Origin of the sequence: Ideonella lacteola (assembly GCF_038066555.1) — a bacterium.
GTDB lineage: Bacteria > Pseudomonadota > Gammaproteobacteria > Burkholderiales > Burkholderiaceae_C > Ideonella > Ideonella lacteola.
In genome coordinates this window covers 169,982-212,803 of the sequence record NZ_JBBUTG010000007.1, presented here as the reverse complement: position 1 = coordinate 212,803, position 42,822 = coordinate 169,982, and the positions used below count along the sequence as shown (strand labels likewise).

General features: G+C 66.4%; 43 protein-coding genes and 1 tRNA gene (1 of these 44 running past the window's edge). 15 read left to right on the top strand and 29 right to left on the bottom strand.

Annotated features, from left to right (window positions below; translation table 11 throughout):
- Positions 1-234: 234 nt before the first annotated feature.
- The 3 genes from AACH06_RS14355 to AACH06_RS14335 are packed head-to-tail and all read left to right on the top strand — an operon-like array spanning position 235 to position 4,184.
- Positions 235-2,259 carry an acetyl/propionyl/methylcrotonyl-CoA carboxylase subunit alpha gene (locus AACH06_RS14355; RefSeq protein ID WP_423222032.1) on the top strand — a complete coding sequence of 675 codons (2,025 nt, stop codon included), beginning with the start codon at positions 235-237 and terminating at the stop codon, positions 2,257-2,259.
- Positions 2,260-2,267: 8 nt separating this feature from the next.
- Positions 2,268-3,173: a hydroxymethylglutaryl-CoA lyase gene (locus AACH06_RS14340; RefSeq protein WP_341426419.1), complete on the top strand. Its 906-nt coding sequence runs from the start codon at positions 2,268-2,270 to the stop codon at positions 3,171-3,173.
- 33 nt (positions 3,174-3,206) lie between these two features.
- Positions 3,207-4,184: a metallophosphoesterase family protein gene (locus AACH06_RS14335; protein ID WP_341426407.1), complete on the top strand. Its 978-nt coding sequence runs from the start codon at positions 3,207-3,209 to the stop codon at positions 4,182-4,184.
- 34 nt (positions 4,185-4,218) lie between these two features.
- On the opposite strand, the gene AACH06_RS14330 is transcribed toward AACH06_RS14335, so the two are convergent.
- Both AACH06_RS14330 and AACH06_RS14325 read right to left on the bottom strand, forming a co-directional pair.
- Positions 4,219-6,465, bottom strand: coding sequence for a patatin-like phospholipase family protein (locus AACH06_RS14330; RefSeq protein WP_341426406.1), 2,247 nt, complete (start codon positions 6,463-6,465; stop codon positions 4,219-4,221).
- A 33-nt stretch (positions 6,466-6,498) separates the two neighbouring features.
- Positions 6,499-6,645, bottom strand: coding sequence for a hypothetical protein (locus AACH06_RS14325; protein WP_341426405.1), 147 nt, complete (start codon positions 6,643-6,645; stop codon positions 6,499-6,501).
- Between the two features lie 216 nt (positions 6,646-6,861).
- On the opposite strand from AACH06_RS14325, the gene AACH06_RS14320 reads away from it, so the two are divergent.
- On the top strand, positions 6,862-7,272 hold the full coding sequence (locus AACH06_RS14320) for a hypothetical protein (RefSeq protein ID WP_341426404.1): 411 nt from the start codon (positions 6,862-6,864) through the stop codon (positions 7,270-7,272).
- A 62-nt stretch (positions 7,273-7,334) separates the two neighbouring features.
- On the opposite strand, the gene groL is transcribed toward AACH06_RS14320, so the two are convergent.
- Positions 7,335-8,981 carry a chaperonin GroEL gene (gene groL / locus AACH06_RS14315; protein ID WP_341426403.1) on the bottom strand — a complete coding sequence of 549 codons (1,647 nt, stop codon included), beginning with the start codon at positions 8,979-8,981 and terminating at the stop codon, positions 7,335-7,337.
- 54 nt (positions 8,982-9,035) lie between these two features.
- Positions 9,036-9,326: a co-chaperone GroES gene (groES, locus tag AACH06_RS14310; protein ID WP_128197167.1), complete on the bottom strand. Its 291-nt coding sequence runs from the start codon at positions 9,324-9,326 to the stop codon at positions 9,036-9,038.
- A 391-nt stretch (positions 9,327-9,717) separates the two neighbouring features.
- Here groES and AACH06_RS14305 point away from each other — a divergent pair, with 391 nt between their 5' ends.
- Positions 9,718-10,104, top strand: coding sequence for a hypothetical protein (locus AACH06_RS14305; protein WP_341426401.1), 387 nt, complete (start codon positions 9,718-9,720; stop codon positions 10,102-10,104).
- Between the two features lie 129 nt (positions 10,105-10,233).
- Here AACH06_RS14305 and AACH06_RS14300 read toward each other — a convergent pair whose 3' ends face one another.
- The 6 genes from AACH06_RS14300 to AACH06_RS14275 form a co-directional block, all read right to left on the bottom strand.
- Entirely contained in the window at positions 10,234-11,322 is a 1,089-nt protein-coding gene (locus AACH06_RS14300; RefSeq protein ID WP_341426400.1) for a hypothetical protein, read from the bottom strand.
- Between the two features lie 111 nt (positions 11,323-11,433).
- Positions 11,434-12,045: a phosphatase PAP2 family protein gene (locus AACH06_RS14295; RefSeq protein ID WP_341426399.1), complete on the bottom strand. Its 612-nt coding sequence runs from the start codon at positions 12,043-12,045 to the stop codon at positions 11,434-11,436.
- Positions 12,042-12,770: a SagB/ThcOx family dehydrogenase gene (locus tag AACH06_RS14290; protein ID WP_341426398.1), complete on the bottom strand. Its 729-nt coding sequence runs from the start codon at positions 12,768-12,770 to the stop codon at positions 12,042-12,044. The genes AACH06_RS14295 and AACH06_RS14290 overlap by 4 nt, the downstream gene beginning before the upstream one ends.
- Before the next feature lie 4 nt (positions 12,771-12,774).
- Positions 12,775-14,034 carry a YcaO-like family protein gene (locus tag AACH06_RS14285; protein ID WP_341426397.1) on the bottom strand — a complete coding sequence of 420 codons (1,260 nt, stop codon included), beginning with the start codon at positions 14,032-14,034 and terminating at the stop codon, positions 12,775-12,777.
- Between the two features lie 26 nt (positions 14,035-14,060).
- Positions 14,061-14,531: a hypothetical protein gene (locus tag AACH06_RS14280; protein ID WP_341426396.1), complete on the bottom strand. Its 471-nt coding sequence runs from the start codon at positions 14,529-14,531 to the stop codon at positions 14,061-14,063.
- Between the two features lie 19 nt (positions 14,532-14,550).
- Positions 14,551-15,354, bottom strand: a complete 804-nt coding sequence (locus tag AACH06_RS14275) for a hypothetical protein (protein ID WP_341426395.1) — start codon at positions 15,352-15,354, stop codon at positions 14,551-14,553.
- A gap of 213 nt (positions 15,355-15,567) precedes the next feature.
- On the opposite strand from AACH06_RS14275, the gene AACH06_RS14270 reads away from it, so the two are divergent.
- The 3 genes from AACH06_RS14270 (at position 15,568) to AACH06_RS14260 (ending at position 19,842) form a co-directional block, all read left to right on the top strand.
- On the top strand, positions 15,568-16,707 hold the full coding sequence (locus AACH06_RS14270; RefSeq protein WP_341426393.1) for a sialidase family protein: 1,140 nt from the start codon (positions 15,568-15,570) through the stop codon (positions 16,705-16,707).
- Between the two features lie 10 nt (positions 16,708-16,717).
- On the top strand, positions 16,718-16,975 hold the full coding sequence (locus tag AACH06_RS14265) for a MoaD/ThiS family protein (RefSeq protein ID WP_341426392.1): 258 nt from the start codon (positions 16,718-16,720) through the stop codon (positions 16,973-16,975).
- Between the two features lie 221 nt (positions 16,976-17,196).
- The gene (locus AACH06_RS14260) at positions 17,197-19,842 is read left to right on the top strand and encodes a methyl-accepting chemotaxis protein (RefSeq protein WP_341426391.1); all 2,646 of its coding nucleotides are present in this window, start codon (positions 17,197-17,199) and stop codon (positions 19,840-19,842) included.
- 34 nt (positions 19,843-19,876) lie between these two features.
- Here AACH06_RS14260 and AACH06_RS14255 read toward each other — a convergent pair whose 3' ends face one another.
- Positions 19,877-20,575, bottom strand: coding sequence for a response regulator transcription factor (locus tag AACH06_RS14255; protein ID WP_341426390.1), 699 nt, complete (start codon positions 20,573-20,575; stop codon positions 19,877-19,879).
- Positions 20,572-22,200 carry a sensor histidine kinase gene (locus AACH06_RS14250; RefSeq protein WP_341426389.1) on the bottom strand — a complete coding sequence of 543 codons (1,629 nt, stop codon included), beginning with the start codon at positions 22,198-22,200 and terminating at the stop codon, positions 20,572-20,574. Before AACH06_RS14250 ends, AACH06_RS14255 begins: the two co-directional genes overlap by 4 nt.
- 195 nt (positions 22,201-22,395) lie before the next feature.
- Between AACH06_RS14250 and AACH06_RS14245 the strand changes: the two genes are divergently transcribed.
- Positions 22,396-22,983: a hypothetical protein gene (locus AACH06_RS14245; protein WP_341426388.1), complete on the top strand. Its 588-nt coding sequence runs from the start codon at positions 22,396-22,398 to the stop codon at positions 22,981-22,983.
- Positions 22,984-22,993: 10 nt separating this feature from the next.
- Here the strand turns inward: AACH06_RS14245 and AACH06_RS14240 are convergent, their stop codons facing one another.
- The 10 genes from AACH06_RS14240 to AACH06_RS14195 all read right to left on the bottom strand — a co-directional run bounded on the left by AACH06_RS14240 (position 22,994) and on the right by AACH06_RS14195 (position 31,707).
- Positions 22,994-24,556: a cryptochrome/photolyase family protein gene (locus tag AACH06_RS14240; RefSeq protein ID WP_341426387.1), complete on the bottom strand. Its 1,563-nt coding sequence runs from the start codon at positions 24,554-24,556 to the stop codon at positions 22,994-22,996.
- Entirely contained in the window at positions 24,553-24,735 is a 183-nt protein-coding gene (locus AACH06_RS14235; RefSeq protein WP_341426386.1) for a DUF2256 domain-containing protein, read from the bottom strand. The genes AACH06_RS14240 and AACH06_RS14235 overlap by 4 nt, the downstream gene beginning before the upstream one ends.
- 63 nt (positions 24,736-24,798) lie before the next feature.
- Positions 24,799-24,999 carry a DNA gyrase inhibitor YacG gene (locus AACH06_RS14230; RefSeq protein ID WP_341426385.1) on the bottom strand — a complete coding sequence of 67 codons (201 nt, stop codon included), beginning with the start codon at positions 24,997-24,999 and terminating at the stop codon, positions 24,799-24,801.
- Positions 24,996-25,751, bottom strand: coding sequence for a cell division protein ZapD (gene zapD, locus AACH06_RS14225; protein WP_341426384.1), 756 nt, complete (start codon positions 25,749-25,751; stop codon positions 24,996-24,998). The genes AACH06_RS14230 and zapD overlap by 4 nt, the downstream gene beginning before the upstream one ends.
- Positions 25,752-25,841: 90 nt before the next feature.
- On the bottom strand, positions 25,842-26,444 hold the full coding sequence (coaE, locus tag AACH06_RS14220; RefSeq protein ID WP_341426383.1) for a dephospho-CoA kinase: 603 nt from the start codon (positions 26,442-26,444) through the stop codon (positions 25,842-25,844).
- Positions 26,445-26,497: 53 nt separating this feature from the next.
- Positions 26,498-27,430 carry a prepilin peptidase gene (locus AACH06_RS14215; RefSeq protein WP_341426382.1) on the bottom strand — a complete coding sequence of 311 codons (933 nt, stop codon included), beginning with the start codon at positions 27,428-27,430 and terminating at the stop codon, positions 26,498-26,500.
- A gap of 3 nt (positions 27,431-27,433) precedes the next feature.
- Positions 27,434-28,657, bottom strand: a complete 1,224-nt coding sequence (locus tag AACH06_RS14210; protein WP_341426381.1) for a type II secretion system F family protein — start codon at positions 28,655-28,657, stop codon at positions 27,434-27,436.
- A gap of 65 nt (positions 28,658-28,722) precedes the next feature.
- Positions 28,723-30,438 (bottom strand): type IV-A pilus assembly ATPase PilB, encoded by a 1,716-nt coding sequence (gene pilB / locus AACH06_RS14205; RefSeq protein ID WP_423222031.1) that lies wholly within the window; start codon positions 30,436-30,438, stop codon positions 28,723-28,725.
- Between the two features lie 177 nt (positions 30,439-30,615).
- A tRNA-Pro gene (locus tag AACH06_RS14200) sits at positions 30,616-30,692 on the bottom strand.
- Positions 30,693-30,720: 28 nt separating this feature from the next.
- Complete coding sequence (locus AACH06_RS14195) at positions 30,721-31,707, bottom strand: polyprenyl synthetase family protein (protein ID WP_341426379.1); 987 nt, start codon at positions 31,705-31,707, stop codon at positions 30,721-30,723.
- A gap of 212 nt (positions 31,708-31,919) precedes the next feature.
- Between AACH06_RS14195 and rplU the strand changes: the two genes are divergently transcribed.
- From rplU to proB, 4 genes are all read left to right on the top strand, one after another.
- On the top strand, positions 31,920-32,231 hold the full coding sequence (gene rplU, locus AACH06_RS14190) for a 50S ribosomal protein L21 (protein ID WP_329722104.1): 312 nt from the start codon (positions 31,920-31,922) through the stop codon (positions 32,229-32,231).
- 25 nt (positions 32,232-32,256) lie between these two features.
- Entirely contained in the window at positions 32,257-32,514 is a 258-nt protein-coding gene (gene rpmA, locus AACH06_RS14185) for a 50S ribosomal protein L27 (RefSeq protein WP_341426378.1), read from the top strand.
- Positions 32,515-32,604: 90 nt separating this feature from the next.
- Positions 32,605-33,681, top strand: coding sequence for an Obg family GTPase CgtA (gene cgtA, locus AACH06_RS14180; protein WP_341426377.1), 1,077 nt, complete (start codon positions 32,605-32,607; stop codon positions 33,679-33,681).
- Positions 33,678-34,796 (top strand): glutamate 5-kinase, encoded by a 1,119-nt coding sequence (gene proB, locus AACH06_RS14175; RefSeq protein ID WP_341426376.1) that lies wholly within the window; start codon positions 33,678-33,680, stop codon positions 34,794-34,796. Before cgtA ends, proB begins: the two co-directional genes overlap by 4 nt.
- 105 nt (positions 34,797-34,901) lie before the next feature.
- Here the strand turns inward: proB and AACH06_RS14170 are convergent, their stop codons facing one another.
- The gene (locus AACH06_RS14170) at positions 34,902-35,528 is read right to left on the bottom strand and encodes an RNA pyrophosphohydrolase (protein ID WP_341426418.1); all 627 of its coding nucleotides are present in this window, start codon (positions 35,526-35,528) and stop codon (positions 34,902-34,904) included.
- Positions 35,529-35,637: 109 nt separating this feature from the next.
- On the opposite strand from AACH06_RS14170, the gene AACH06_RS14165 reads away from it, so the two are divergent.
- Both AACH06_RS14165 and AACH06_RS14160 read left to right on the top strand, forming a co-directional pair.
- Positions 35,638-37,383 carry a proline--tRNA ligase gene (locus tag AACH06_RS14165; protein WP_341426375.1) on the top strand — a complete coding sequence of 582 codons (1,746 nt, stop codon included), beginning with the start codon at positions 35,638-35,640 and terminating at the stop codon, positions 37,381-37,383.
- The gene (locus AACH06_RS14160) at positions 37,383-38,048 is read left to right on the top strand and encodes a lytic transglycosylase domain-containing protein (RefSeq protein ID WP_341426373.1); all 666 of its coding nucleotides are present in this window, start codon (positions 37,383-37,385) and stop codon (positions 38,046-38,048) included. Before AACH06_RS14165 ends, AACH06_RS14160 begins: the two co-directional genes overlap by 1 nt.
- Before the next feature lie 17 nt (positions 38,049-38,065).
- Here AACH06_RS14160 and AACH06_RS14155 read toward each other — a convergent pair whose 3' ends face one another.
- The 6 genes from AACH06_RS14155 to hemA all read right to left on the bottom strand — a co-directional run.
- The gene (locus AACH06_RS14155; protein ID WP_341426371.1) at positions 38,066-38,632 is read right to left on the bottom strand and encodes a UbiX family flavin prenyltransferase; all 567 of its coding nucleotides are present in this window, start codon (positions 38,630-38,632) and stop codon (positions 38,066-38,068) included.
- Positions 38,633-38,724: 92 nt separating this feature from the next.
- On the bottom strand, positions 38,725-39,033 hold the full coding sequence (gene grxD / locus AACH06_RS14150; protein ID WP_341426370.1) for a Grx4 family monothiol glutaredoxin: 309 nt from the start codon (positions 39,031-39,033) through the stop codon (positions 38,725-38,727).
- A 107-nt stretch (positions 39,034-39,140) separates the two neighbouring features.
- Positions 39,141-39,719 (bottom strand): hypothetical protein, encoded by a 579-nt coding sequence (locus AACH06_RS14145; RefSeq protein WP_341426369.1) that lies wholly within the window; start codon positions 39,717-39,719, stop codon positions 39,141-39,143.
- A 185-nt stretch (positions 39,720-39,904) separates the two neighbouring features.
- Positions 39,905-40,774, bottom strand: a complete 870-nt coding sequence (prmC, locus tag AACH06_RS14140) for a peptide chain release factor N(5)-glutamine methyltransferase (protein WP_341426368.1) — start codon at positions 40,772-40,774, stop codon at positions 39,905-39,907.
- Positions 40,771-41,856, bottom strand: coding sequence for a peptide chain release factor 1 (prfA, locus tag AACH06_RS14135; protein WP_341426367.1), 1,086 nt, complete (start codon positions 41,854-41,856; stop codon positions 40,771-40,773). Before prfA ends, prmC begins: the two co-directional genes overlap by 4 nt.
- A gap of 144 nt (positions 41,857-42,000) precedes the next feature.
- Positions 42,001-42,822, bottom strand: the 3' portion of a protein-coding gene (hemA, locus tag AACH06_RS14130; protein ID WP_341426365.1) for a glutamyl-tRNA reductase. The gene runs 495 nt beyond the window's last position; 822 of the gene's 1,317 nt are visible here — the last part of the coding sequence; the start codon falls outside the window, past its right edge; the stop codon is at positions 42,001-42,003.

The following is a 42,822-nucleotide window of genomic DNA, read 5'->3' as shown; positions in this document are numbered from 1 at the left end:
GGCTCATGTCGGCTACGCCGACGTGATGCCGAAGCCACATGGCCTGGTGAGCGAAGCGAACGGCGATCGAGCCGCGGGAGCCAACCGTGTTTAAAAAGATCCTGATTGCCAACCGCGGCGACAACGGCCGATGGGCGGTTGCGGTGAAGGCTCATGTCGGCTACGCCGACGTGATGCCGAAGCCACATGGCCTGGTGAGCGAAGCGAACGGCGATCGAGCCGCGGGAGCCAACCGTGTTTAAAAAGATCCTGATTGCCAACCGCGGCGAGATCGCCTGCCGTGTCGCCGAGACCGCTCGGCGCCTGGGGGTGCAGACGGTGGCGGTGTATTCCGACGCCGATGCCCACGCCAAGCATGTGCGCGTTTGCGACGAGGCTGTCCACATCGGCGGCAATGCGGCGAAAGACAGCTATTTGCAGTGGCAGCGCATCCTCGAGGCCGCGAAGGCGACCGGCGCGCAGGCGGTGCACCCCGGATACGGGTTCCTGAGCGAGAACGAAGAGTTTGCGCAGGCCTGCGCAGACGCTGGGCTCGTCTTCATCGGCCCGCCGCCCTCGGCCATCGCGGCGATGGGCAGCAAGTCGGCGGCGAAGGCCCTGATGGAAAAGGCCGGCGTGCCCTTGGTGCCCGGCTATCACGGCGACAACAACGACCCCGCCTTCCTGGCCGAGCAGGCCCAGCGCATCGGCTTTCCGGTGCTCATCAAGGCCAGCGCCGGTGGCGGTGGGCGCGGCATGCGCAAGGTCGACAAGCCGGAAGACTTCGTCGCCGCGCTGGCTTCTTGCCAGCGCGAAGCGAAGGCCAGTTTTGGTGACGACCATGTGCTGGTCGAGCGCTACGTCACCGAGCCGCGCCACATCGAGATCCAGGTCTTCGGTGACACGCAGGGGCAGTGCGTGTACCTCTTCGAGCGCGATTGCTCGGTGCAGCGTCGCCACCAGAAGGTGCTGGAAGAGGCGCCCGCGCCCGGCATGAGCGAGGCGCGTCGGGCCGAGATGGGCGCCGCCGCAGTGGCTGCCGCCAAGGCGGTGGGCTACGTGGGGGCGGGCACCGTCGAGTTCATCGCTGAAGAGCTGGCCGACGGCGATCTGCGCTTCTACTTCATGGAGATGAACACCCGCCTCCAGGTGGAGCACCCGGTCACCGAAGCCATCACCGGCCATGACTTGGTGGAGTGGCAGCTGCGCGTGGCCGCAGGGCAGCCGCTGCCCGCCCAGCAGCATGAGCTGAAGATCCACGGCCATGCGATCGAGGCGCGCATCTGTGCCGAGAACCCCGATGCGAACTTCCTGCCCGCCACCGGCACCCTGTCGGTGCTGCGTTGGCCAGCGCATGTGGGTTTCGCGCGCCACGCAGGCGCCGCGCCGGCACAAGATCCGGCGCCTGTGCGTGTCGATGCCGGCGTGCGCGAAGGTGATGCGATCAGCCCGTACTACGACTCGATGATCGCCAAGCTCATCGTCTGGGGCGAGAACCGCGCGCAGGCGCTGGCCCGGCTGGATGCCGCGCTGCGCGACACCCACATCGTCGGCCTGGCGACCAACGTGGCCTTCCTGCGCCGCGTGGCCGCCAGCCCCTCGTTCGCCACCGCCGATCTGGACACCGCGCTGATCGAGCGCGAGCGTGCCGTGCTGTTCGATGCCCCTGGGTTGCCGCTGCCCTTGGCGGCAGCCGGCGTCATCGCGCAGAAGATCGCGAGCGAGCAGGCGCTGGAGAGCGCCGACCCGTGGTCCAAGCGCGATGGCTGGCGCATCCATGGCACCGCCCGCCGCCGTTTCGATCTGCAGCTGGGCGGCCAGCACCATGTGGCCACGCTGGAGCGCCTGCATGACGGCGCGCTCCGCCTGGCGATCGGCGGCGAACAGTGGCCGCTGGTCACCCGTTCGCTGGGCGACGATCGGTACGACGTGGTGATCGGTGGCGAGCGCCACACGCTGACGGTGTACCTGGTCGGCGAGCGCGTGGCGGTGTACGGCGCCCATGGCTCACAGGAGCTGCAGGAGATCGACCCCATCGCCCATGCGGGCGAGGCGGCCGGTGGCGCAGGCCGGCTCACCGCACCGATGCCGGGCAAGGTGATCGCCATCCATGTGAAGCCGGGTGATCAGGTGACCGCCGGCCAAGCGCTGGCGGTGATGGAGGCGATGAAGATGGAGCACACCATCAGCGCACCGCGCGCCGGCGTGGTGACCGAGCTGCTGTACGCCGTGGGCGACCAGGTCGCCGAAGGCGGCGAACTGCTGCGCCTGGCCGAGTGAGGACCCCGATGAACCTGCCCCGCCGCGTCAAGATCGTGGATGTCGGCCCGCGTGACGGCCTGCAAAACGAAAAGCAGCCGGTCGCCGCCGAACACAAGATCGCCCTCGTCCATGCGCTGCAGGCCGCCGGCCTGAAAGAGATCGAGATCACCAGCTTCGTCAGCCCCAAGTGGGTGCCGCAGATGGCCGACAACGCCGAGGTGATGGCCGGCATCCGCCGCCAGGCCGGCGTGCGCTATTCGGTGCTGACGCCCAACATGAAGGGCTACGAGGCTGCGGTGCTGACGCGGCCGGATGAGATCGTCGTGTTCGGCGCCGCGAGCGAAGCCTTCAGCCAGAAGAACATCAACTGCTCGATCGCCGAATCCATCGAACGTTTCGCGCCGGTGACCGAAGCGGCGCGCGCCGCCGGCCTCAAGGTGCGAGGCGCCATCTCGTGCGCGGTGGGCTGCCCGTACGAGGGTGAAATTGCGCCCGAGCGGGTCGAACTCGTCGCTCGGCTGATGAAAGAAATCGGCGTGCAGCACGTGGGCGTGGCCGACACCATCGGCGTGGGCACGCCCCGCAAGGTGCAGCGCGCCCTCGAAGCGGCGCTGAAGCACTATCCGCTCGACGAGGTCAGCGGGCACTACCACGACACCTACGGCCAGGCCCTGTCGAACGTGTACGCCAGCCTGGAACTGGGCATCGCGAGCTTCGACACCAGCGTGTCGGGCCTGGGCGGCTGCCCCTACGCCAAAGGCGCGACGGGCAATGTGGCCACCGAAGACGTGGTCTACCTGCTGCACGGGTTGGGCATCGACACCGGCATCGATCTGGATGCGCTCATCGACGCTGGCGTGGCCATTCGCGCCGCACTGGGCCAGACGACCGGTTCGCGCGTGGCCCGCGCGATGCTGGCCAAGCGGGGCTGACGCGACATGCGTGCGGCCGGGTGGTGTGGTGTCGTGGCCTGGTTGCTCGCGGGCTGTGCGGCCCCGGCGATTCAGCCGGCGCAGGGGGAGGGGCGCTTCAGCTTCGCGCTGTGGGGCGACATGCCGTACAAGCGCAACGGCGATGACCCCGGCCTGAAGGCGACGATCGACAGCCTCAACGCCGCCGACATCGCTTTCTCGATCCACGACGGCGACATCAAGGACGGTGGCTCGCGCTGCGATGACGCGGTCTACACCGACGCGCTGGCCTTGTTCAATCGCCTGAAGGCGCCGGCCTTCTACACGCCGGGCGACAACGAGTGGACCGACTGCCACCGCCTGAGCAACGGGGGCTACAACAACCTCGAACGGCTCGATCACCTGCGCCGGGTGATGTTCGGGCAACCCACCAGCCTGGGCGAACGCACCATGCCGGTCATCCAGCAAGCCGCGCCCTACGTGGAGAACCTGCGCTTCGAGAAAGGCGGCGTGGTCTTCGCCACCTTCAACATCCCCGGCAGCAACAACAACCGCGTGGCCGACGCGCAAGAGTGCAGCTTCAAGAGCGCCCGCGGTCCGGCCGAGTGCGAGGCGGACAACGCTGAATACGAGGCGCGAGACCAGGCCAACATTCGGTGGCTGCACGAGGCTTTCGCGGTGGCACGCCAGCAGGGCGCGCGAGGCGTGGTCACGGTGTTCCAGGCCGACCCCGGGTTCGATCTGCCCGAGACGACCGAGGTCGATGAGTCGCGCTCACCGATCTATACCGGCTATCGACGCTTCATGGACGCCCTGGTGGCCGAGACACAGGCGTTTCGCGGACAGGTGCTGCTGGTGCACGGCGACATGCACTTCTACAAGGTCGACATGCCGATCTATCTCGGTCGCCGGCAACTGACCCACCTGACGCGCATCGAAACCTTCGGCAGCCCATCGCTGCACTGGGTGAAGGTGACGATCGATCCGTCGCTGCCCACGTTGTTCGACATCGAGCCCGTCATCGTCTACTGACGATGGGGCGGTTTCGCCGCACCGGCTTTGCCGGTCAGGGCCGGCCGATCATCAACGCCAGGCCGGCTTCGCCTTGCGGTGCCCACGTCAGGCCCAGGTACATCGGGCCGATGCCGGTGTCGGCCCCAAGGTAAAGGCTGCCGCCGGCTCGCAGATCGCCCAGTGAGATGCGGCGCCGGCTGGCCCAGGCGTTGCCCGCCTCGATCGACGCGCCGATGAAGAAGCCCCGCGCGAAGACCGGCGGCTCGGCCAGGCGCATGTACCAGTTGGCCCGCCCGAAGACCACGGCATTGCCCGCCAGTTGGTTCGGGCGATAGCCCGACAGCCGCTGGAAGCCGCCCAGGGCGTATTGCCCCACGATCGCATCGGCCCGCGCGTCGGACATCTCCACCAGGCCGAACAGGTTCACGGTGTGGGCGCCCCAGGTGTAGGCGCCGGTCACCTGGCCCTCGACGCGTGACAAGCCCTGGTCGCCTTCGTGATGGCGGCGTCCAATCTGCACCTCGCCCAACGCTCGGTAGCCGAACTGCGGGAAGTTCGCGTAGTCGAGCTGGTCGATCACGACGCGGCCGCGGAGCGCGGTCTCGTTCCAGGTCTCGGCGCTGGTGGGGCCGTCGTAGCCGGCCGACAGCAGCGTCGGCTCGCTGCGGCCGATCTGGTGCGTCAACCCGAGACGCAACTCGCCCAGGCGTCCCCAGGGCTGGCCGATGTCCACCCCCACTCGGCCGGTGGTGCGCCGCAGCTGTCCGATTTCTTCGCCGGCATCGGCCTCGTACAGCGACAGCACACGGCGTTCGGCTTGGCCCCAGCCCGCCACGAACCAGTCGTTCCACAGACCGATCGTCCAGTTCAGCGGGTGGTAGATCTCGCTGAAGACTTGCGGCACTTCGCCGATCTGCAGGCGATTGCGCCACTCGGTGCCACTGGGCGTGAGCCAGTGCCGGTTGTGGCTCATCTTGATGTTGAACGCGCTGTGGCCGCCGAAGTCGGTGGACAGGTCGAGCCCGATGCTGAGGTAATTGGGCCCCCAGGGCTTGTCTTCGAGATCGAAGACGATGCCGGTGGCGCCGCTGGTGGTGTCGACCAGCCGGTAGTCCGAGCGGACGTAGTCGCCGCTGGCGGCCAGCTGTCGCGCATCGCGCGCCGCCTTTTCGGGGTCGAACGGCTGGCCCGGCTGGGACAGCAACTGGCCCTCGAAGCGCGCCGGGTTGGTCACACTCGTGCCTTCGAAGGCGACGAACGCGAGCTGGGGCGTGGGCACGTTGCCGGTGTGGCGCTCGGCGCGCCAGGCCGTGTAGGCCTCGGCCGGCATCGCGATCTGGGCCAGGCGCGTCTGCTGGGTTTCGGCCCCTTCGACGCCGAGGCGAATGAAATCGGCTGCGCGATTGAAATCGCCTGAGGTCAGCTCACCGAGATCGGGCGCGATCAGCACGTCGCCGGTCAGCAAGGTGGCGAGGCTGCGCTTGACGTTCTGCTCGGTCAGGATGTTGATCATCTGCGACGTGAGCCCGAGGGCCGACGACAGGGTTTCGCGCCCTGCCAACGGCGTGCCGATGCTCACGGCGATGACGATGTCGGCGCCCATGGCCCGCGCCACATCCACCGGCACGTTGTTGACCAGGCCACCGTCGCCCAGCACATGGCCATCGACTTCCGTGGGGGGAAAGACGCCCGGCACGCTCATGCTCGAACGCAGCGCCATCGCCAGATCGCCTTCGCCGAGGATGACGGCGTCGCCCGTCTCCATGTTGGTCGCCACCGCACGAAACGGGATGGGCAACTGATCGAACTTCGTCACCGCACGCACCGGCAGGGTGAAGCGCCTGAGCAGCGTCTCCAGCCCGCGGCTCGACACCGCGCCCTGCGGCGCCCGGAACGAGCCCTCGTCGTCGATGCCCAATTCGATCGCGCTGGCGATCTCGAAGTCTTCTTCCTTCCGGCGCTGGGTGAGCTGCTGGCGGCTGACACGGGTGGCGAACAGCCTCACCCAATCGATGCGCTTGAGCTCGCGCTCGATGTCGTCAGCCTTCATGCCGCTGGCGTACAAGCCGCCGACGATCGCGCCCATCGACGTGCCCGCGATGACGTCGACCGGCACGTGCTCACGCTCCAGCACCTTCAGCACGCCGATGTGGGCCAAGCCCCGCGCACCGCCACCCGACAGCACCAGACCGATCCGTGGCCGGCCCAGTGGTGGCGGCACCTCAGCCGCAGGCTGGGCGAATGCGGCGGCGGCCGACGCGAGGCCGAGACAGAAGACAAGCAGGGGGCGCCATGGCATGGACGCGGATTGTCGCGCGGGTCGGTGAGGCGCTCAGACGCGCCGGGCGCGGGTCTCGCTCAGGCTGTCGCCGAAGACAGACGCATCGGGCGCGGCGTCGGCGTTGCTCCGCTCCATCTCCACCTCGAAGCTGAACTGCCCCCCCGGGCGATGGCCGTCAAGCAGTGAGAGGGTGGCCAACCCATGTCGACTTTCCAGAAGGCTTTGGGGGTAGTCGACAGTCTGGTCGGTCAGCGCCGGCAGTCCGAGCCCGGGATGACCAGGGGTGCTCCGCGATGCTCGATGTCTGGCCAGAGAAATTCAGGGCACGGTGTATCTGGGCGCGGACCCGTGGCTCTGTGGTGAACCGACGCCAACACATCGCATCGGCACATCACCTCAATCCCGGAGCCGTCCATGAAGAACTCTTCGACCCGTTTGTTCGCCGCCCTCGCTGCCGCCGCCGCACTCTCCGTGACGGCTCTGGGGGCTCAAGCCGCTACCTTGAAGATCAAGTGCGAGAAGCGGTCCGACCGCTCCAAGGCGTCGGTGGACGTCAGCGCGCTCGGGTGCTACTACTGCGGCGGCCAACCCGGAGATTGGTACACCACGGTGCTGACCTCCGGCGGCAACAGCGCGCAAAGCGCAGCCAAGCAGGAAGTCTTGAACGAAGTGGAATTCGACTTCGACAGCAACCCGCGAAACATTCGCCAGGGCGCGACCGCCATCTCTAAGGGGTTCATCGTCGACGGCACGGTCACCGCCACGCTGCTGGACGCCAGCGGCGCCACGGTGACGAGCGCCACGGCCACCTGCCGCGTGCGCTGAGCAAAGAAAAAGGGCCACCTCGCGGTGGCCCTTCCATTCGAGCAGGGATGCTCGGGCAGGACTTACATGTCCATGCCCATGCCGCCCATGCCGCCCATGCCGCCAGGCATGCCACCGGCGGGAGCCTCTTCCTTCGGCGCTTCGGCGACCATCGCTTCGGTGGTCAGCATCAGCGACGCGACGGACGCGGCGTTCTGCAGTGCGGTACGGGTCACCTTGGTCGGATCGAGAATGCCCATCTCGATCATGTCGCCGTAGGTGTCGTTGGCGGCGTTGAAGCCGTAGTTGCCCTTGCCGGCCAGCACCGCGTTCACGACGACGGAGGCTTCGCCACCGGCGTTGTAGACGATCTCGCGCAGCGGGGCTTCGATGGCCTTGAGCACCAGCTTGATACCAGCGTCTTGGTCGGCGTTGTCGCCCTTGATGGCGCCAGCGGCTTGACGGGCGCGCAGCAGCGCGACGCCACCACCAGCCACGATGCCTTCTTCAACGGCGGCACGGGTGGCGTGCAGCGCGTCTTCGACACGGGCCTTCTTTTCCTTCATCTCGACTTCGGTGGCGGCACCGACCTTGATGACGGCCACGCCGCCAGCCAGCTTGGCCACGCGCTCTTGCAGCTTCTCGCGGTCGTAGTCGCTGGTGGCTTCTTCGATCTGGATGCGGATCTGCTTGACGCGGGCTTCGATGTCCGCGGCAGCGCCGGCGCCGTCGATGATGGTGGTGTTTTCCTTCGCCACTTCGACGCGCTTGGCTTGGCCCAGATCGGCCAGCGTGACCTTCTCGAGCGACAGGCCCACTTCTTCAGCGATGACCTTGCCGCCCGTCAGGATGGCGATGTCTTCCAGCATGGCCTTGCGACGATCGCCGAAGCCCGGGGCCTTGACGGCGACGACCTTCAGGATGCCGCGAATCGTGTTGACCACCAGGGTGGCCAGCGCTTCGCCTTCGACTTCTTCAGCGATGATCAGCAGCGGGCGGCCCGACTTGGCCACTTGCTCCAGCGTTGGCAGCAGGTCGCGGATGTTGCTGATCTTCTTGTCGAACAGCAGCACGAACGGGTTGTCCAGCAGGGCAACTTGCTTTTCGGGCTGGTTGATGAAGTAGGGCGACAGGTAGCCGCGGTCGAACTGCATGCCTTCGACGACATCCAGCTCGTTGTTCAGGCTCTTGCCGTCTTCGACCGTGATGACGCCTTCCTTGCCGACCTTGTCCATCGCGTCGGCGATGATCTTGCCGATCGATTCGTCAGAGTTCGCCGAGATCGTGCCGACCTGAGCGATTTCCTTGCTGGTGGTCGTGGGCTTCGAGGCCTTCTTCAGCTCTTCCGTCAGGGCCACAACGGCCTTGTCGATGCCGCGCTTCAGGTCCATCGGGTTCATGCCGGCGGCCACGTACTTCATGCCTTCGCGCACGATGGCCTGGGCCAGCACGGTGGCGGTCGTGGTGCCGTCACCGGCGTTGTCGCTGGTCTTGGAAGCGACTTCCTTGACCATCTGGGCGCCCATGTTCTGGAGCTTGTCCTTCAGCTCGATTTCTTTGGCGACCGAGACACCGTCCTTGGTGACGGTCGGGGCGCCGAACGAGCGCTCGAGCACGACATTGCGGCCCTTGGGACCCAGCGTGACCTTGACCGCGTTGGCCAGGATGTTCACGCCTTCCACCATGCGGTGACGGGCGTCGGCGCCGAAGATGACGTCTTTTGCTGCCATGTTGATTTCTCCGAATTCAGTGTTGTGAGGTCAGTGCGAGAAGCGCCAAGCGGCTTACTTCTCCACCACGGCGAACAGGTCGTCTTCCTTCATGACCAGCAGCTCTTCGCCATCGACCTTGACGGTCTGGCCCGAGTACTTGCCGAAGAGGACGCGGTCACCGACCTTGATGTTCAGGGCCACGAAGTCGCCCTTGTCGTTGCGCTTGCCGGGGCCGACGGCCAGCACCTCACCCTGGTCGGGCTTCTCTGCGGCGTTGTCGGGGATGACGATGCCCGAGGCGGTCTTGGTTTCGTTTTCCAGGCGCTTGACGATCACGCGATCGTGCAACGGACGAAGCTTCATTGCATCTCCTTTGTGCATAGCAGTGAGACTTGGAGCGATATGCCAAGAAAGTTGGCACTCATTCACATTGGGCTCCCGCAGAGCGGTCACCCCAAAAGGGCTGCTCGTATCGCCGGCTGTTAGCACTCCGGCTGATCGAGTGCTAGCAACATTATAGGGACCATGTTTTGCGTTTCAAGAGTCCCTGAGCGGGTGTCTGCTTTGACGACGCGGCGACCTTGAGCACCATGTATGCGAGGTCATCAGGGTTTAAGTTGCACGTGATCTTGATGAAGCAGAGGATTTGCTGCTGGCTCATAAATGGTCGATCGAACTGGCTCGTGAGTAGTCATCGGAGCAGTCATCGATAGGCCGAGGCCGGGCGTGTGTCTGAACTAAGGGAGCTCATCACATGAGAACACTTGCTTGCATTGCGGCGGTCAGCTTGTCAACTTGCATGGCCGGCGTATCGGCCATTGCCGAGATCGTGGCGCCGGCGCCATCAGCGGCGGCCGGCTACACCCGCAAGGACGTCAATATCACTTACGTGGCCAAGCAGGACGGATTCGTTGTCGCGAAGCTCGTCGCGGGATCCCCCTGGCGTGGGGTGTACGCCACCGGCATCGTGGATGGAGAGCCGGTTGCAGAGGGTTCGGCGGCAGACAACTATCTCGACGGCGTCATCTCCACGTATCAGGACACATTCACCTTCCCAGTGAGGAAGTTCTCGACCTGGAGCGTGGCGTCTACGACAGGTGCGGGAGGGGTTGAGGTGAGATGGTTCCAGTTCGCAAAATAGCCGTTCGGTTCGAACGGCACCTCTTCAACGGACTCGCCAGGATGTCTATGTCCGATGGCATCTGTTGTCCGTCAAGTTGTGGCCGCGCCGGCAGTTCCAGCCTCGCGGCACCCGCGCGAGGCCCTTGACTCACTGCATGAACAGCGGCGAGAAGGAAAACACCCAAGGCGTGGCGGTATCCACACCGATGCGCACGGCGCGGATCTCGGGTGCGCCATACACCTGTAGGCGCATGACGTTGCCGCCCTTGAACTGTTGCTTGGCTTCGTCGGGGGTCAGGAACGGCCTATCGATCGTGAACTCGTGGTCGTCTCCGTGGATGAGCAGCACCGGTTTGCCAAACTGGGCGGACAGTTCCTGGATGGCCAACGCGATCAATCCGTAGGGGCCGGATCGGCCCCCGCGCACGGCGTGCCCCGTGCCCTGTCCCGGAGCAGGCATCTTGTCGAAGAATGACGCGTGCATGGCGAGAACGATGGCCTTGGCATCGGTCTTCGCCGCTTCGGCAAAGGTCTGCTGGATCCATTCGACGTTGGCCTGATTGCGCGCCACCGCCTCGGCCGCGGCCTCCGGGCTGGCGACCGACAGGCTGTTCATCGAGCCCACCACATGCACGGTGGCGAAGACCACGCTGTCTTTGGCCCAGCGCGCGTTCTCGACCATCTGGGGATGTCGCCGGGATGTCGCAGCCTGGCGCACCAGGGGGATGGTGGTTTGGCCCAAGCTGCGCGGCGTACTGAAATAGGTGCGCCGAATGCGCGCCAGGCTGTCCAGCGCCCACTTCCCTGGGCGAGTCGCACGGCTCGACAACTGCTTGAAATCGGCCAGCAGTTGCTCGTCGCCGGGGCGGGCCTTGCCTTCGTCGATGCGCTCGTCTGCGGCGATCACTTCGGGATCGATGCAGTCCGTCCACTCGTTGTCGCCCGGCGTGTAGATCAGTGGGTGCTCGTAGCGGGCAAACCAGCCGAGGATCTGACGGTGATCCTCGTCCAGGCAACTCGTTGCGCCCCATACATCGCCGATGTGGATGCTGAAGGCCGGCCGCTCTTGGTTGATGCGGTTGATCAGTGCCGAATAGACCGGGTAGTCGGCCTCGCCGTTGTAGGCCGTGTCGCCGAGCGCCACGAAACTGAAGGGCTCGGCATGGGCCACGCCAAGGGCGGAAAGACACAGCAGCAGCGCGCCCTGCGCGCGTCGCCATCCAGCCAGCATGCGCATGGCTTGCTCCTTGTTGGAAGATGAATCACGGAGCCAGCGCTCTGGCTCGATGGGGCCCAAGGCGACCGGCACCAGGACGCCGGGGCTCTGGGGGGCCACACAGGGGTGGCGTTAGATGCCATCTGAACGGCGCGGTCCGGCCAGCGCCAGCGCGCCCAACACCGCGCCGCCGGCCACGTCCAGCAAGTGATGTTGCCAGGTGGTGAGCGCTGAGAGGGCCACCACACCGGCCCAGGCGTGCACCCACACCCGGTGGCGCGGCAAGACGATGCTGCGCAGCAGTGACCACAGCACCACCAGCACGGCGATGTGCAGCGAGGGCGCCAGGTTGTGCGGCAGGTCGAAGCTGCCGAGCCAGCCGTAGGCCTGCGCCCAGATGCCTTCTAGCGCGGGGCGAGGCCGGCCCCACTGCAACGGCCAGCACCAGAAGCAGATGAAGGCGGCGATCTGCACGAACAACAGCTGCAGCGTGAGGCGCAGCAGGGCGCGCTCGGTGCGGCAGAGAAAGAAGGCCGCGAGGTACACGAGGTTGATGGACGCGTAGGGAAGGATGCTGGCGGGCCAGAACGGCACCCAGGCATCCCAGGAGGAGAGGCTGCTGGGCAGCTCGCCCAGCCGGTGCGCGCGGCGCAGCGTGAGCTGGTAGCCGCCCAGGAACACGCCGCCCACGGCCACGAGGTGCATCAAGGCCTGCCCGGGCGAGGGGCGAGACGGGAGGTTCACGGCTGCAGGGGGTGGCCCACGGCGCACACGGCCATGGCCAGCTCGCGCTCGGCGTCGGCGTGGATGACGCGCAGCAGGCGCTGGTCGTCGTACGAGCCGAGCGCGAGGCTGCCCAGGCCGGAACGGGCGCATTCCCACTGCAAGGCGCCGAGGTAGCTGCCCGCCTCCAGCAGCGCAAAGCGGCCGCCGCGCTCGCCGTACTTGGCCACCATGCCGTCCACCAGCGCGGTCACCACCAGCACGGCGGCGGGTGTGCTGTCGGCCCAACCCAGCACCTCTGCCAAAACTGGCCACGATGGCGCAGGCGCGCGGCGGGTGAGGCCGTGGCGTTGCGGGTCGTACCAGTGCACCGCGGGGGGCATGCCCTCCAGAGCCAAACCGATCACATGGACTCGCAAGGGGTACTTGCCGCCACCGGATGCCAGTTGGCGGTGGCCATCGGCGCGTTCCGACAGGGGCCACAGCAGGTTGGACAGCGCCTTGGGTGCCAGCGGCCGGGCCGCAAACTGGCGCTCGCTGCGGCGGCGGGCCCAGGGGGTGTGCACCGATGCGTCTGGGGCGGGCAGCGGCGTGGCGGCCTGAGGCCAAATGGGGCGCACGCCGTCGCTGCCCTGCACGGCATCGCGTTCGATGCGCTCCAGCATCAATGCACGCCGGGCAGTATTGAGCTCGCTGTGGCGCCAGAACTGCCAGAACAGCGGGGCATCGTCGTGCAGTGAGCTCATCGTTTCAGCCCAGCGGGTGCGGCCAGGGGTTGGGGAAGGGGCCTTGTGGGCGGGCACCCGGGTAGCGCCAGGCCACGTCGGTGCAGCGCCCGCCCAGGAATGGCGCCCGCTCGTCGGCATGCAACGGCGTGAGCTGCGGGGCCAGAACCCGCACCACGCGCAGGCCGGCCTGGGCGACGTCGGTGGTGGTGAGTTCGCGGTAGTAGGTGTCGATGCCCGCGGCTTGCAGGGCTTGCACGGTCTGCCGCAGTTGGACCTCGGCGGGGGCGCCGCCATCGGCTTCGACAGGCTGACCGCCGCCCGGCCGGCGCCCGGCCAGCAGCGGCAACTGCTCCCAGCCACCCGGGTGCGCCGTGTAGTAGGCGGCGTGCTGGCTGAATTCGCGCAGCGCACCAGGGGCCTGCGGAATGGCGACGCGGGCCTGGTGGCAGAGGTGGTCGGCATAGCGCAGGCTTTGCCCCCACTCCAGCCAGGCTTTGCGCAGCGCTTCGTCGCGGGTGGCGCGGCATGCCAGGCCGAAGCCGTGGCGGGGGCGCCCTTCGACGTCCAACCGGCCGGCCACGGCCACCACGGCCTGCGGGTTCCAGCGCTGCGTCAGGTCAAAGGCGTGCACCCGGGCGCCTGCCGCTTCGGCCACCTCAGCCAAGTCCGCCGGCAGCTGCCATTCGGCGCCGCCCAGGCTGTGCAGCCAGGTCACCGACAGGGCGTCGCGCTCCAGCACCTCTTGCAGTGCACGCAGCATCGCCAACCAGGGGCCTTGGTGGCTGTCGAGGTGGGCGGCCAATCCGCTGGACGTGCTCGGCAGCCGCATGCGCCCCTCGGCGATACCCAGCCCCAGCATTTCCTGGGGCACCCAGGCCGGCTCGTTGGTGGCGAGGTGGTACACCTTGACGAAGGCATCGTCCGGTGACATCGGCATGGGCCAGGGAAAGCCCGGCCGCGTGCGCTGCGCGCGGCTGAAGAGTGACCACTTCTCTTCATCGATCACGGTTTCGCCGGCCAGGTCGGCGCGCCGCCGCGGGTGCCGTGCCGTGATGCCGGCGCAGTAGCGCTCGAGCGCCTCGGCCACAGCGGCCATGCGCGCCTGCGCCGTGTCGCGCCAGGCCACACCGCCGGCCACCCCCTGCCACGGGTTGGCCGCATCGGGCAGCACCGTGGCGTTGACGAGGCCCGGGAGGTCGTTGGCGGTGGTGGGCACGTCGTGCACTGCCCGCACCATGCCGCTGCGCTGATCGGCCGCTCTCAGCAACAGGTGTTGAGACAAGGGGCGCGCCAGCGCCCTGGAGAGGCTCAAAGCGAAGTCAACCAGCCCATCATCTCGAGCGCGACACCGCCGCACAAGAGCACCAGCCCAATCACGCCGGCGAGCAGGCCGCCCGCCGTGCTCCTGCCGGCTCGACGATGCAGGAAGACAAAGGCACCCACCCAGGTCAGCAGGCCCAAGAGGGCAGCGAGGATCACCCCCGCCCCGCCCCCGACGGCGAACACGCCCACCATGGCGCCCGAGAGCAGCAGCGTGGCCAGCGGCAGGAAGAAGCCAATGACTTTCCAGGGCGTGGGTTTGGGGGCTGGCGCCGCGTCAGTGGCGGGAGCCAGCACCTCCTTCTTGCCCACGGCAGAGAAGTACATCGAGGTGAGCACCGAGGTGGTTCCCAGGGTGACGATGCACGAACTGCAGGTGGTGCTGGTAGAACCGCCTGCAGCGGCCGATTCGTCGCGGCGCGCGGCTTGGGTGTCGAACTGGGTGGGCAGACGGTGCATGGCGGACGGTTGGTTGTGATCAGTTCACCCACGGCAGCGCGAGGGAGCCTGTGTCGGGCGGGGATGTGCGCTGGCTGGCGCAGACGTTGCAGCCGGGTTGCAGGTACGCCGGTGACCGGGTGATGCTGAACTGACGCAGGTCCAGCGCCAGCGAGGCCTCCACACAGCGCGAGCCCAGCGTCACATGGTCGGCCATCAGCGCCGCGATGCCGGCCAGCCGATGCCGGTTGGCGGGGGCGGGCGGAGGGGGCAGGTCGCCCCAGCGATGCGCCACCCGATGGCCGAAGCACGCCAGGCAGGCGGTCTGCCCCGGTACCACCAGCGGCCCGAGGCAGAGGGTGTGGTGGTAGGCCAGGTCCAGCAGGACATGGGTGCGCCGGGGTGGTTGGTGCTGGTAGTCGTGCAGCATCTCGGCCCACGACGCATCGGTGCGCACGCACAGCTGCAGCGCAGCGTCGTCGTCCCACCGCCAGCCGTGCCGCTGCAAGGCGCTCTCCAGTTCGGGCCAGGGCTGGCCGAACCAACGCAGCGCGGCGCGCGGCTGTGCGGTGTGGTGCAGGGCGTCGGCGGGCAGCAGGGCGCCCAAGCGCCGCAGTTGACGCACCGCCGCACCCACCACGGGGTCGTTGGCCAGGCTCCCGCAGCGCTGGTCTTGCCAAGCCTGCATCAGCGTGGCCAAGGTGTCGGCGGGCGCCTCATCCACCAGATAGACCTCGTCGGCGCCCGCGCTGACTACCAGGTGGTCGTCGTGGATGTCCAGCCGCCATTGAGGATTCGCGTGCCAGATGGCAGCTTCGTCTGGAGACCTGGACTCGGGCGGCATGAAGGTGGCGATGAGAGGCGCAAGAATCCGCCTGACCGTGCTAGTTTAGTGCCCGCTGCTGGTGCAGTTGGGTGCGAGCGGGTGGGGTTGTAGGGGGGGCGTCAGGCCCGCACCACCCGCTGTCGAAAACCGGCCTGCTCGTTCGTCGCCATGGCGAGGTGCTTTCCGCCGCCTCATCATGCTGCCGGTGGCGGCTAACACGGAGCGACTGTCATGAGTTCATCTTCCTCCCGTCTGGTGCTGTTCGTGGCCACGCGCAAGGGCGCGTGGCTGTTTCATGGCGATACGGGCCGATCGGCCTGGCGCATCGATGGGCCGCATTTCCTGGGCCACAACATCAGCCATGTCCAGATGGACCCGCGCGACGGCTGCACGCTGCTGGCGGCCGCGAAGACCGGCCACCTCGGGCCCACGGTGTTCCGGTCCACCGACCTGGGGCAGACCTGGAAAGAGGCGCGCCAACCGCCGGCGTTCGCCAAGCCCACGAACGATCTGCCCGCCCGCACGGTGGATCACACCTTCTGGCTCACGCCGGGCCACGCCAGCGAGGTGGGCACCTGGTATGCGGGCACGTCGCCGCAGGGCTTGTTCCGCTCGGAAGATGGGGGCGAAAGCTGGGCGCCGCTGCCGGCCGTCAACGACGACGCCCGGTTTCGGGAATGGATGGGGACCGTCCAGGACGGCACGCCCGATGGCCCGAAGCTGCACTCCATCATCGTCGACCCGCGCGATGCCAAGCACCTGCTGTTCGGCATGTCGGGCGGCGGTGTGCATGAGTCGCGAGATGGTGGCCAGAGCTGGTCAACGCTCATTGCGGGCATGGAGGTCGTGGCCGGCTTCGATGTGGCCGAGGTGACGTTCCATGATCCGCACTGCGTGCGTTTGTGCCCCTCGAACCCCGACCGGCTGTACCAACAGAACCATTGCGGCATCTATCGCCTCGATCGTCCTGGCACCACTTGGTCGAGGATCGGCCGCCAGATGCCCGCCGAGGTGGGCGACATCGGCTTTCCGATGGTGGTCCACCCTGCCGATGCCGACACCGCGTGGGTCTTCCCGATGGATGGCACCGATGTCTGGCCGCGCACCAGCCCCGCCGGGCGGCCGGCGGTCTATGCCACCCACGATGGTGGGCAGACCTGGCAGCGCCGAGATGAGGGGCTGCCGACGCAGCAGGCCTGGTGGACGGTCAAGCGCCAGGCGATGACGGCCGACACCCTGCCCAGCCCGGCGCTCTACCTGGGCACGACCAGTGGAGAGCTGTGGATCGGCCATGACGGCGGCTCGCGCTGGGAGAACCTCGCCCGCCATCTGCCCGAGATCTACGCGGTCGAATCTGCCGTGCTGCGATGAAGGTGCGGGCATGAGAGTTTTGGTGCCCAGCGCGCTGGTGTCTTACACCGGCACTTCGACGATCGAAGCGGCGGGCGACAGCCTGCTGGCGATGTTGGCCGACATGGACGCGCGCTTTCCGGGCATCCGCTTTCGCATCGCCGACGAGCAGCAGCAACTGCGCCCCAACCTGCGCATTTTCGTGAACGGGCAGGGGGTGCGCGACCTGTCCCACCCGCTTCAACCGAGTGACGGTGTCGCGATCGTGTTGGCGCTGAGCGGGGGGTGATTCAGGGTTCGACGAAGGCGGCCGCCGTGCCTGCCGGCAGGCGCCGCCGGCTCCTGCGTGCGTCGTCGTCCGCCTCCGTGGAAGGTTCGAATCGCCACGCCAAACACGCTCATTTCCGTCATTTCTCCCGATGCGCCTGATCCGACACTGCGTTGGTGTGGGCCACGCGGCCCGGATCACGCCTTGTCGGGCTCGGACATTCGGAAAGAGAGATGCCTCCCATGAACAACATGCTGCGCCGCATGAAGCTGTGGCAGAAGTTTGCGGCGTTGGGACTGATGGGCGCCGTGTTGTGCGCATTGCCGCTGTTCCACCTGATCAAGTACAAACTGGACGAGATCAGCGTTGCCCGCGGCGAGGCCGCCGGCATGGCGCCGGTGCGGCTGACCCATCGGCTGATCACGCTGATTGATCGCCACGAGCAATTCAGCATCATGGCCGGCCTGGGTGACGAGAAGGCCGAAGCCGAGCGCCGCCGCGCCGCCGCCGACGTCGAGGGTGCGTTCGACGCCATCGACAAGACGCTGGCCCCGCTCAACTACGAAGGCGCTGGCGACAACCTGGGCAAGTCGCGTGCGGCGTGGAAGCGTGTGCAGTCCGAGGCGGAAGGCGGGAAAGCAAGCCTGTCGGACATCGGGCGCCTGCATGGCGATGCGGTCGACCCGCTGCTGGCGATGCTCGACGATGTGGCCGATGGGTCGGGCCTCGCGCTCGACCCCATCGCGGACAGCTACAACCTGATGACCGCGTTGATGGATCACCTGCCGCGCGCTGCCAACGAGACCGTGGGCTTGCGCTCGATCGGTGCGCAGATCCTGCGCAGCAAGCAGCCGGGGGCGGCCGACCGGGTGCTCCTCGAAAGCGCCACCGAGCGGGCCGAGTATTTCTTCGAGCGTGGGCAAGGCCAGATCACCCACGCGATGCACATGAACCCCGATCTCGAGCGGCTGCTGGCACCCGCCCTCAGCAAGGCGCAAGCCGAGACCGCCCGGCTGGCTGCGGCGGCGAAGGACGTGGCGGCCAAGGGGCGCGAGGCGCTGACCGAGACGGCATTCCACGCCGTGGGCACGGCCGCCGCAGAAGCACAAGACCAACTGCTGGCCGCGTCGGACGATGCCCTGGAGGCGATCCTGACCGACCGGGTGCAGGCGATCACCCACAGCCGCAACCTGATCCTGGGGCAAATCGGTGTGGTCTCTTTGCTGGCGCTGGCGTTCGGCGTCGCCATCGTCCGCTCGGTCACCCGTCCGATCGGCCGTGCCGTGGAGGTGGCTCAGGCGGTGGCCGGCGGTGACCTGTCGATGAGCGTGGAAGACCGCGGCAGCGACGAGGCCGGGCAGTTGCTGCGCCAGTTCGCCCTGATGCAAGGGGCGATTCGGCAGCGCAATCAGCACGACGCTGACACGATCAAGGAATCATCTCGCATCCGACAGGCGTTGGACGTGGCGGCAGTGCCCACCCGCATCGCCGACGCGGAGGGCACCATCGTCTACATCAACCAGGCGCTGCAGACGATTCTGCTTCGCGATGAAGCCGCGTTCCGCGAGGAGCTGGGCCGCTTCGACGCCCGCCAGGTGGTGGGCCAGTCGATCGGCATCTTCTACCGCGACCCGCAGGCCGCGGTGGCGAAACTGCGTTCGCTGCGTGACTCGACGACCAGCCAGCTCAAGCTGGGCGGCCGGACCTACGACGTGCGCACCACGCCCGTGTTGGACAGCGAGGGCCAGCAGCTGGGCACCGTGGGCCAATGGGTGGACATGACGGACCAACTCGCGGCCGAGGCCGCCATTGCCGCAGTGGCCACGTCAGCGTCGAACGGCGATTTCACCTCGAGCGTCGATACCGAATCGCTGACGGGCTTCTATCGCGAGATCGGCGGCCAGTTCAACGATCTGGTGCGCAATTTCAGTCGCACCATCACGCAGGTGCGCGCAGCCGCCGAACAGCTCAGCTCGGCCTCTTCGCAGGTGTCGTCCACCTCACAGGCGCTGTCGCAATCGGCCTCCGAGCAGGCGGCGAGCCTGGAAGAGACCACCGCCTCGCTGCAGGAGATGGCGGCCTCGGTGAAGCAGAACTCGGACAACGCCACGGTCACCGACGGCATGGCCTCGAAGGCCGCCAAGGAAGCCATCGAAGGTGGCGAGGCCGTGGGCCAGACGGTGGATGCGATGAAGTCCATCGCGAAGAAGATCTCCATCATCGACGACATCGCCTACCAGACCAATCTGCTGGCGTTGAACGCGGCCATTGAAGCAGCGCGGGCCGGTGAGCATGGCAAGGGCTTCGCGGTGGTGGCCGCCGAGGTGCGCAAGCTGGCCGAGCGCAGCCAGGTGGCGGCGCAGGAGATCGGGCAGCTCGCAGGCGAGTCGGTGAGCCTGGCCGAGCGTGCCGGCGCACTGCTGGGTGAGATCGTGCCGTCGATCAACCAGACATCCCACCTGGTGCAGGAGATCGCCGCGGCGTCGGCCGAGCAATCGAATGGCATCGGGCAGGTGACGAGCGCCATGGGCCATCTGAACACGTCGACGCAGCAGAACGCATCGGCCTCCGAGCAGCTGTCAGCCACCGCCGAGGAGCTGTCGGCCCAGGCCACGCAGTTGCAGGAGCTGATGTCCTACTTCCGCCTGTCTGAGTACGCCGATGAGGCCCGACCCGTTGCCATGGCCGGGGGCGCCGAACGCCGTCCCGCTGCGGGGGCGGCGCGCCGCTCGGGCGCTGGCGGTGGTGGCGCTGGTGGTGGCGGGGGCGGGGGCGATGCCGTGCAGCGGGCCCGTCAGGCAGCGGCCAAGCGTGAGGCGCAGTCGCGCCGCGGTACAGGCCAGGACGCGGTGGACGCCGTCGACGAACAGGCCTTCGCGCCGTTCTGAGGGCGGTGGACGGGCGGCGTTTTCCCCCGGCGCGCTATTCGAGCCGATAGCCCAGGCCACGCACCGTGTGGATCAGCGGGCGATCGCTGCCATCGTCGATCTTGGCCCTCAGGCGGCGGATGTAGACGTCGACGATGTTGGTCAGCGGATCTTCGCTGGCGCCCCACACGTTGGCCAGGATGCGCTCACGGCTGAACAATCGGCCGGGCGCACTCATCATGAGTTCGAGCAGTGCCAGTTCCTTGGCGGTGAGGCTGAGCGGGCGGCCACCCCGGCTGGCTTGCATGCGATCTCGGTCGAACACCAGGTCGGCCACGGTCAGCCTGGCTGGCGAGATGCGGCGCAGCTCGCGGCTGCGTCGCGCCAGTGATTCCAACCTCGCCAGCAACTCTTCGAAATCGAAAGGCTTGGGAAGGTAGTCGTCCGCGCCCAGGCGCAGGCCGGCCACCCGGTCTTCGACCGTGCCCAGCGCCGACAGCATCAAGATGGGCAGCGCGACGCCCTCGGCGCGCAGCGTCTGGCAGATCTCCAGCCCGCCGATGCCGGGCAGCATCAGGTCGAGGATGAGCACCGAGGGTTGGTGGTCGTCGTTCGCGTCGCGCGCCAGTTGGCGCGCCGCGACCAGCCCGAGCGGGCCCGTGGAGGCCACGTCGACCCGGTGGCCTTCCGCGCGCAGGCCGCGGCCGAGGAAATCGGCGATGCGGGCGTCGTCTTCGATGATCAGGATGTTCATGCCGGTGCCCGCGAGATCACCGTGGTGGTGGCGACCGGCAGAGTCAGCACGGCGCGGGTACCGCTGGCATCGCTGTCCAGCACCAGCTTGCCTCCGTGGGCCTGGGCCAGCGATCGGGCGATGCCGAGGCCCAAGCCGCTGCCTTCGGGGCTGTGCCGCCGGGCATTGGTGCCGCGGAAATGGCGGTCGAACACGCGGGGCAACTCAGCCGCCGAAATGCCGATGCCGCGGTCGTGCACCTGCAATTGCACCGTGGCTGGGCCGCCTGATGGCTCTTCGGCGCGCAGCAGGCTCACGTCCAGATCCACCTGGCCGCCAGGCTTGGAATAGCGGGTGGCGTTGTCGAGCAGCACGCCGAGCAATTGACGCAGACGCAGTGCATCGCCATCCACGACATGCCGGCCCGTGCGGGGCGGTGCTTCGCCCAGGCGCACGCCTTGGCGCTCGGCCAGCGGCCTCGCCTGCAACAGTGCTTCACAGGCCAGCTCGTCCAGGTCCACCGGCTCACGGGTGAGCGACAGGGACTCCATGTCGCTGCGCGCCATGGCAAGCAGGTCGTCGATCACCGAGCCCAATTGACGCGCGGTGTCGACGATGCGGGTGAGGGCCTGCCGGTATTCGATGGCCGGCTTGTCCACGCCCCGCAGGGTGATCTCGGCCTCGCCGCGGATGACGGTGGTGGGCGTGCGAAGTTCGTGGCTGATGTCGGCAAACAGCCGGCGGCGTTGCGCGTCGGCCTGGCGAAGCGAGGCCAGTGCGTCGGCCAGCTCCTGCGTTCTCGCAGCCACCTGGTCCTCGAGCCGTTGGCGTTGAGCGGATTCGCGGGCGCGATGCTGTTCGAGTTCCGCGGCGAGTGCGTTCACGCTGCGCGCCACGTCGGCGAACTCGTCTCGTCCCGACAGGGGGATGCGGTGGCTCAGGCGCCCATCCTGCAGTGCGCGAGCGCCTTCACTGAGCAGGTGCAGTGGTTGGCGCAGGGCGCGGCCGAAGTACAGCAACGCAGCGAGCGCGGTGGCCGCCAGCACGGCGGCTGCCCCCAGCCACAGCCAGCGAACGACGGAGAGGGTCGCATCGGCGGCGGCCCGCTCGCGCTGCACCGCGGCGGTCTCGCGCGCAATGTTCTCGGCGATCAACTTGCGCACGTCCTGGCCTTGGGCCATGTCGAACACGCGAGACTGGGCTTCCCAGGCTTCTCGGGCGTCGGCGCCACGCGGCAGGGGTTGGGCATTCTCGACCGAGCGAACCAGGCCTGCCACGCTTTGCGCCAACACCGCCAGCGTTTCGCGCCGACGCAGGTGCTCTTCACGCGATTCGGCGCTGCCGTCCAACTCAATGGCTTGTTGGGTGAGGCCTTCGAGCCGCTTCATCGTGCCCTGCATCGCGGCCAGCAGTTCCGCACGTACGCCCATGTCCACATCGGCGCCTTGCTGCATCTGGGCCACCCAGGTGCGCAGACGTTGCTTCTGCGCCGACAGCTGGATGAACCCCGTGGCGATGTCGCTGGCCACCCGACCGCGAAGCACCTGCCGTTCGGTGACGGCCAGCGACGCGGCCGCCAGCAGCGCGGCCAGCACCACCACGGTGGAAATGAGCCCCAGGACGAGGGTGAGTCGACGGCGAAACATGGCGGGATTGTCGCGGCGCGAGGGTGATGCGGGCCGCCGTTCATCCTCTGTTCATGCAGCGGACAGCGGCGGCTCATCCAGCGCTCAGGCGAGGTTCAAGGCAGGGCGGTGCAATGCCGGGGAACCGTCAAAGGTCGCCCCGTTCCGGGGGCCGGCGGTCTTCTTTCAACCCCTATTCACTTCAAGGAGCATGTGATGAAACGAACGGGTGTGGCTGTGGCCGCCTTGCTGTTGTCGGGCGCCGCGCTGGCGCAGTTCCAGGGCCAGGCCCCGGTGGCCGCCCAGGCACCTGCCGTGGTCGTCAACCAGGCCGTCGGCGAGGCTGAGGTGCGGGCGGCACAGCAGGCGTGGTGCCAGGCGCTGCTCGACATTGGCAACGCCTACAAGCAGGGTGGCCAAGGCGCGGCCAAAGCGCTGGCGGAGCAGGTGATCGACAGCGCCTATGGCTACCAGATGGGCGCCGTGCTGTTCAAGCCCACCCTGACGGTGAACCCACAAACCTTCCGCACCACCCGTGCCGGCGCCTTGGCCTACTTTGTGGGCGGTGATCCGGCCTTCCCGAAGGACACAGGCTTTGCGCTGAAGGGCTGGTCGCAATGCCAGATCGCCAACGCCGCGATCTTCATCGCCGGGGACAGCGCCACCTCGATGGGCAAGGTGCACTTCACCGGCAAGGACGGGCGCGTGACCTCGGTCGACAAGACGTGGACCTTTGTGAAAGACGATGCCGGCAAACTGCGCATCGTGGTGCACCACTCTTCGCTGGAGTACGCCGGCGGTTGAGGCACGCGGCTCAGCGCTTCGGCGCGGGCGCCACGCCGACATCGCCGCGGCGGATCGCCGTCGCCCGCTGGGTGATGGCTTCACGCTCGCTCGCCGAGACGCGTGCGAGGTTCTTCGCCTGCAGGGCCGTTCTCGGGTTGCGGGCGAGCCAGCTCTCGTGGCGCATCAGGAAGTCCCAATACAGCGTGGTGTACGGGCAGGCTCCATCGCCCACCCGCTGTTCGGGGTCGAACCGGCATGTGGCGCAAGGCCCACCCATGCGCTGGATGTACCGGCCGGTCGCGATGTAGGGCTTGCTCGCCATCAGACCGCCGTCGGCGTACTGGCTCATCCCCACGGTGTTGGGCAGCTCCACCCATTCGACGGCGTCCACGTACACGGCCAGGAACCACGCATGGACCTGCTGCGGCCGCACGCCATACAACAGCGCGAACAGCCCCAGCACCATCAGCCGCTGGATGTGGTGGGCGTAACCGTACGCCAAGGTTTGATGGATGGCATCGCGCAGGCAAGCCATCTCGGTATGGCCTGTCCAGTACCACGCCGGCAAGTCGCGCTCGGCGTTCAGCGAGTTGTGCTCGGCGTACGCGGGCATCTGCGTCCAATAGATGCCCCGCACATACTCGCGCCACCCCAGGATTTGGCGGATGAAGCCTTCGACACTTTGCAGCGGGGCGTGCCCGCGGCGGTAAGCTGATTCGGCAGCCTGCACCACTTCGCGTGCGTTGAGCAGCTTCAGGTTGAGGGCGGCCGACAGCTGCGAGTGATACAGCCACGGTTCACCAGGCCACATGGCGTCTTCATAGCGCCCGAAGAGCGGCAGGCGCTGCTCGATGAACTGGTCGAGCGCTTGCAACGCCTGTTCGCGCGTGACGGGCCAGTCGAAGTGCTGCAGCGCGCCCGGGTGTGATGCGAAGCGGGCCTGGACGAGCTGGATCACTTCGCGGGTCATCTCGTCGGGTTCGAAGCGGGAGCGTGCGGGCAGGGGGCCCGGGCCTTCTGCGCCGAACGATTGGCGGTTGTCGGCGTCGAAATTCCATTGGCCGCCTTCCGGACCGCCTTCTCGCATCAACACGCCGTGGCGTTGGCGGAGTTCTCGGTAGAAGTACTCGAGACGCAAGGATCGGCGCTTCTTGGCATGTGCCGCGAATTCGCGCACGGTGGTGAAGAAGTGCCGGTCGTCGCGCACCGACAGCGGCACGCCCGCGCGGGCGGCGGTGGATTTGATCGCTTGCCATACGCGCCAGTCTCCTGGCGCCGTCATGGTCACTTGCTGCGGGCGCAGGCGCTCCAGCGCGGCCTGCAACTCATCGGCCAGCGTGCCGCGGTTGTCCGGGTCATCCAGCCGGCGGTAGTGCAAGGGTCGACCCTGTGACTGCAAGGCCGCGGCGAAGTGCCGCATGGCGGACAAAAACAGCGCGATCCGCGCCAGACCCGACCACACGTGGGTGGACTCTTGCGCCACCTCGGCCATCCACACCGCGTCCTGCGACGGGTCGAATTCGTCGAACGCGGAAGCGTCCAGATCGAGCTGATCGCCCAGCACGAGGACCAACGTGCGCAGGGGCGTCATGGGGCCGATGTGGACGATGGGGTGCTGTTGCGCCGCTTGGCGCGCCGACAGGCGTCTGAACAGTACTGGACTTCGTCCCAGTTTCGCGCCCAACGCTTGCGCCATGTCATCGGGCGCCCGCAAGCGGCGCATGGCTTGCTGGGCAGCGCTTGCTTGTTGCCCTTGAATGACGAGGTCATGGCGTGGCCGATGTCCAGGCTGGGGACCTCAGCCTCGAGGCTGCCCCACCTTCAGGCTCGCGATCACTCCAAGTCCGGCTCAGGAGGGGGAGCGCCGACGCGGTAGGCCTCGTTCGCCCAAGCGCCGAAATCATGGCCCTGGCAGCGCGCACTGCAGAACGGCCGGTAGGTGTTCTCCGGTGAGAAGAGGGCCGGGGCTTTGCAGTTGGGGCAGGGCACCATGCGGCGCGGCGGAGCGTCGGTCAGGTTGGAGGGCGAGGTCATGAGCACAGCGCCAGTTCGAAATCGGCGTCACCGTGGTACGTCTTCAGTCGGCCTTCGGCGTCGGGGCGCATCAGGCGCACCGACACCATCAGTCGGTGGCCACTGATCTCGGGAACCAGGCCGAGCCGTTCGTCGATGCGCAACCTCAGCAGTTGGTAGGTGCGGCCGGGAGGCAGGCTTTGCTGATACTGCCCGGCCTGGGCCATGACACGGTGCGGCACGCCTGAATCGCGCAGCAGGTTCAGCAGCAGCAGCAGCGCTTCGGCCAGTGGCACCAGCGTGTCCACCCAGTGCGTGAGATCGGCCCGGCGCTGATCCGGCGGCAATTGCTGCCAGGCGTAGTAGGCGGGCAGGTCGAAGGAGCAGGTGCCCCCGGGGATGCTGATGCGGCTGCGGATGCTCATCAGCCATTCGTTGGCCACCAGTGTGTGCCCGGCCTTGCCGTTGAGGTGGTTCAAGCCGACGTGGGCATGGTCGATGCGGGCGATGATCTCGTCGAGCGCCGCCTCGGAGACGCTGGGGTTGCCCCGGAACCCTTGCAGTTGGGCCTTGTGGCGGTCGAGCTCCTTGAGCAGATCCGATTTCAGGTCGGCCCGCGACGAGACATCCATGATCTCGAACAGCGTCGCGAGCGCGAAGTGATGGTCGACGGCGGCGTCGCGCGGCATCAGGGCATGCAGCCGCGCGAAGAGATGCTCCAACCGCAGCATCGTGCGAATGCCTTCGTTGAAAGGGTATTCGTAGAGAACCAAACTTTGTCGTCCTTGCTCGGCGATCGTGTGCGCCGCGATGCGTCTTGGCGCGTGCGGGCTGACACCGATTGTTTCACAGCGGCCCGGATGTCAGTGTGTATCCACCCACCACCGACTCCACAAGACGCCGACCTGAGCGTCCAGCGCGGCAAGATCGATGCCCTCTTCGTTGACGATGACGGCATCGGCGATGGCGCGGCGGGCTTGCCGGGAGGCCTGTTGCGCCATCACACGGAGGACTTCGGCCTCTGTCCAGCCCGATCGCCGCATCACGCGGGCCAGCTGTAGTCGCTCGTCGCAATCCACGAGCAGCACCCGGTCGACCCGTTGCCGCCAGTGGACCGATTCGGTCAGCAAGGGCACATCGAAGACGACGGGCTGACCGGGGTTCGCAATGCCCGCTTGCGCCAACGCAGTTTGACCGATCAGGGGGTGGAGGATGGATTCCAACCGTTGGCGCGCGGCGGGCTGAGCGAAGACTTCCGTCCGCATCCGGGCGCGGTCGAGCGCGCCATCCGCCCCGATCATGGCCGAGCCAAATGCTTCGGCGATGGCAGGCAGGGCCGCGCCTTGCGGCGCAGTGAGTTGCCGAGCGATCAGGTCGGTGTCCACGATCAGCGCGCCCCGCCGGGCCAACGCGGCAGCCACGGTGCTCTTGCCGCTGCCAATACCGCCGGTCAGGCCGATTCGCATCGGAACGGCTTGGCAGATACCTCCCGGCACGGCCATCCCGAGAGAGCGCAGCGTCAGTAGCCCTGGCCGATCCAGCCCAGCACGCGCTGGGTGCCCGCCAGAATGACGACAGCACCGGCGCCGGCCAGGAAGGGGCCGAAGGGAATGAACCCACCGGGTCGAAGTCCCCGGGTGAACTTCATACCCAGGCCGACGACTGAGCCGATGATCGAGGAAATCAGGATGATCGGCAGCAGGGCCTGCCACCCGAGCCAGGCACCCAGTGCCGCCAGCAGCTTGAAATCGCCCATGCCCATGCCCTCTTTGCCCATCACGCGCTTGAAAAGCTCATTGATCGACCAAAGGGAGAAGTAGCCGATCAACAGGCCCCACACGGCTTGTGACAAGGAAATTCCAGACCAGCCCATCGCACCAGCCAACAGCCCGGCACCGATCAGCGGCACCGTGATGTCGTCCGGCAGCAAGGTGGTGTCCCAGTCGATGGCGGACAGAGCCAACAGCGTGGCCAACACCCCGCACCACATGAGCGCCACCGGATGCGCGCCGAACCGCCAGCCAACTGCGGCGAACAACAGGCCGGTGGCCAGTTCGATCAAGGGGTAGCGCGGTGAGATGCGGGTTTTGCAGGCGGCGCACTTGCCCCCGAGGCGCAGCCAACCGAACACGGGGATGTTTTCGTGCCAGCGAATCTGGTGGCCGCAGGCCGGGCAGGCCGAGCGTGGTTTCGCCAGCCCGTAGGGTGTCAAGCCGTCCAACTTCTTGTCGAGCTCCGCTGAGGCCGCAGCCAGGGCCTTGGGTGGCGGCTCTCCAAAACAATGCTTGAACTCTTCTCCATCGGCCAAGTGTTGTGCCATTTCCGACCACCAGTCGCGCTCCATCATGCGCGGCAGCCGATGCACCACCACATTCAAAAAGCTGCCAATGCACAGGCCGAGCAAGGCCAGCACCGGTGGCGAAAGCCACAGGTTCAGGGATTCAGCGGACATGGGTCAGACGACTTGGCCGAGCTTGAAGATTGGCAGGTACATCGAGACGACGATGCCGCCGATCAGGCCGCCCAGGAAGACGATGATGATGGGCTCCAGAAGCGTTGAGAGACCCTTGACCATCTCGTCGACTTCTTCTTCATAGAAATCGGCGGCACGCGACAGCATGTCGTCCAGCGCACCGGATTCTTCGCCAATGGCTGCCATTTGCAGCACCATGTTCGGGAACACTCCTGTCTGGGTCATCGATGTGGTCAGCGCGGTACCCGTCGACACATCACGCTGGATTTGCTGGGTGGCCTGTGCGTAGACAGAGTTGCCGGCGGTGCCGCCCACCGAGTCGAGCGCCTCCACCAATGGCACGCCCGCGGCGAACATCGTGGACAAGGTTCGGGTCCAGCGGGCGATGATCGCCTTGCGGATCAAGTCGCCGAAGACGGGCAGGCGAAGTAGAAGCCGGTCCATCGCGAATTGAACCTTCTCGGACCGCTTCCACGTCTGCATGAAGGTGTAGCCGCCGCCGAAGATGACGCCGAAGATGAGCCACCAATACTTGACGAACGTGTCGCTCATCGCCATGACAATCAGCGTGGGGGCAGGGAGTTCCGCGCCGAAGCTCCTGAACACGTCTTTGAAGGCAGGAATGACAAACAGCATGATCACGGTGACCACCCCGAAGGCCACCACCAGCACGGAGATCGGGTAGATCATTGCCGACTTGACCTTCTGTTTGATCGCCAGCGTCTTTTCCTGATACATCGCCAAGCGGCTCAACAGTTCTTCCAGGATGCCGCCCGCTTCGCCTGCTTCCACGAGGTTGCAGTAGAGTGCATCGAAGTACTGAGGGTGCCGACGGAAGGCTGAAGACAGATTCGTCCCGGTCTCCACATCGGAGCGAATCTCCATTAGCAGTCGCGTCAACCGAGGATTGGCGCTGCCCCTGCCCACGATGTCGAAAGCCTGAAGCAGTGGCACGCCGGCCTTCATCATCGTGGCCAGTTGACGGGTGAAGACAGCGATGTCTTTCGCCTTGATCGACTTGCCGCCGCCACTGCGCCGCTTCTTGATCTTCGTGACCATCACGCCTTGACGGCGCAGGCTGGCGCTGACCGCGGCTTCACCGCCGGAGCGCAATTCGCCGCGAACGATCTTTCCGTTGCGGTCTTTGCCCTCCCACTCGAAGATGAATTCTTTAACGTCTTTCGCCGCTACTGCTGCTGTTGCCATGAGGCCTCCGGCCGATCCCCAAATTGATCGATGTGAGTGTTGTCGTGGTTGTGCGGATACATCCGTCACTCGTTCGTGGCGGCGATGACTTCTTCAAGCGTGGTGGCACCCACCTTGACCTTCACCAAGCCAGACTGACGAAGATCCCGCACGCCGTCCTTGTGTGCCTGCCGTGCGATGTCGAGCGATGAGCCTTGGGAGAGGATGATCCGCTGAATCTCTTCGGTCACCGGCATCACCTGGTAGATGCCGACTCGCCCCTTGTAGCCGTTGTTGCAGGCACTGCAGCCCACGGCCTTGTAGGGCACCCAACTGCCGTCGATGTCCGATTCCGCAAAGCCGGCCTTCAGCAGGGCCGCACGGGGGTAATCTGCCGGCTTTTTGCAGTTCTCGCACAGACGGCGTACCAGGCGCTGTGCCGTGATCAAGAGCACGCTCGACGCGATGTTGAACGGGGCCACCCCCATGTTGAGCAAGCGGGTGAGCGTCGACGGACCGTCGTTGGTGTGCAGCGTAGACATCACCATGTGGCCCGTCTGCGCCGCTTTGATGGCAATGTCGGCCGTCTCCAGATCCCGGATCTCGCCCACCATGATGATGTCCGGATCCTGGCGCAGGAAGGACTTGAGCGCCGCCGCGAAATTCAAACCCGCCTTGTCGTTGACGTTGACCTGGTTGATGCCCGGCAGGTTGATTTCGGCAGGGTCTTCAACCGTCGAGATGTTCACGCCCGGCTGATTCAGGATGTTCAAGCAGGTGTAGAGCGACACCGTCTTGCCCGACCCGGTCGGGCCCGTGACCAGCACCATGCCATAAGGCCGATGGATGGCGGCCATCAGTCGATCCTTCTCGATCGCCTCATAGCCCAGAGCGTCGATGCCCAGCTTGGCGCTCGACGAGTCGAGAATACGGATCACGATCTTCTCGCCGAACAGCGTGGGCAAGGTGCTGACGCGGAAGTCGATCGACTTGTTGCCGAACCGCAGCTTCATCCGTCCGTCCTGCGGCACCCGCTTTTCGGAGATGTCCAGCCGCGAAATCACCTTGATCCGGGACGCCAGCTTGTCCTTGATGGCGATGGGCGGTTGGGTGATTTCGCGCAACTCGCCGTCGACGCGAAATCGGACCCGGTAGTTGAATTCGTAGGGCTCGAAGTGCAGGTCCGAGGCGCGCATGTTGATGGCGTCGACCAGCATCTTCTGAAGAAAACGAACGACAGGAGCGTCCTCGACCTCGGTCGTGACGTCCGCTGCGGCCGGCGCAGTGTCCTCTTCCGTGACGTCGAAATCGAACTCCGCGTTGGCGATGGCTTCCAGGGCCTGCGACGCAGGCGCGGCCTGGGAGTCGATCTGCCGGGTGAGTTTGTCGTACTCGACCAGCACCCACTCAGGCGCCAACTGCGTGGCGAACTTGATGCGCTCGCCTGCTTCCTGGTCGGTCGGGTCGGCACAGGCCAGGAACAGTCGGCTACCACGTTTGCTCAGCGGCAGTACCTTGTACTGCGAGATCAGCTTGGCATCGAGGATGGTTCGAGGCAGGCGCTGCATGTCGACCGCATCGAGGTCGAGCAACGGCACCGCCAGAGCGACGGACAGGCTGTGCGCCAACGCCGACGGGGTCATGTCGCCCGACTCCATCAAGGCGTTGACGAAGCTGACGCGTTTTTCGCGCGCCGCTGCGGTGAGCTCTTCAGCCCGCTGGACTTTCAGTTTCCCGCCATGAACCAGGACGCGCGCGACGCCGGACAGCGTGGAAGAGGGGGCTTCGATCAGGGTATCCACAAGCACGCACCGTCAGGGCGCAAATAGACCATGATCGGCCATCATCGCCGAAGGAACAGGGCCTGTAAATCGTGGAGATTGCCCATCACGCGTCCCATGAACACCTCGTCACGCTTCGTGTCCCTGGCGAGACAGCCGAATCTGAAGGAGGGAAGGTGAGTGGGGGATAAGAAGACTTGGTCGGGGTGAGAGGATTCGAACCTCCGGCCTCTACGTCCCGAACGTAGCGCTCTACCAGGCTAAGCTACACCCCGATGTCTCTTTCTGTCGGGCTGGGCCGCTCTATGACGAGCGCTCAACCGACTGAGCAGAGAATTCTAGCAGAGCTTCTCGCGCTCTCGAAGGCGGCAGCACAAAAAGTCTTTCGCGTGCACGCAGGGCTTCGGTGCGGGCCGCTTCACGGGTGGCGTCCAGGGCCCCGGTCCGGCGCACGATGGCGACGATCTCCGGGAGTCGTTCCACTTCGCCATGTTCGATGGCGTGGCGAATCATGGCGCGCTCGTCTTCCGTGCCGCGCTCCATCGCGATGAGCAAGGGCAAGGTCGGCTTGCCCTCGCGCAGGTCGTCGCCCACGTTCTTACCCAAGGCCTGGGTGTCGCCTTCGTAGTCCAGCAGGTCGTCAACCAGCTGAAAGGCGGTGCCCAGCGCCCGGCCATATTCCGCGCAGGCGTCTTCGACCTCGGGTGCTGCGCCCGCAATGACGGCCCCTAGTCGAGCGCTGGCTTCGAACAGTTTGGCGGTCTTGTACCGAATGACCCGCAGATAGTCCGAGACGGCCAGATCGGGGTCGTGCATGTTCATCAGCTGAAGCACTTCACCTTCGGCAATCACGTTGGTGGCATCCGCCAAGACGTCCAGCACTCGCATCCGATTCAGCGACACCATCATCTGGAAGGCCCGCGAATACAGGAAGTCGCCCACCAGCACGCTGGCGGCGTTGCCGAACAATGCGTTGGCTGTGGCGCGGCCGCGCCGCAGCGATGACTCATCGACCACGTCGTCGTGAAGCAGGGTCGCCGTGTGGATGAATTCAACGATGGCAGCGGCTTCGTAAGGCTCCGGCCCCGAATGCCCGAGGGCTTCGGCGAAGAGCAAGACCAGCCGCGGCCGCACCCGCTTGCCGCCCGCGCCGATGATGTAGTGCGAAATCTGCTCGATCAGCGCCACGTCCGATGCCAGGCGGGCGCGGATGACCTCATCAACCCGGGCCATGCCCTCGGCGATGAAGTCCGGCGACGTGGCCGGCGAAGAGGTGTCCGGGGCGGGCATGAGGAGAGTTTCCGCGATCTGCAGTCGGCAAAACTGCCGATTATAGGAAGCAGCGAGCCCGCTCGTCGCGGCGCGGTACGCCGACTCTTGGCGTCAGACGGGCAGGGTGGCTATAATGCTCGGCTTCGTCCGGGCGGTCTGGGCGAGCGCGGGGGCTTTGGCCGCCGTGAGGTTTTTGCAGGCATTCATCTGCAAAATTTCGAAGGGCACATATGTACGCGGTCATAAAAACCGGTGGCAAGCAATACAAAGTTGCAGCCGGCGAAAAGATCAAGGTAGAACAGATTGCTGCGGACGTTGGCCAGGAAATCGTGATTGATCAGGTGCTGGCTGTCGGCGACGGCGCAGCTCTGACGGTCGGGACCCCCCTGGTGAGCGGCGCGAGCGTGAAGGCCACTGTCGTGGCGCATGGTCGTCATGACAAGGTCCGCATCTTCAAGATGCGTCGCCGCAAGCACTACCAGAAGCACGGCGGTCACCGCCAGCACTACACCGAGCTGGAGATCAGCGCGGTCAACGGCTGACAAGCCGATCCAGGAGTTCTGAACCATGGCACAGAAAAAAGGCGGCGGTTCCACCCGGAACGGCCGTGATTCCCAGCCCAAGATGCTCGGCGTGAAGGCGTTCGGCGGCCAAGCCATTTCGGCCGGCTCGATCATCGTGCGCCAACGCGGCACCAAGTTTCATGCGGGCACCAACGTCGGCATGGGGCGCGATCACACGCTGTTCGCCCTCGTCGACGGCACCGTGTCGTTCGCGGTCAAGGGTGAGCTCAATCGCCACACCGTCAACGTGACGCCGCTGTAAGGCGCCCACGTCGACACAGCGAAGCCCCGGCCTGCCGGGGCTTTTTCACTTCTGGGCCCGCTTGGGCCCTTTCGATACCATCGCCTCACCATGAAGTTCGTCGACGAAGCCACCATTGATATCGCCGCAGGCCACGGCGGCGCCGGCTGCGCGAGCTTTCGGCGTGAAAAATTCATTCCTTTTGGTGGGCCCGACGGCGGTGACGGCGGGCGCGGAGGCAGCGTCTGGGCGGTGGCAGACCGCAACCTCAACACCCTGATCGACTACCGCTATGCGCGTCGCCACGAGGCGAAGAACGGCGAATCAGGTCGCGGCGCCGACTGCTTTGGCGCGGCGGGCCCCGACATCACCTTGCGCATGCCGGTGGGCACCATCATCACCGACTTGGAAACGGGGCGAGTGCTCGCCGAGTTGATCGAGCCGGACGTGCCCGTCCTGATTGCCAAGGGCGGGGATGGGGGATTCGGCAATCTGCACTTCAAGAGCAGCACCAACCGGGCGCCTCGTCAAAAGACGCCGGGGTGGCCGGGTGAGGCCTACAAGGTCAAGCTCGAGCTGCGGGTGTTGGCCGATGTGGGGCTTCTGGGCATGCCCAACGCCGGCAAGTCGACGCTCATCACCGCGATCTCGAATGCGCGACCGAAGGTGGCCGACTACCCCTTCACCACCTTGCACCCCAATCTTGGCGTGGTGCGGGTCGCGCCTGAGAAGAGCTTCGTCGTCGCCGATATCCCGGGATTGATCGAAGGGGCTTCTGAAGGCGCCGGATTGGGCCACCAGTTCCTTCGCCACCTGCAGCGCACCCGCCTGCTCCTGCACATCGTGGACCTGGCGCCGTTCGATGATGCGGTCGATCCGGTCCAGCAGGCCAAGGCGATCGTGGAGGAGCTGCGCAAGTATGACGAGGAGCTCCATGCCAAGCCCCGCTGGCTTGTGCTGAACAAGCTCGACATGGTCCCGGAGGATGAGCGTGCGAAGCGCGTGAAAGACTTCGTCAAGCGCTACAAGTGGAAGGGCCCGGTCTTTGAGATCTCGGCCCTGGCCAGAGAAGGGTTGCAGCCCCTGATCCATGCCATCTGGGAGCACGTGGTCGCGCAGTCTCGGCCGCCGATGCCTGAGCCTGATCCGCGCTTTGACGCCCCGGGCGAGGCGGAGGCCGGCGAATGAACGCGGTGCTCCAGGCGGCACGGCGCATCGTCGTCAAGGTCGGGTCGAGCCTGGTCACCAACGAGGGGCGCGGCGTCGATGCAGAAGCGATCGACAACTGGTGCCGCCAACTCGCGGCCCTCGCATCTCAGGGCCGCGAGGTCGTGATGGTGTCTTCCGGCGCGATCGCCGAGGGCATGAAGCGACTGGGTTGGTCGACGCGGCCGAAGGAGCTGCCGGAGTTGCAGGCGGCCGCTGCCGTCGGGCAGATGGGCTTGGCCCAGATGTACGAGCAGAAGCTCTCGGCGCACGGCATGGGTAGCGCACAGGTGCTGCTCACCCATGCGGACCTGGCCGATCGCGAGCGCTACCTCAACGCTCGCTCGACGCTGTTGACGTTGCTGGGGCTGAAGGTCATTCCCGTCATCAACGAGAACGACACGGTCGTCAACGACGAAATCAAGTTCGGCGACAACGATACGCTGGGCGCGTTGGTGGCCAATTTGGTCGAGGCGGATGCCTTGGTCATCCTCACCGATCAGCGAGGCCTGTATTCGGCGGACCCTCGCAAGGACCCCTCCGCCCGATTCATCGATGAAGCGGCGGCTGGCGACGCTGCGCTCGAGGCCATGGCCGGCGGGGCAGGCTCCAGCATCGGCCGAGGCGGGATGATCACCAAGGTGCTGGCGGCCAAGCGCGCCGCGGGCAGCGGTGCCAGCACCGTCATCGCCTGGGGCCGCGAGCCCGATGTCTTGTTGCGTCTGGCGGCAGGTGAATCCATCGGCACGGCCTTGCTCGCGGGGACGGCCAAGCTGGCGGCCCGCAAGCAGTGGATGGCTGACCACCTGCAACTGCGCGGTGCGGTGCGTGTGGACGACGGGGCGGTGATCAAGCTGCGCGAAGAGGGCAAGAGTCTGCTGCCGATCGGGGTGCTCGACGTCGAAGGCGACTTCCACCGCGGCGATGTCATTGCGGTACGTTCCCCCGCAGGGGGCGAAGTGGCCCGTGGGCTGGCGAACTATTCCAGCGCGGAGGCGCGGCTCATCGCCCGCAAGCCCTCATCGCAGATCGAGGGCCTGCTGGGATACGCCAGCGAGCCTGAATTGATCCACCGAGACAACCTCGTTCTGACCTGAGCGTTCGTCCGGGGCGCCCCTCAAGGGCGAGTCAACGAACCTTTGTCGTGGTGCGTCGGCCCCCGTGAGGCCATTCGGCACCGGGGCGCGTTCGCTGCGATCAGGTCAGGAGACGTCCGGCACCTCGCTCGGCGGCCCGACTTCGGCGCCGTCCGACGAGGAGCGTAGGTCGTCCTCGTGCCCGTGGGCATCCTGGCGTCGGCGATCATCACGGGCGTGGGGCCGCATGCCACTTCGCAGATAGCGGTTGTGGTGGTTCACCTTCGGCAAGAAACGGGCGAGCTCTGTCAGAGCCATTTGGTACACGCCGCGCTTGAACTCGATCACCACATCCAGTGGCACCCAGTAGTCGTTCCACCGCCACGCGTCGAACTCGGGATGGTCGGTGGCGCGCAGATTCATGTCGCTGTCCCGCCCCATCAGCTTCAGCAGAAACCAAATCTGCTTTTGGCCCTTGTAGTGGCCGCGCGCATCCTTGCGGATGAAGTGGTCCGGAACCTCGTAACGCAACCAATCGCGGGTTCGTGCGAGGATCAGCACATGCTCAGGAAGCAAGCCGACTTCCTCGTGCAGCTCACGAAACATCGCCTGCTCGGGCGATTCACCGTACTTGATGCCCCCTTGCGGGAACTGCCAGGAATGGGTGCGAAGACGCTTGCCCCAGAAGACCTGGTTGCGAGCGTTGAGCAGGATGATGCCGACGTTAGGCCTGTAGCCTTCCCGGTCGAGCATAATCAAACCCCAATTTTTGAACTGAAATCAATATAGCACCGGCGGCAGGAATGGCACAAAGGGGCACAGACCCTCGCTTTCCCGAAGCGCCCGCCAGGTCGATGCCGCCATGAAAGCCAGCCAGTTCTTCATTTCCACGCTCAAAGAAGCTCCCGCCGATGCCGAGGTGGTGAGCCATAAGTTGATGATGCGCGCCGGCATGATCAAACGCCTGGGCGCTGGCATCTACAACTACATGCCGATGGGCTTGCGCGTGATCCGCAAGGTCGAAGCCATCATCCGCGAAGAGATGAACCGCGCCGGCGCGGTCGAGCTGCTGATGCCGGTCGTGCAGCCGGCGGAACTGTGGCAGGAGACGGGGCGTTTCCAGGCCTATGGCCCCGAACTGATGCGCGTGAAGGATCGCCACGAGCGCGATTTCGTCATCCAACCCACGTCGGAAGAGGTCATCACCGACATCGCTCGGCAGGAGCTTCGCAGCTACAAGCAGCTGCCCAAGAACTTCTTCCACATCCAGACCAAGTTCCGCGATGAGCGCCGCCCGCGCTTCGGTGTGATGCGCGGGCGAGAGTTCACGATGAAGGATGCCTACTCCTTCGATCGGGACAAGGAAGGTGCGCTGAAGAGCTACCAGGTCATGTACGACGCGTACTGCCGCATCTTCGACCGCTTTGGCCTGCAGTACCGCGCGGTGGCGGCAGACACCGGGGCGATCGGGGGCGACGCATCGCACGAGTTCCAGGTGATCGCAGACACCGGCGAAGATGCGCTGGTCTACTGCCCGACGAGTGACTACGCAGCGAACATCGAGCTGGCCGAAGCGTTGTCGCTGTTGCCGCAGCGGGCGGCTCCCACGCAGCCGATGGCCAAGACGCCAACGCCCGGCAAGAGCACCTGCGCCGATGTGGCGGCCCTGCTGGGCCTGCCCCTGCAGCAGACGGTCAAGTCGCTGGTCCTGGCCACCGACGAGAAGAACGAGGCTGGCGACATCGTCAAGTCCACCGTCTGGCTGTTGCTCGTGCGCGGAGACCACGATCTCAATGAAGTGAAGGCCGGAAAGGTGGCAGGCCTCAAGGCGGGCTGGCGGTTCGCGACGGTGGCGGAAATCGAAGAGCACTTCGGCTGCAAGCCGGGCTACCTGGGCCCCATCAAGACGATCAAGCCTGTTCAGGTGATCGCCGACCGAACGGTGGCCAACATGGCGGACTTCGTCTGTGGTGCCAATGAGGCGGACTTCCACATCACCGGCGTCAACTGGGGGCGCGACCTGCCCGAGCCCGACGTGGTGGCCGATATCCGCAATGTGGTGGTGGGCGATCCCTCGCCGGATGGCAAAGGAAGTCTTGCCATCCAGCGTGGCATCGAGGTGGGGCATGTCTTCTACCTCGGCACCAAGTACTCGAAGGCGATGAGCGCCAACTACCTGGACGAGACCGGCAAGCCCCAGCCCATGGAAATGGGCTGCTATGGCATCGGCGTCACGCGCATCCTGGGTGCTGCCATCGAGCAAAACCATGACGAGCGGGGCATCATCTGGCCCGCCGCGATCGCACCGTTTGCCACCGTGCTCTGCCCCATCGGCTACGACCGCTCGGCCGAAGTCAAGGCGGCTGCCGACCAACTGCACGACGAGCTTCTCGCCGCCGGTGTTGACGTGCTGCTGGACGACCGCGGTGAGCGGCCCGGTGCCATGTTCGCCGACTGGGAGCTGGTAGGCGTGCCGCTGCGCGTGGTCATCTCCGACCGTGCCCTGAAAGAGGGCCTGCTGGAGGTCCAGGGCCGGCGCGACGCCGAAGCGAGCAAGGTGCCCGTGGCCGAGGTCGTGGCCCAGGTGAAGGCGCGCTTGTCGGTGTGATGGGCAAGGCGGCGTTTCACGCGCGCCGCGGCTGCCTGCGGGCCGCGGCGGCAGGCCTGATCGGTGGCGCGGCCGGCTGGCGGCCCGCCCTGGCCGGCACGCAGGCCGAAGAGCCATTGGCAGATGCGGTACGCACAGCGTTGTCGGCTTCCATCGCCAACAGTGCGCCGCCGAAGCCCAGCTTCGCGCGGATTGAAGACCGCTTGGCCTACCTGCGCTGGTTGGGCGCCATGAGTGACAAGCTCAAGCCTCGCAAGGCCGAGCAGCAGACGCGGATCGAGTTTCTGGAGACGCTCTGGTACGAGAGCAAACGAGCCAGCCTGCAGCCGGAACTGGTTCTGGGCCTGGTGCAGGTCGAAAGCGGCTTTCGCAAATACGCCATCAGCGTGGCCGGCGCGCGGGGCTACATGCAGGTCATGCCCTTCTGGGCCAAGTTGATCGGCGATGGCGACGCTTCCCGCCTGTTCCACATGCAGACCAACTTGCGATTCGGGTGTGTGATCTTGCGTCACTACCTCGAACGAGAGCAGGGTGACCTGTTCATGGCGCTCGGGCGATACAACGGCAGCCGGGGTCGGGCTGAGTACCCCAATGCGGTATTCGGCGCGCGCAAGCAATGGCTGCTGGCGCCCGAGCCGGCGCCATCCGTGCCTTCGAAGGCCTGACACCGGCGGGCCTCACCTCACAGGCCGGCCCAGCGGCGCGGGTTGGCGGCATCCAGGCCGATCAGCTCAATCACCCGCTCCACGGTGTCGCCGACCAGTTCGTCGATTGTCTGTGGCCGGTGGTAGAAAGCCGGCAGCGGCGGGAAGATCACGCCGCCCATCTCGGTGACGGCTGTCATGTTGCGCAGGTGAGCCAAGTTGAACGGTGTTTCGCGCACCATCAGCACCAGCCGGCGACGCTCCTTCAAGGTGACGTCGGCGGCGCGCGTCAGGAGGTTGTCGCCAAAACCGTGGGCGATCGCGGCGAGCGACTTCATCGAGCAAGGGGCGATCACCATCGCCGCAGTGCGGTGGCTCCCACTGGCGATACACGCCCCCACGTCGCCCACGGCGTGCGCCTCCGACGCCATGGCCTCCAGCGCACGACGGTCGAGGCCCAGTTCGTGGTGCACATTGAGCACGCCGGCCGCGGTGGCCACCAAGTGCGTGTGCGCGCCCAGCGCCTTCAAACGCTCCAAGAGCTTCACGCCGTAGAGCGCGCCCGAAGCGCCGGTGATGCCGACGATGATGCGCGGAGCGTCCATCAGGCAGTGCGGGTCGAGGCCGATGCCGCGGCGGAGGGTGTCATGGACGCCAGATCACGCGAGGCCAACGGACGGGTTGGGGCCCCGTTGCCTCACTTCAGGGCTTCTTGAAGCTCGCCGGCCTGGTACATCTCCATCATGATGTCCGAGCCGCCGACGAATTCGCCGTTGATGTAGAGCTGCGGGATCGTCGGCCAATTGGCGTAATCCTTGATGCCTTGGCGGATGGCTTCGTCTTCGAGCACGTTGACCGTCATCAGGTCGTTCACGCCACAGGCCTTGAGCACCTGGACCGCCCGGCCCGAGAAACCGCACATCGGGAACTGGGCCGTGCCCTTCATGAACAGGACGACCTTGTGGCCTTTGACAATTTGGTCGATGCGTTGCTGAACGTCGCTCATGGGCACTCTCTGTCGGATGGGTTGACGGGCCTGCGGGGCCCAATCCACTTTTATAAAGCAAAGCCGCCGCGCGGGTGCGCGGCGGTGACATGCCCTGATTGTCGCTGCTAGAAAGCGTAGGACAGGTTGACTTGCAGCATGGGCGCCAGTTGCATGGCGCGAAGCATGTCATCCAGGCTTTCGGTGCCCGACATCACGCGACCGAAGCGAACCGCCTGGCCAGGCTTCTGCGCAGCCAGCCCCAGATCGGCCGACACGCCAAACCCGGTGCGCGACCACCACGCGCTGTAGCCGACGCCCAGATAGGGCATGGGGGCATTCGATTCTGCGTCACCCTGGCTCACGCTGGAGCCAGTGCCGCGCCACAGCATCTCGCCATGGCTTGTCCCCACGGGTGACGCCAGGCCCAGCGCATTGGCACCCAGCAGCAACGCACCCGTGGCGCGCAGGCCGCCGCCTTCGCTGGATTGTCCCCAGCCGAGGTAGCGATCACCGGCGAGCATGGCATTGCCGCCAGACAACAACGGGGAGCCGAAGTGGCCGAGCATCGGCAAAGGGGCCGCCGACATGGCCAGCCGAGCCTGCCAGGGCGACCAGGTGTCGGTGCTGTCCTGGGAGATCTTCAGGCCATCGCCCACGATGCTCGGTGAAGCGGCCGCGGCGGGGCCGGCGATAGCAACTGCCATAAACACCGCAACGAACGGACGCATGCTCAACCCCCCAACGTACTGCCCGGCGAATCCTGCCGTCGAATTCATACTACTCCGCTCGTTGCGGGCGTGGGCGTGAAATGCTGGCGTCTCATTCCCCTGTTTCGGGGCATTACAAAGCGTCCCGGAAGGGGGCATCATGCCCTTTTGACGCGCCCCGTTCAGGGGCGCCAAACCCCGGCAGTGCAGCGTGCGTGGCCGGCCAGGTCGTGGCGCGACGTCACCGAGCCGAAGCCCGCCGCCTGTAGCAGATCCGCCACGGCGGCGGCCTGATCCCATCCATGTTCGAACGCCAGCCAGCCGCCGCGCGACAGGTGTGCCGGGGCGCCCTGCACGATGGCCCGAATCGCATCCAGGCCGTCTCCGCCGGGCGTGAGGGCCAGGCTGGGCTCGTGCTTGAGGTCGTCCAGATGGCGATCGTCGCCCGCGATGTACGGCGGGTTGCTCAGCACCAGGTCGAATCGGCGCCCCGGCAAGGCCTGCCACCAGGAGCCGGCCCGGAATTCGACCTCCAGCGCCAGCCGCGTCGCGTTGGCCTGGGCGACGGCGAGGGCGTCCTCGCTCAGATCCACGGCACACACGGCTGCATTCGGGGCCCGGTGCTTGACCGCCAGCGCAATCGCGCCGCTGCCGGTGCCCAAGTCGACCACCGCCGGCGGCGATCGATCGCGAAGTGGCCCGGCCAGCAAGTCCAGCGCCCATTCCACCAATGTCTCGGTGTCGGGCCTGGGCACCAGCACCGCCGGGCTGACGTGCAGCGTCAGCCCATGAAACTCTTTCTGCCCCAGCAAGTAGGCCACCGGCTCGCCCGCCGCGCGGCGTTGGCAAAGGGCCGCAAAATGGGCCGCCAGATCCTCGGGCAGCGCCTCGTCGTCGTGCGCGATCAACCAGGTGCGCGGCCGGCCCATCACGTGGCCCAACAGCAGCTGGGCATCCAGGCGATCCACCCCCTCTCGCGCCGCTCGCGCCAGCGATTGGGCGATCGTCGTGCCGTCGTCGGTGAGCGACCGAGGCGTAGGGGTGAGGCTCATGCGCCGCCGCTTTCCAGGGCTGCCAACTGCTGCTGGGCGCGCTCAGCCTGGAGTGCTGCGATCACGTCGCCGAGATCGCCATCCATGATCTGACCCAACTTGTAAAGGGTCAGATTGATGCGGTGGTCGGTGAGGCGACCTTGGGGAAAGTTGTAGGTGCGGATGCGATCGGACCGATCGCCCGAACCGACCAAGGCTTTGCGGGTTGCTGCTTCCTTGGCGTCACGCTCTGCGCGTTCGCGGTCGCGCAGGCGAGCTTGAAGCACCGCCAGCGCCTTGGCCTTGTTGCGGTGTTGAGAGCGGTCGTCCTGGCATTCGGCCACCAGGCCGGTGGGGATGTGGGTGACGCGGATGGCGCTGTCGGTCTTGTTGATGTGCTGGCCGCCGGCACCGCTGGCGCGGAAGGTGTCGATGCGCAGGTCGGCCGGATTGAGGGTGACCTCGGCGGCTTCATCGGGCTCGGCCATCACGGCGACCGTGCACGCACTGGTGTGGATGCGCCCTTGGGCTTCGGTTTCCGGCACCCGTTGCACCCGGTGCCCACCCGATTCGAACTTCATCTTCTCGTAGACGCCTGCGCCCTCAAAGCGGAAGACGATCTCTTTGAACCCGCCGAGATCAGACGCATTCTCGCTCATCACCTCGCTGCGCCAGCCCTGGGCTTCGGCATAGCGGGTGTACATGCGGGCCAGGTCGGCCGCAAACAGGGCGGACTCTTCGCCCCCCGTGCCGGCGCGGATCTCGACAAACGCATTGCGGTGGTCGTCCGGATCGCGCGGCAAGAGGGCGGTTTGCAGCGCACCCAGCAGGTGGCTCAATTCGGCTTGGGCGCCGATGATTTCCTCGCGCGACATGTCGGCCATGTCCGGGTCGGCCAGCAGCTCCTGGGCCGCAGCGAGGTCGCTCTCGCGTTGCTCGTAGCGCCGGAACAGGCCCACCACCTCGGCCGCCTCGGACTGTTCACGGGCCAGCGTGCGGTATCGAGCCATGTCGGCGGTGACTTGCGGGTCGGCCAGGTTGGCATCCAGTTCCGCCAGTCGCATCTGAAGGCGTTGAAGTTGCTGGCGCAGCGAGTCTTTCATCGGAGTCGGGCCCGATGGAGGCGGGCGGGAGAGAGGGCGGGCGAGGGCGTGGGGTGCGGTGGCAGCCGGTGGAATGGCCCCAGCCGCGGGAGGTGGCGGCGGGGCCGATGACCGGCAGCCCGCGTCGCCTGGCGAGCGGCGTCGCTACAGCTTGTCGCCGGGGCCGGGCTCATCGGAGCCGAGCGGGCGGGTGGCTTGCCGCAGGAACAGGCGCGACACCCATTCGGCCGTCTGGTGCCGGGTGTCGCCTTCGCTGGCGCGCAACTCGGCCAGCGCACCGTGCAGCATCTTTTGCGTCAAGGCGCGCGACATGGCTTCGAGCACCTGTTCGATGTCTTCGCCGCGGGCCAGCAGCTTGCGCGCCCGCCCCAGTTCAGCAGCACGCCAATCGTCGGCCTGCTGGTTCAAGGCCTGGATCAGCGGCACGCTGGCGCGCTGGTCCAGCCAGTGGGAAAAGCTTTGCACGCCGGCATCGATGATCGCCTCGGCCTGCGCCACTGCCGCCTGCCGCTTCTCGCCTGCGGTCTGCACGACGTCGGTCAGGTCGTCCACGGTGTAGAGGTAGACATCGGACAGGCGCGCCACCTCGGGCTCGATGTCGCGCGGTACCGCCAAATCCACCATGAACATCGGGCGGCGGCGGCGGGCCTTCAGCGCCCGTTCCACCGCGCCCAGGCCGATGATCGGCAACGTGCTCGCGGTGCAAGAGATCACCGCGTCGAATTCATGCAGGCGGGCCGGCAGGTCGGCCAGCCGGATGGCCTGCGCGCCGAAACGCGAGGCCAGCTTTTCGCCGCGTTCCAGCGTGCGGTTCGCCAGCGCCAGCTGCTTCGGTTCGCGGGCCGCAAAGTGGGTGGCTACCAGCTCAATCATTTCGCCCGCGCCGACGAACAGCACCTTGATCTGGCGAAGGTCCTCGAACAGCTGCGAGGCCAGGCGCACCGTGGCGGCGGCCATGCTGATGGA

Excerpts from the sequence above, each read along its gene's own strand:
- AACH06_RS14270 (WP_341426393.1), top strand. The coding sequence starts at position 15,568 with ATGAGTTCATCTTCCTCCCGTCTGGTGCTGTTCGTGGCCACGCGCAAG.
- AACH06_RS14215 (WP_341426382.1), bottom strand. The coding sequence starts at position 27,430 with ATGTCCGCTGAATCCCTGAACCTGTGGCTTTCGCCACCGGTGCTGGCC.
- AACH06_RS14330 (WP_341426406.1), bottom strand. The coding sequence starts at position 6,465 with ATGCCATGGCGCCCCCTGCTTGTCTTCTGTCTCGGCCTCGCGTCGGCC.
- AACH06_RS14275 (WP_341426395.1), bottom strand. The coding sequence starts at position 15,354 with ATGCCGCCCGAGTCCAGGTCTCCAGACGAAGCTGCCATCTGGCACGCG.
- AACH06_RS14245 (WP_341426388.1), top strand. The coding sequence starts at position 22,396 with ATGAAACGAACGGGTGTGGCTGTGGCCGCCTTGCTGTTGTCGGGCGCC.
- AACH06_RS14280 (WP_341426396.1), bottom strand. The coding sequence starts at position 14,531 with ATGCACCGTCTGCCCACCCAGTTCGACACCCAAGCCGCGCGCCGCGAC.
- AACH06_RS14340 (WP_341426419.1), top strand. The coding sequence starts at position 2,268 with ATGAACCTGCCCCGCCGCGTCAAGATCGTGGATGTCGGCCCGCGTGAC.
- AACH06_RS14305 (WP_341426401.1), top strand. The coding sequence starts at position 9,718 with ATGAGAACACTTGCTTGCATTGCGGCGGTCAGCTTGTCAACTTGCATG.
- proB (WP_341426376.1), top strand. The coding sequence starts at position 33,678 with ATGAACGCGGTGCTCCAGGCGGCACGGCGCATCGTCGTCAAGGTCGGG.
- AACH06_RS14145 (WP_341426369.1), bottom strand. The coding sequence starts at position 39,719 with ATGGCAGTTGCTATCGCCGGCCCCGCCGCGGCCGCTTCACCGAGCATC.
- prmC (WP_341426368.1), bottom strand. The coding sequence starts at position 40,774 with ATGAGCCTCACCCCTACGCCTCGGTCGCTCACCGACGACGGCACGACG.
- rplU (WP_329722104.1), top strand. The coding sequence starts at position 31,920 with ATGTACGCGGTCATAAAAACCGGTGGCAAGCAATACAAAGTTGCAGCC.
- AACH06_RS14160 (WP_341426373.1), top strand. The coding sequence starts at position 37,383 with ATGGGCAAGGCGGCGTTTCACGCGCGCCGCGGCTGCCTGCGGGCCGCG.
- AACH06_RS14265 (WP_341426392.1), top strand. The coding sequence starts at position 16,718 with ATGAGAGTTTTGGTGCCCAGCGCGCTGGTGTCTTACACCGGCACTTCG.
- AACH06_RS14195 (WP_341426379.1), bottom strand. The coding sequence starts at position 31,707 with ATGCCCGCCCCGGACACCTCTTCGCCGGCCACGTCGCCGGACTTCATC.
- AACH06_RS14230 (WP_341426385.1), bottom strand. The coding sequence starts at position 24,999 with ATGACCTCGCCCTCCAACCTGACCGACGCTCCGCCGCGCCGCATGGTG.
- AACH06_RS14320 (WP_341426404.1), top strand. The coding sequence starts at position 6,862 with ATGAAGAACTCTTCGACCCGTTTGTTCGCCGCCCTCGCTGCCGCCGCC.
- groL (WP_341426403.1), bottom strand. The coding sequence starts at position 8,981 with ATGGCAGCAAAAGACGTCATCTTCGGCGCCGACGCCCGTCACCGCATG.
- coaE (WP_341426383.1), bottom strand. The coding sequence starts at position 26,444 with ATGCGAATCGGCCTGACCGGCGGTATTGGCAGCGGCAAGAGCACCGTG.
- grxD (WP_341426370.1), bottom strand. The coding sequence starts at position 39,033 with ATGAGCGACGTTCAGCAACGCATCGACCAAATTGTCAAAGGCCACAAG.
- AACH06_RS14250 (WP_341426389.1), bottom strand. The coding sequence starts at position 22,200 with ATGTTTCGCCGTCGACTCACCCTCGTCCTGGGGCTCATTTCCACCGTG.
- groES (WP_128197167.1), bottom strand. The coding sequence starts at position 9,326 with ATGAAGCTTCGTCCGTTGCACGATCGCGTGATCGTCAAGCGCCTGGAA.
- rpmA (WP_341426378.1), top strand. The coding sequence starts at position 32,257 with ATGGCACAGAAAAAAGGCGGCGGTTCCACCCGGAACGGCCGTGATTCC.
- prfA (WP_341426367.1), bottom strand. The coding sequence starts at position 41,856 with ATGAAAGACTCGCTGCGCCAGCAACTTCAACGCCTTCAGATGCGACTG.
- AACH06_RS14240 (WP_341426387.1), bottom strand. The coding sequence starts at position 24,556 with ATGACGCCCCTGCGCACGTTGGTCCTCGTGCTGGGCGATCAGCTCGAT.
- AACH06_RS14170 (WP_341426418.1), bottom strand. The coding sequence starts at position 35,528 with ATGCTCGACCGGGAAGGCTACAGGCCTAACGTCGGCATCATCCTGCTC.
- AACH06_RS14155 (WP_341426371.1), bottom strand. The coding sequence starts at position 38,632 with ATGGACGCTCCGCGCATCATCGTCGGCATCACCGGCGCTTCGGGCGCG.
- AACH06_RS14260 (WP_341426391.1), top strand. The coding sequence starts at position 17,197 with ATGAACAACATGCTGCGCCGCATGAAGCTGTGGCAGAAGTTTGCGGCG.
- AACH06_RS14165 (WP_341426375.1), top strand. The coding sequence starts at position 35,638 with ATGAAAGCCAGCCAGTTCTTCATTTCCACGCTCAAAGAAGCTCCCGCC.
- AACH06_RS14235 (WP_341426386.1), bottom strand. The coding sequence starts at position 24,735 with ATGACCTCGTCATTCAAGGGCAACAAGCAAGCGCTGCCCAGCAAGCCA.
- AACH06_RS14255 (WP_341426390.1), bottom strand. The coding sequence starts at position 20,575 with ATGAACATCCTGATCATCGAAGACGACGCCCGCATCGCCGATTTCCTC.
- AACH06_RS14210 (WP_341426381.1), bottom strand. The coding sequence starts at position 28,657 with ATGGCAACAGCAGCAGTAGCGGCGAAAGACGTTAAAGAATTCATCTTC.
- AACH06_RS14300 (WP_341426400.1), bottom strand. The coding sequence starts at position 11,322 with ATGCGCATGCTGGCTGGATGGCGACGCGCGCAGGGCGCGCTGCTGCTG.
- cgtA (WP_341426377.1), top strand. The coding sequence starts at position 32,605 with ATGAAGTTCGTCGACGAAGCCACCATTGATATCGCCGCAGGCCACGGC.
- AACH06_RS14290 (WP_341426398.1), bottom strand. The coding sequence starts at position 12,770 with ATGAGCTCACTGCACGACGATGCCCCGCTGTTCTGGCAGTTCTGGCGC.